Origin of the sequence: Glycomyces sp. NPDC049804, assembly GCF_040674615.1 — a bacterium.
Classification (GTDB): domain Bacteria; phylum Actinomycetota; class Actinomycetes; order Mycobacteriales; family Micromonosporaceae; genus Glycomyces; species Glycomyces niveus.
The window spans coordinates 170,609-224,487 of the sequence record NZ_JBFAMQ010000006.1 but is presented as its reverse complement, the minus strand read 5'-3'; the positions used below and the strand labels follow the sequence as shown (position 1 = coordinate 224,487).

56 protein-coding genes and 1 pseudogene (2 of these 57 running past the window's edge) are annotated in these 53,879 nt (G+C 71.8%); 22 read left to right on the top strand and 35 right to left on the bottom strand.

The window, feature by feature from the left end:
* The 11 genes and pseudogenes from rpe to AB0K52_RS12090 all read right to left on the bottom strand — a co-directional run.
* On the bottom strand, positions 1-644 hold the 5' portion of the coding sequence (gene rpe, locus AB0K52_RS12140; RefSeq protein ID WP_363530106.1) for a ribulose-phosphate 3-epimerase. It extends 52 nt beyond the left edge of the window; only the first 644 of its 696 coding nucleotides appear in the window; the start codon lies at positions 642-644; its stop codon lies off the left edge, out of view.
* A 107-nt stretch (positions 645-751) separates the two neighbouring features.
* The gene (locus tag AB0K52_RS12135) at positions 752-2,107 is read right to left on the bottom strand and encodes a glycoside hydrolase family 6 protein (protein ID WP_363530104.1); all 1,356 of its coding nucleotides are present in this window, start codon (positions 2,105-2,107) and stop codon (positions 752-754) included.
* Between the two features lie 174 nt (positions 2,108-2,281).
* Positions 2,282-3,661, bottom strand: a complete 1,380-nt coding sequence (locus AB0K52_RS12130; RefSeq protein WP_363530101.1) for a transcription antitermination factor NusB — start codon at positions 3,659-3,661, stop codon at positions 2,282-2,284.
* The gene (gene fmt / locus AB0K52_RS12125) at positions 3,658-4,581 is read right to left on the bottom strand and encodes a methionyl-tRNA formyltransferase (protein WP_363530098.1); all 924 of its coding nucleotides are present in this window, start codon (positions 4,579-4,581) and stop codon (positions 3,658-3,660) included. Before fmt ends, AB0K52_RS12130 begins: the two co-directional genes overlap by 4 nt.
* Positions 4,578-5,129 carry a peptide deformylase gene (gene def, locus AB0K52_RS12120; RefSeq protein ID WP_208496182.1) on the bottom strand — a complete coding sequence of 184 codons (552 nt, stop codon included), beginning with the start codon at positions 5,127-5,129 and terminating at the stop codon, positions 4,578-4,580. The genes fmt and def overlap by 4 nt, the downstream gene beginning before the upstream one ends.
* A gap of 246 nt (positions 5,130-5,375) precedes the next feature.
* Entirely contained in the window at positions 5,376-6,104 is a 729-nt protein-coding gene (locus AB0K52_RS12115) for a hypothetical protein (RefSeq protein ID WP_363530095.1), read from the bottom strand.
* A gap of 2 nt (positions 6,105-6,106) precedes the next feature.
* Positions 6,107-6,787 (bottom strand): hypothetical protein, encoded by a 681-nt coding sequence (locus AB0K52_RS12110; RefSeq protein ID WP_363530092.1) that lies wholly within the window; start codon positions 6,785-6,787, stop codon positions 6,107-6,109.
* 1 nt (position 6,788) lies between these two features.
* On the bottom strand, positions 6,789-7,547 hold the full coding sequence (locus AB0K52_RS12105) for a hypothetical protein (RefSeq protein WP_363530089.1): 759 nt from the start codon (positions 7,545-7,547) through the stop codon (positions 6,789-6,791).
* A 2-nt stretch (positions 7,548-7,549) separates the two neighbouring features.
* Positions 7,550-8,425 carry an ABC transporter ATP-binding protein gene (locus tag AB0K52_RS12100; protein ID WP_363530086.1) on the bottom strand — a complete coding sequence of 292 codons (876 nt, stop codon included), beginning with the start codon at positions 8,423-8,425 and terminating at the stop codon, positions 7,550-7,552.
* Positions 8,422-8,787, bottom strand: coding sequence for a GntR family transcriptional regulator (locus tag AB0K52_RS12095; RefSeq protein ID WP_363530084.1), 366 nt, complete (start codon positions 8,785-8,787; stop codon positions 8,422-8,424). Before AB0K52_RS12095 ends, AB0K52_RS12100 begins: the two co-directional genes overlap by 4 nt.
* Positions 8,788-9,188: 401 nt before the next feature.
* A pseudogene (locus AB0K52_RS12090) lies at positions 9,189-9,389 on the bottom strand (LysR family transcriptional regulator); the annotation flags it as partial.
* A 100-nt stretch (positions 9,390-9,489) separates the two neighbouring features.
* Between AB0K52_RS12090 and kdgD the strand changes: the two are divergent.
* The 6 genes from kdgD (at position 9,490) to AB0K52_RS12060 (ending at position 16,330) form a co-directional block, all read left to right on the top strand.
* A complete protein-coding gene (kdgD, locus tag AB0K52_RS12085) occupies positions 9,490-10,407 on the top strand; it encodes a 5-dehydro-4-deoxyglucarate dehydratase (RefSeq protein WP_363530081.1) in 918 nt (305 codons plus the stop codon).
* The gene (locus tag AB0K52_RS12080) at positions 10,404-11,765 is read left to right on the top strand and encodes an enolase C-terminal domain-like protein (RefSeq protein WP_363530079.1); all 1,362 of its coding nucleotides are present in this window, start codon (positions 10,404-10,406) and stop codon (positions 11,763-11,765) included. The genes kdgD and AB0K52_RS12080 overlap by 4 nt, the downstream gene beginning before the upstream one ends.
* Before the next feature lie 35 nt (positions 11,766-11,800).
* Positions 11,801-12,802, top strand: a complete 1,002-nt coding sequence (locus AB0K52_RS12075; RefSeq protein ID WP_363530076.1) for a tripartite tricarboxylate transporter substrate binding protein — start codon at positions 11,801-11,803, stop codon at positions 12,800-12,802.
* Between the two features lie 11 nt (positions 12,803-12,813).
* Positions 12,814-13,386, top strand: coding sequence for a tripartite tricarboxylate transporter TctB family protein (locus AB0K52_RS12070; RefSeq protein WP_363530073.1), 573 nt, complete (start codon positions 12,814-12,816; stop codon positions 13,384-13,386).
* A gap of 24 nt (positions 13,387-13,410) precedes the next feature.
* Entirely contained in the window at positions 13,411-14,928 is a 1,518-nt protein-coding gene (locus AB0K52_RS12065) for a tripartite tricarboxylate transporter permease (protein WP_363530070.1), read from the top strand.
* A 118-nt stretch (positions 14,929-15,046) separates the two neighbouring features.
* Positions 15,047-16,330, top strand: coding sequence for an MFS transporter (locus tag AB0K52_RS12060; protein ID WP_363530067.1), 1,284 nt, complete (start codon positions 15,047-15,049; stop codon positions 16,328-16,330).
* 101 nt (positions 16,331-16,431) lie between these two features.
* Here the strand turns inward: AB0K52_RS12060 and AB0K52_RS12055 are convergent, their stop codons facing one another.
* From AB0K52_RS12055 to AB0K52_RS12045, 3 genes are read right to left on the bottom strand one after another with little or no spacing between them, the layout of a single operon-like run.
* Positions 16,432-17,475: a 3-oxoacyl-[acyl-carrier-protein] synthase III C-terminal domain-containing protein gene (locus AB0K52_RS12055; RefSeq protein WP_363530064.1), complete on the bottom strand. Its 1,044-nt coding sequence runs from the start codon at positions 17,473-17,475 to the stop codon at positions 16,432-16,434.
* Complete coding sequence (locus AB0K52_RS12050; protein WP_363530061.1) at positions 17,469-18,668, bottom strand: acyl-CoA dehydrogenase family protein; 1,200 nt, start codon at positions 18,666-18,668, stop codon at positions 17,469-17,471. The genes AB0K52_RS12055 and AB0K52_RS12050 overlap by 7 nt, the downstream gene beginning before the upstream one ends.
* Before the next feature lie 46 nt (positions 18,669-18,714).
* Entirely contained in the window at positions 18,715-19,554 is an 840-nt protein-coding gene (locus AB0K52_RS12045; RefSeq protein ID WP_363530058.1) for a UbiA family prenyltransferase, read from the bottom strand.
* 25 nt (positions 19,555-19,579) lie between these two features.
* On the opposite strand from AB0K52_RS12045, the gene AB0K52_RS12040 reads away from it, so the two are divergent.
* The 4 genes from AB0K52_RS12040 (at position 19,580) to AB0K52_RS12025 (ending at position 24,057) form a co-directional block, all read left to right on the top strand.
* Positions 19,580-20,299 carry a methyltransferase domain-containing protein gene (locus AB0K52_RS12040; protein ID WP_363530055.1) on the top strand — a complete coding sequence of 240 codons (720 nt, stop codon included), beginning with the start codon at positions 19,580-19,582 and terminating at the stop codon, positions 20,297-20,299.
* 220 nt (positions 20,300-20,519) lie between these two features.
* On the top strand, positions 20,520-22,193 hold the full coding sequence (locus AB0K52_RS12035; RefSeq protein WP_363530052.1) for an extracellular solute-binding protein: 1,674 nt from the start codon (positions 20,520-20,522) through the stop codon (positions 22,191-22,193).
* Positions 22,190-23,173 carry an ABC transporter permease subunit gene (locus tag AB0K52_RS12030; protein ID WP_363530049.1) on the top strand — a complete coding sequence of 328 codons (984 nt, stop codon included), beginning with the start codon at positions 22,190-22,192 and terminating at the stop codon, positions 23,171-23,173. Before AB0K52_RS12035 ends, AB0K52_RS12030 begins: the two co-directional genes overlap by 4 nt.
* A complete protein-coding gene (locus tag AB0K52_RS12025) occupies positions 23,170-24,057 on the top strand; it encodes a carbohydrate ABC transporter permease (RefSeq protein WP_363530046.1) in 888 nt (295 codons plus the stop codon). The genes AB0K52_RS12030 and AB0K52_RS12025 overlap by 4 nt, the downstream gene beginning before the upstream one ends.
* A 44-nt stretch (positions 24,058-24,101) precedes the next feature.
* On the opposite strand, the gene AB0K52_RS12020 is transcribed toward AB0K52_RS12025, so the two are convergent.
* Positions 24,102-25,064, bottom strand: coding sequence for an RNA polymerase subunit sigma-70 (locus AB0K52_RS12020; RefSeq protein WP_363530043.1), 963 nt, complete (start codon positions 25,062-25,064; stop codon positions 24,102-24,104).
* A gap of 158 nt (positions 25,065-25,222) precedes the next feature.
* Between AB0K52_RS12020 and AB0K52_RS12015 the strand changes: the two genes are divergently transcribed.
* Positions 25,223-25,759 (top strand): dihydrofolate reductase family protein, encoded by a 537-nt coding sequence (locus tag AB0K52_RS12015; protein ID WP_363530040.1) that lies wholly within the window; start codon positions 25,223-25,225, stop codon positions 25,757-25,759.
* 59 nt (positions 25,760-25,818) lie between these two features.
* On the opposite strand, the gene ribA is transcribed toward AB0K52_RS12015, so the two are convergent.
* On the bottom strand, positions 25,819-26,451 hold the full coding sequence (gene ribA, locus AB0K52_RS12010) for a GTP cyclohydrolase II (RefSeq protein WP_363530037.1): 633 nt from the start codon (positions 26,449-26,451) through the stop codon (positions 25,819-25,821).
* Between the two features lie 88 nt (positions 26,452-26,539).
* On the opposite strand from ribA, the gene AB0K52_RS12005 reads away from it, so the two are divergent.
* Together AB0K52_RS12005 and AB0K52_RS12000 are read left to right on the top strand one after the other, a co-directional pair.
* Entirely contained in the window at positions 26,540-27,019 is a 480-nt protein-coding gene (locus AB0K52_RS12005; protein ID WP_363530034.1) for a MarR family transcriptional regulator, read from the top strand.
* Between the two features lie 143 nt (positions 27,020-27,162).
* The gene (locus tag AB0K52_RS12000; RefSeq protein WP_363530032.1) at positions 27,163-28,674 is read left to right on the top strand and encodes an alpha/beta hydrolase; all 1,512 of its coding nucleotides are present in this window, start codon (positions 27,163-27,165) and stop codon (positions 28,672-28,674) included.
* A gap of 53 nt (positions 28,675-28,727) precedes the next feature.
* On the opposite strand, the gene AB0K52_RS11995 is transcribed toward AB0K52_RS12000, so the two are convergent.
* On the bottom strand, positions 28,728-29,783 hold the full coding sequence (locus AB0K52_RS11995) for a glucose 1-dehydrogenase (RefSeq protein WP_363530029.1): 1,056 nt from the start codon (positions 29,781-29,783) through the stop codon (positions 28,728-28,730).
* Positions 29,784-29,789: 6 nt separating this feature from the next.
* On the bottom strand, positions 29,790-31,613 hold the full coding sequence (locus AB0K52_RS11990) for a glycoside hydrolase family 15 protein (RefSeq protein WP_363530026.1): 1,824 nt from the start codon (positions 31,611-31,613) through the stop codon (positions 29,790-29,792).
* A 181-nt stretch (positions 31,614-31,794) separates the two neighbouring features.
* Between AB0K52_RS11990 and AB0K52_RS11985 the strand changes: the two genes are divergently transcribed.
* Positions 31,795-32,220, top strand: coding sequence for a helix-turn-helix domain-containing protein (locus AB0K52_RS11985; protein WP_208494641.1), 426 nt, complete (start codon positions 31,795-31,797; stop codon positions 32,218-32,220).
* A 41-nt stretch (positions 32,221-32,261) separates the two neighbouring features.
* Entirely contained in the window at positions 32,262-32,591 is a 330-nt protein-coding gene (locus AB0K52_RS11980; protein ID WP_363530023.1) for a thioredoxin domain-containing protein, read from the top strand.
* Positions 32,592-32,747: 156 nt separating this feature from the next.
* Here the strand turns inward: AB0K52_RS11980 and AB0K52_RS11975 are convergent, their stop codons facing one another.
* From AB0K52_RS11975 to AB0K52_RS11965, 3 genes are read right to left on the bottom strand one after another with little or no spacing between them, the layout of a single operon-like run.
* Entirely contained in the window at positions 32,748-33,674 is a 927-nt protein-coding gene (locus AB0K52_RS11975) for an alpha/beta hydrolase (RefSeq protein ID WP_363530021.1), read from the bottom strand.
* Positions 33,675-33,689: 15 nt separating this feature from the next.
* The gene (locus AB0K52_RS11970) at positions 33,690-34,856 is read right to left on the bottom strand and encodes a damage-control phosphatase ARMT1 family protein (RefSeq protein ID WP_363530018.1); all 1,167 of its coding nucleotides are present in this window, start codon (positions 34,854-34,856) and stop codon (positions 33,690-33,692) included.
* Positions 34,849-35,442, bottom strand: a complete 594-nt coding sequence (locus AB0K52_RS11965) for a TetR family transcriptional regulator (protein WP_363530015.1) — start codon at positions 35,440-35,442, stop codon at positions 34,849-34,851. The genes AB0K52_RS11970 and AB0K52_RS11965 overlap by 8 nt, the downstream gene beginning before the upstream one ends.
* Before the next feature lie 98 nt (positions 35,443-35,540).
* Here AB0K52_RS11965 and AB0K52_RS11960 point away from each other — a divergent pair, with 98 nt between their 5' ends.
* A complete protein-coding gene (locus AB0K52_RS11960; protein ID WP_363530012.1) occupies positions 35,541-36,695 on the top strand; it encodes an FAD-dependent oxidoreductase in 1,155 nt (384 codons plus the stop codon).
* On the opposite strand, the gene AB0K52_RS11955 is transcribed toward AB0K52_RS11960, so the two are convergent.
* Together AB0K52_RS11955 and AB0K52_RS11950 are read right to left on the bottom strand one after the other, a co-directional pair.
* Positions 36,692-37,054 (bottom strand): Imm51 family immunity protein, encoded by a 363-nt coding sequence (locus AB0K52_RS11955; protein WP_363530009.1) that lies wholly within the window; start codon positions 37,052-37,054, stop codon positions 36,692-36,694. The two genes, AB0K52_RS11960 and AB0K52_RS11955, sit on opposite strands and share 4 nt — an antisense overlap.
* A gap of 32 nt (positions 37,055-37,086) precedes the next feature.
* Positions 37,087-37,746, bottom strand: a complete 660-nt coding sequence (locus AB0K52_RS11950; RefSeq protein ID WP_363530006.1) for a helix-turn-helix domain-containing protein — start codon at positions 37,744-37,746, stop codon at positions 37,087-37,089.
* 83 nt (positions 37,747-37,829) lie between these two features.
* Here AB0K52_RS11950 and AB0K52_RS11945 point away from each other — a divergent pair, with 83 nt between their 5' ends.
* Together AB0K52_RS11945 and AB0K52_RS11940 are read left to right on the top strand one after the other, a co-directional pair.
* Complete coding sequence (locus AB0K52_RS11945) at positions 37,830-38,843, top strand: alpha/beta hydrolase (RefSeq protein WP_363530003.1); 1,014 nt, start codon at positions 37,830-37,832, stop codon at positions 38,841-38,843.
* Between the two features lie 70 nt (positions 38,844-38,913).
* Entirely contained in the window at positions 38,914-39,342 is a 429-nt protein-coding gene (locus tag AB0K52_RS11940) for a DUF6223 family protein (RefSeq protein WP_363530000.1), read from the top strand.
* Between the two features lie 91 nt (positions 39,343-39,433).
* Here AB0K52_RS11940 and AB0K52_RS11935 read toward each other — a convergent pair whose 3' ends face one another.
* The 3 genes from AB0K52_RS11935 to clpS all read right to left on the bottom strand — a co-directional run bounded on the left by AB0K52_RS11935 (position 39,434) and on the right by clpS (position 41,262).
* The gene (locus tag AB0K52_RS11935; RefSeq protein WP_363529997.1) at positions 39,434-40,222 is read right to left on the bottom strand and encodes an SDR family NAD(P)-dependent oxidoreductase; all 789 of its coding nucleotides are present in this window, start codon (positions 40,220-40,222) and stop codon (positions 39,434-39,436) included.
* A 147-nt stretch (positions 40,223-40,369) separates the two neighbouring features.
* Positions 40,370-40,960, bottom strand: a complete 591-nt coding sequence (locus tag AB0K52_RS11930; protein WP_363529994.1) for a DUF2017 domain-containing protein — start codon at positions 40,958-40,960, stop codon at positions 40,370-40,372.
* Positions 40,960-41,262, bottom strand: coding sequence for an ATP-dependent Clp protease adapter ClpS (gene clpS / locus AB0K52_RS11925; RefSeq protein ID WP_363530568.1), 303 nt, complete (start codon positions 41,260-41,262; stop codon positions 40,960-40,962). Before clpS ends, AB0K52_RS11930 begins: the two co-directional genes overlap by 1 nt.
* Positions 41,263-41,369: 107 nt before the next feature.
* Between clpS and AB0K52_RS11920 the strand changes: the two genes are divergently transcribed.
* On the top strand, positions 41,370-41,777 hold the full coding sequence (locus AB0K52_RS11920) for a four-helix bundle copper-binding protein (protein WP_363529991.1): 408 nt from the start codon (positions 41,370-41,372) through the stop codon (positions 41,775-41,777).
* A gap of 55 nt (positions 41,778-41,832) precedes the next feature.
* Here AB0K52_RS11920 and AB0K52_RS11915 read toward each other — a convergent pair whose 3' ends face one another.
* Positions 41,833-42,054, bottom strand: coding sequence for a YHS domain-containing protein (locus AB0K52_RS11915; RefSeq protein WP_363529988.1), 222 nt, complete (start codon positions 42,052-42,054; stop codon positions 41,833-41,835).
* A 261-nt stretch (positions 42,055-42,315) separates the two neighbouring features.
* Between AB0K52_RS11915 and AB0K52_RS11910 the strand changes: the two genes are divergently transcribed.
* On the top strand, positions 42,316-43,734 hold the full coding sequence (locus AB0K52_RS11910) for an MFS transporter (protein WP_363529985.1): 1,419 nt from the start codon (positions 42,316-42,318) through the stop codon (positions 43,732-43,734).
* Positions 43,735-43,784: 50 nt separating this feature from the next.
* Here the strand turns inward: AB0K52_RS11910 and AB0K52_RS11905 are convergent, their stop codons facing one another.
* The gene (locus AB0K52_RS11905) at positions 43,785-44,528 is read right to left on the bottom strand and encodes an SDR family oxidoreductase (protein WP_363529982.1); all 744 of its coding nucleotides are present in this window, start codon (positions 44,526-44,528) and stop codon (positions 43,785-43,787) included.
* Between the two features lie 136 nt (positions 44,529-44,664).
* Between AB0K52_RS11905 and AB0K52_RS11900 the strand changes: the two genes are divergently transcribed.
* Together AB0K52_RS11900 and aac(3) are read left to right on the top strand one after the other, a co-directional pair.
* Positions 44,665-45,495 (top strand): helix-turn-helix domain-containing protein, encoded by an 831-nt coding sequence (locus AB0K52_RS11900; RefSeq protein ID WP_363529979.1) that lies wholly within the window; start codon positions 44,665-44,667, stop codon positions 45,493-45,495.
* The gene (gene aac(3) / locus AB0K52_RS11895) at positions 45,492-46,292 is read left to right on the top strand and encodes an aminoglycoside 3-N-acetyltransferase (RefSeq protein WP_363529976.1); all 801 of its coding nucleotides are present in this window, start codon (positions 45,492-45,494) and stop codon (positions 46,290-46,292) included. Before AB0K52_RS11900 ends, aac(3) begins: the two co-directional genes overlap by 4 nt.
* Positions 46,293-46,325: 33 nt before the next feature.
* On the opposite strand, the gene AB0K52_RS11890 is transcribed toward aac(3), so the two are convergent.
* From AB0K52_RS11890 to AB0K52_RS11860, 7 genes are all read right to left on the bottom strand, one after another.
* On the bottom strand, positions 46,326-47,105 hold the full coding sequence (locus AB0K52_RS11890; RefSeq protein ID WP_363529973.1) for a class I SAM-dependent methyltransferase: 780 nt from the start codon (positions 47,103-47,105) through the stop codon (positions 46,326-46,328).
* A gap of 153 nt (positions 47,106-47,258) precedes the next feature.
* Positions 47,259-48,116: a class I SAM-dependent methyltransferase gene (locus AB0K52_RS11885; RefSeq protein ID WP_363529970.1), complete on the bottom strand. Its 858-nt coding sequence runs from the start codon at positions 48,114-48,116 to the stop codon at positions 47,259-47,261.
* Positions 48,113-49,273, bottom strand: coding sequence for a GTP-binding protein (locus tag AB0K52_RS11880; RefSeq protein ID WP_363529967.1), 1,161 nt, complete (start codon positions 49,271-49,273; stop codon positions 48,113-48,115). Before AB0K52_RS11880 ends, AB0K52_RS11885 begins: the two co-directional genes overlap by 4 nt.
* 66 nt (positions 49,274-49,339) lie before the next feature.
* Positions 49,340-50,251 carry an anchored repeat-type ABC transporter permease subunit gene (locus AB0K52_RS11875; RefSeq protein WP_363529964.1) on the bottom strand — a complete coding sequence of 304 codons (912 nt, stop codon included), beginning with the start codon at positions 50,249-50,251 and terminating at the stop codon, positions 49,340-49,342.
* Entirely contained in the window at positions 50,248-50,994 is a 747-nt protein-coding gene (locus AB0K52_RS11870; protein WP_363529961.1) for an anchored repeat-type ABC transporter ATP-binding subunit, read from the bottom strand. Before AB0K52_RS11870 ends, AB0K52_RS11875 begins: the two co-directional genes overlap by 4 nt.
* Positions 50,984-52,384 (bottom strand): TIGR03773 family transporter-associated surface protein, encoded by a 1,401-nt coding sequence (locus tag AB0K52_RS11865; protein WP_363529958.1) that lies wholly within the window; start codon positions 52,382-52,384, stop codon positions 50,984-50,986. Before AB0K52_RS11865 ends, AB0K52_RS11870 begins: the two co-directional genes overlap by 11 nt.
* Positions 52,381-53,879, bottom strand: the 3' portion of a protein-coding gene (locus tag AB0K52_RS11860; protein WP_363529955.1) for an anchored repeat ABC transporter, substrate-binding protein. It continues 7 nt past the right edge of the window; 1,499 of the gene's 1,506 nt are visible here — the last part of the coding sequence; its start codon lies beyond the right edge, outside the window; it ends in the stop codon at positions 52,381-52,383. Before AB0K52_RS11860 ends, AB0K52_RS11865 begins: the two co-directional genes overlap by 4 nt.

Below are 53,879 nucleotides of genomic sequence, written 5' to 3'. Positions count from 1 at the left end.
TCGGCGGGGTCGGCCGCGCCGTAGATCGCGGTGCCGGCGACGAACGCGTCGGCTCCGGCTTCCGCGGCGGCGGCGATGGTGTCGTCGGCGATGCCGCCGTCGACCTCGATGCGCAGCTCAAGGTGGCCGGAGTCGGCGTGTGCGCGGGCGGTGCGGACCTTGGCGAGCAGCTCGGGCATGAACGCCTGGCCGCCGAAGCCGGCCTTGATCGTCATGATGAGGAGCGTGTCGAAGGCCGGGAGGATGTCGAGGTAGTCCTCCACGGGCGTGTCGCGGTCGATCGCGAGCCCGGCCTTGGAGCCGGCGGCGTGCAGGTCCTTGGCGAGGCGGACGGGGTCCTCGGCGGCCTCGGCGTGGAAGGTGACGTTGTAGGCGCCGAGCTCGGCGTACCCGGGGGCCCAGCGGTCGGGGTTCTCGATCATGAGGTGGCAGTCGAGCGGGATGTCCGTGGCGGCCTTGAGCGACTTGACGATCGGCGGGCCGAGGGTGAGGTTGGGGACGAAGTGGTTGTCCATGACGTCCACATGGAGCCAGTCGACGGCCCCCTCTACCGCGTCGGCCGCTTCGGCGAGGCGGGCGAAGTCCGCCGCCAGCAGGGACGGGGCGATGACGGTGTCGGCCTGCGCCGTTCGGAACTGTGCCACACGGACAGTGTAGGTCGCGGAACCGCGACGCAGGCCGGACACCGGGGCCGATGTGAGGACCGGGGAGTGGTCCTCACATCGGCCGAGGCGCCTGTCGTGGTGTCAGGTCAGCATGGGACGTCCATGTCGGCGGCCGAGCCGGAGGCGACGAAGCCGAAGAGCTCCTTCGTCTGGCCTGCCGAGACGGAGGCGTTCCAGCCGACGTCCTTGGCGGTGACGTTGGCGCCGGACGAGGTCAGCTGCGTGTTCCAGCTGCTCGTGACCGCCTGGCCGGAGGGCCAGGTCCACTTCACCGTCCAGCCGTTGACGGCTTGGGCGGTGGTCATGGAGACCTTGCCCTGCCAGCCGCCGTTCCAGGTGCTGACGACGTCGATGTGGACGGTGCAGGTGCCCGGTCCGCCCGTGGTGGGGTTGCTCGTCGGGGTCGAGGTCGGGCTGGTGACCGGGTCGGTCGGCTCGACCTGGCCGGGCCAGCCGCTGCCGGCGTTGTTGGCGAGCTGGTAGGCCAGGTCGGGGATGAACTGGCCGGCCGATCCGGCGCAGCCGTCGGCTTCACCGGGGAGCTTGATCCACAGGTAGGCGTCGATGCCGGTGACGCCGGTGGAGGTGGTCGGGAACTTGCCGATGGCGCGGCCCGGCGGGTCGCACCAGTCGTTCGGGTTGGGCGGGTTCAGCGGGCCGTTGCCGTTGCGGCTGGTGTCGATGACGGCGCCCTTGTTCGTGCCGACGATGCCGCGGATCTGCTGCGCGTACGCGGTGGCCTCGTCGGTGGTGCGGTAGTTGGAGACGTTGAGGGCGAAGCCGTCCGCGTACTGGATGCCGGCGGCCTGGAGGCGCCTGCCTGCTTCGGCGGCGGTGAGCCAGGCGGAGTTGCCGGCGTCGAGGTAGACCTTGGCGGCCGGGTCGGCGGCGTTGAGCTTCTGGGCCGCGTAGGAGAGCGAGGCGTTGATCTCGGCGCGTTCGGCGGCGCTGTGGCAGTCGAGCGCGATGATGTCGGGCTCGATGATGATGTACGCGGGCCCGTCGATCTCGTTCGCGATCTGGTCGACCCAGCGCCGGTATGACGGGTGGTCGGGCGCGCCGCCGCCGGAGTGGCCACCGCAGTCGCGGTTGGGGATGCCGTAGACGACCATGGTCGGGGCCGCGCCGGCCGCGGCCGCGCTGTCGACCACGGCGGCGACCTGCGCGGCGATGCCGCCGGTGGGGTTGTACTGGGTGAACCAGGTGCCCGCGGGGGTCTCGGCGATCCGGTCGCGGATCATCGACGCGCGCCAGTCGTTCGGGTTCTGGGCGACCCACCGGGCTGCGCCGGTGTTCGGGTTCGTCCATAGTGCCTGGGCTTGCGCGGTGACGTCCTCCTGCGCGCCCGCGGTGGGGCTGAGGAGGAAGCCGGTGCTGAGTGCGGCGGCGACCGCGGTCGCCGCTCCCGCGACGATCGCCGCGAGGCGCTGTCGTCGTTTCATCTGGTGCTCCTTGGGTCAGTCGTGCCGGTAACCCGGGGAAAGAAATATTTACCCCTATCTATAAATGGTAGCGCTTCCAAATCGGTGAGTTTCGATGCCCCACCCGAAAGAACCGGGCCTCCCGCCGCGACCGGTTCGCACCGGTACGCGACAGGAGGCCCTCGAGCTGGAGTGTTACCGGTTGCCGGTCTTGCGAAGCAGCGCAAGGAACATCGCGTCGGTACCGTGGCGGTGCGGCCACAGCTGCGCGAAGTCGCCCCGCTCCGAACCGGGGACCCGCTTGAGGAGCCAGTCGGGGCGCACGAGCTCCGCTCCCCCGGCCGCGAGCACCGACTCGACCACTTCGGAGGTCTCCGCGGTCACCGGCGAGCAGGTCACGTACGCGACGATCCCGCCCGGCCGCGCCAGGCGCAGCCCCGAGGCGAGCAGTTCGCGCTGCAGCGGCACCAGGTCGTCGATGTCGCTGCGCTGCTTGCGCCAACGGGCCTCCGGGCGGCGGCGCAGCGCGCCGAGCCCCGAGCACGGAGCGTCCACGAGCACCCGGTCGGCGGAGCCCGCCTTCCCGAAGCTGCGGCCGTCGCCGATGTGGACGGTGACGGGCAGGCCGCGCGCGGCCTTGGCGACGAGCTCGGCTCGGTGCGGCTGGATCTCCACCGCGTCCACAGTCGCTTCACGTTGGGCCGCAATAGCGCCGAGGAGACCGGTCTTGCCGCCGGGACCGGCGCACAGGTCGATCCAGGTCTTGTCGGGGCCTTCGAGCGCGGTCTCGGCGAGCTGCGCAGCGACCAGCTGGCTGCCCTCGTCCTGCACATGCGCCAGACCCGTGGCGACCGCCCTGACGCGGCCGGGATCGCCGCTGGGCAGGTACACCGCGTACGGCGACCACTGGCCGTGCTCGCCGCCGCGCGTCTCGCGCGAGAGGTCGCCCTTGGTGATCCGGCCCGGCTTGGCGCACAGGTGCACCGGGGGCGCGACGTTGTCGGCCGCCAGCGCGGGCGGCAGCTCCTCGGGGCCGACGACGGCCTCGAACTCGGCGGCGATCCACTCGGGGTGGGCGTGCCGCAGGGACAGGTCGTGGAGGCGGTCGCCGGTGGCGAGCTCGGCCGTCCACTCCTCGAGGTCCTTCGCGGCGACCTTGCGCAGCACGGCGTTCGCGAGCCCGGAGACGCGCGGCGAGACGGCGGCCTTGACGAGGCTGACCGTGGTGGCGACGGCCGCGTGCGGCGGGACGCGCATGTACAGCAGCTGGTAGGCGCCCAGGCAGAGGGCGTCGACGAGGTCCTGCTGGAGCTGGCGCACGTCGCGGCCGGAGGCGGCGGCGAGGATCGCTTCGAGGGTGCCGAGGCTGCGGAGCGTGCCGTAGGTGAGCTCGGTGGCGAGCGCGGCGTCGCGGCCGGTGTTGTCGGTCTCGGCGAGCATGCGCGGCAGGACGAGGTTGGCGTAGGCGTTGTCGGCGGTGACGGCGCTGATCGCGTCGAACGCGACGCGGCGCGGGTTCACCTTCGGGCGGTCGCGCTCCGGCTCACGGCGGCGGTTCCTTCTGTTGTCGCTCATGCGAACACCGGACTCTCGGTCTGGAGGCCGCGGCCCCATGCGGCGGCATCCATGGGCTTCTTCCCGGCGGGCTGGACCTGGCCGAGGAGGACCGGGTCGGTGGCGGTGCCGACATGGACGTGGTGCTTGGCGAGGGCGATCTGGCCGGGGGCGAGGCGCGGGCCGTCGGGGTCGGGGCGGACGGGGCCGAGGCGCAGGCGCTGGCCGTCGAATTCGGTCCAGGCGCCGGGGGCGGGGGTGACGGCGCGGATGCGGCGGTCGACGGCGAAGGCGGGGTCGCTCCAGCGGACGCGGGCGTCTTCGACGGTGATCTTGGGGGCGTAGGAGACGCCGTCCTCGGGCTGGGGTTCGCCGTAGATCGTGCCGGCTTCGAGCGCGTTGACGACGTCGACGGTGAGTCGGGCTCCGGCGACGGCGAGGCGGGCGAGGAGGTCGCCGGCGGTGTCGCCGGGTTCGACCGGTTCGGTGAGGCGGCCGTAGACGGGGCCGGTGTCGAGGCCTTCTTCGAGTTGGAAGACGCAGGCGCCGGTCATGGCGTCGCCGTTGAGCACGGCGTGCTGCACGGGGGCGGCGCCGCGCCAGGCGGGCAGGAGCGAGAAGTGGAGGTTGATCCAGCCGAGGCGCGGGATGGCGAGCGCGGCGGGCGGCACGAGCGCGCCGTAGGCGACGACGGGGACGATGTCGGCGTCGAGTTCACGCAGGCGGTCGAGGAATTCGGGCTCGCGCGGCTTGGCGGGGGTGAGCACTTCGATGCCGTGCTCGTCGGCCCAGGCGGCGACCGGCGAACGGGAGACCTTGCGGCCGCGGCCGGTGCGCGCGTCGGGGCGGGTCAGGACCGCCGCCAGTTCGTGGTCGGAGTCGTGGAGGGCCTGGAGGGTCGGCAGTGCGACCTCCGGGGTCCCGGCGAAGACGATCCTCATCGCTTGAAGAACACACCCTTGGCGTCGTGGGGGGTGACTTTGACTTTGACGTCTTCGTTGTACCAGTCCTGGGACTGGATCTCGGCCATCGCGGCCTTGCGGCGCTCGGTGTCGAGGCGGTCGATGAAGATGATGCCGTCGAGGTGGTCGGTCTCGTGCTGGAGGCAGCGGGCCATGAGGCCGGTGCCGACGATCTGGAGGGGGTCGCCGTATTCGTTGAAGCCCTTGGCGACGACGTTCTGGCGGCGGACGGTGTCGAAGTAGAGCCCGGGGAGGGAGAGGCAGCCTTCGGGGCCGTCCTGCTCCTCTTCGTCGGGGAACTCGAGCACGGGGTTGACGATGTGGCCGATGACGTCGTCGACGTCGAAGGAGAACACGCGCTTGCTGACGCCGAGCTGCGGCGCGGCGAGCCCGGCGCCGCCTTCGTCGCGCATGGTGTCGAGCAGGTCCTTCACGAGGCCCCGCAGTTCCTTGTCGAAGGTGTCGACTTCCTCGGCCGCGGTGCGCAGGACCGGGTCGCCGAAGATGCGGATGGGCTGGATCGACAATGTGCTGACCTTCCGATGCGTGTACTGGCCGTCCACCAGTGTCCCACCCTCCGAGGGCTCTCCGTGAGGGGTCGGCGGCGGGTGTGGTGCGGGCCGGGGGCGCCGGCGCTCGCCGGGGCCGGCGGCGGGGCGGATCGCGGCGGCGCGGTCGGCGGCGAGCATGAGCGTGGCGACGAGGGCGGCGGTGGCGCACATGAGCAGGACGACCACGGGGAAGGGCACCGCGGCGTTGAGGAGTCCCATGGTTCAGTTCGTCTTCGGCCGCATCGGGGCGCGGGCGAGGAGCGCCCAGGCGATGAGGGTGAACACGGCCGCGAGGACGGCGTCGAGGTAGGGGATGACGGCTGAGAGGTCGACGTTCGGGTATTCGAAGACGGTGTCGTCGGTGCTGCTGTTCTCCATGCCGGTGAGGTTCAGCAGGGCGAAGTAGGCGACCGTCCGGTAGGCGACGCCGGCGATGACGACCGCGGCGAGCGGGGCGCTGATCCAGGTGCGGTCGAAGCGGAGCTTGGCGGCGGCCGCGGCGGAGCCGCAGGCGAAGTAGAGGGCGGGCCGGACGACCGACTCGAGCGGGGTCTGACCGTAGAAGCCCATGTGGTGCTCGACCCCGCGGAAGGTGTCGACGAGGTCGAGGACGGCGAGGCCGAGCTGGGTGAGCACGGCCGTGGCGAGGACGGTCGCCAGGCCGAACAGGGCGTAGGCGGCCAGGAACTCCTTGCGGGTCAGTCCGGCGGCGATCGCCAGCGGGTAGGACTTGGCGAGGTGTGCCCAGGCGATGACGACGCTGATGAGGGGGACCGAGATGATCACCCAGTTGGCGAACTCCTGGTAGTCGCCGGTGGCCTCGCGCCAGATCGCGGAGGCGGCGAGGAGGACGCCGAAGGCGATGGCGGTGTAGAGGCCGAAGGTGCGGGCCGTGTCGGTGGCGAGTCGGGCGGCGAGTCGGTACTTGCGTTGGGTGAGAACGGCGTTCATGGTCAGGCCTTTGCTCGGATCGGAAGCGTGCGCAGGGTCGAGGCGTATGCCGCGAGCAGGGCGGCGATGAGCGCGAGGGCGGTCGCGGTCCAGGCGGCGGGAGGGAGCGCGCGCTCGAACCAGACGACGCCGAACTCCAGGGAGAGGACGACGGTGTACAGCAGTGCGGCGCCGACGAGAGCGGCGGCGGTGAACCAGGCCGCGCCGCTGAAGCGCGCCGCCAAGACCCCGATGAGGGCGCCGCTGAAGAAGTAGATGGGCGTGACGGCGAGGTAGCGGGCGCCGGAGGCGAGGGCGTCGCCCCAGGTGCCGGGGGCCTGGTCGATGAGGGCGAGGATGGCGTGCTCGGCGGCGAACCCGGCGGTGACGAAGGCGGCGAGGGCGACGGAGGCCAGGATGCCGAAGACGGCGAAGCCGACCGTGATCTCGCGGCGGGTCCAGCCCTGGGAGATCCACACCGGCAGCCGCGCGTAGAGCAGGCCGCTGGCGGCGACCGCTGCGAACCACTGGAGCACTGAGGCGGCGACCGGCCACATGCCGGTCTCGATTGCCGTGGCGAAGACGGCCGAGGCGATGAGGGTGAGCGCGGCGCCGGCGAGCAGCCACAGGCGGGCCCAGAGGACGGTGCCTTTGAAAAGGCGCCAGCCGAGGCGGTAGCGGCGTTTGGCGAGTGCGGTGGTCATGTCAGGCCTTCTTGCTGCGCAGCGGGATGTCGAGGAGGATCTGGCGGGTGGCGACGGCGAGGCCGACGGCGACGATCACGACCGCGGTGAGGACGACTCCGCGGCCCCAGTCCTCCATGAACCGGCCGAGGACGCCCGCCCAGGCCGGGCCGAACGGCTCGGTGTCGTAGACGGCGTTGTCGAGGCTGAAGACGACCGGGAGGATCGGGACGAGGAGCAGCCAGCCGCTGTTCTCCCAGCGGTAGGCGGCGGCGCCGATGGCGGCCCCGGCCGCGAAGTACGCCAGGTACATGAGCGGGTAGACCGCGGCGAAGGCGGCGGTCTCGCCCCAGGTGCCGATGGCGCTGATCGAGCCTTCGGCGTCGATGCCCTGGCCCCAGCCCATCGCGTCGTAGTAGGCGCGTTCGGCGAGGATCCCGGCGAAGACGAGCGCGCCGAGCGCGGCCGACCACAGGATTCCGAAGACGCCCATGGCGACGCTGAGCTCGCGGCGGGTCATGCCCGCGGCGATCATGTTGGGCACCAGGGTGAACAGGAAGCCGCCTGCGACGAACGAGGTGAACCACTTGGCGATGTTCGCCGTGTAGTACCAGGTCGAGAGGTCGATGTCGCGGTACAGGGAGAGCGCGAGCGGCCCGAGGAAGGCGATGACGACGGCCGCGAGGATCCAGTACTTGAAGTACTTGACGGCCTCGACGGCGAAGCCGGCGCCGAGCGCGAAGCGGCGGTTGGGAAGCGTCAGGTGCTGGAGGGCGGGCATGGTCAGGCTCCCTTGCGGGTGGGCTCGGTGAGGTGGATGAAGAGGTCCTGGAGGCCGACGGGGCCGATCTCGAGCCCGGCCGCGGCGGCGCGCTCGCGCATCCCCGGGTCGAGGGCGGCGACGGTGGCGGCCTTGGTGCCGCCGAGCTGCTGCTCGGCGAGGACTTCGAGGCCCGCGGCGACGGCGTCGACCGCAGCGGCCGGGCCGGTGAGGGTGGCGCCCATGCCCTGGAAGACCTCGAGTTCCTCGTGGCGGAGGATGCGCCCCCGGTCGACGATGATGACCTCTTCGAGGTAGTTGGCGACCTCGTCGATGAGGTGGGTGGAGAGGATGACGGTGTGGGGCCGGTCCATGTACTCGGCGAGGAGCTCTTTGTAGAACGCGTCCCGGGTGGGGGCGTCCATGCCGAGGTGGACCTCGTCGAACATGGTGAGCTCAGCGCGGGCGGCGAGGCCGCACACGGCGGCGAGGGCGGAGCGCTTGCCGCGGGAGAGCTCGCGGACCTTCTTCTTGAGCGGCAGCTCGAACCGCTCGGCGAGCTTGAGGGCGTACTCGGTGTCGAAGCCGGGTCGGATCTGGCCGGTGTCGATGGCGGCCTTGACGGTGTCGGAGTCGTCGAAGTCGCCGCCTTCGCGGATGAGGGCGACGCGGGAGACGATCCCGGCGTTCTCCCACACCGGTTCGCCGTCGATGAGGATCTCGCCGCTGGTGGGCTTGCGGAAGGCGGCCAGGAGGCTGAGCAGGCTGGTCTTGCCGGCGCCGTTGCGGCCGAGGAGGCCGTAGATCTTGCCGGCCTCGAGTTCGAGGTTGACGTCCGCGAGCGCGTCGGTGTCCTTGTATTTCAATGTGACGTCGCGGAGGGATGCGGTGAAGCTCATTTGCGGGCGCCTTCCTGTGCTTCGAGGTAGTCGATGATGTCGGTGATCGCGATGCCGGCCTGGCGGGCCTCTTGGACGAGCGGGGCGAGGACTCGTTCGAAGAACCGCTCGCGGAAGTCGGCGGCGAGCCGTTCGCGGGCGTCTTCGGCGACGAACATGCCGACGCCGCGCTGCTTGTAGAGGACGCCTTCGTCAACGAGCTCCCGGAACGCCTTCTGCGCGGTGGCGGGGTTGATCTTGTAGAAGGCGGCGTACTGGTTGGTCGACATGACCTTGCCTCCCGGTTCGAGCGAGCCGTTCATGATCTCGGCCTTGATCTGATCGGCGATCTGCCGATAGATCGGTGTGCCGTCATCGAACATCTCGCCTCCTTCGTCTAGTGGGAAAGGTTGGTTGGTTCAGAGGTTCATTACTTGACTAATGAACCATAGCACGGGCGGGCCGACGCGTGTCAACCAAAGAGGGCGCGCACGAACCGGACCCGACCTGTCCGGTCGGGGCGCAGCGGTGAAAAGTGTTGCGGCGCTGGGGTTTTGCGCGCGGTTGAGAGTTAGGGCATACGCGGGTCGGCGGGCAGCGCCGCGAGCCGCGCGCGCAAGGTCCGGGCCTCTCGGTCGCGCCCGGACGCGACGGCGCGGGCGTAGTCTGCGAAGCCGCGGGTCCAGGTGCGGCCGTAGCGGGACCGCGGCGTTCACCGCGTGAGGGGGCGTCCGGCCCCGCGCGGATGGGGCCGGACGCCGCCGTTCAGACGAGGCCGCCTTCGTGCGGGGGTCGGTTCGGCGCCGCGCTGGGTGCGCAGGAACAGGTCGAAGCCGACGGCGCGCTCGAGGCGCTGGATCTGGCGGCTCAGGGGCGGCTGTGTCATGCGCAGTCGCGTTGCGGCCCTGCCGAAATGGCCTTCTTCGGCGACGGCCACGAAGCCGCGCAGCTGGTCGAGGGTGTATCCCACATCGCCTGTGGCCATGCCCTGAAGGTATCAGCTGATGTCGAATGAGTGTTAGACAGGTATGAGCCGTGGGGGTTACGGTACGCACCGGAATTCACTGAACAGGAGACTGCCGCATATGTCGCGATACACCCCCGCAGCAATCCAGCGCGCGCTGGGCGAGGGGCTGCTGTCCTTCCCCGTCACCCACTTCAAGGACGACCTGTCGTTCGACGAGGCCGGGTACCGGGACCACTTGGGGCACTTGGCGTCCTTCCCGGCGGCGGGCCTGTTCGCGGCGGGCGGCACGGGCGAGTTCTTCTCGCTGGCACCGGACGAGGTCGGCCGCGTCGTGCGCGTCGCCGTCGAGGAGTCGGCCGGCGCCGTCCCGATCATCGCCCCGGCCGGGCAGGGCACGGCCCAGGCGGTCGCGTTCGCGAAGGACGCCGAGGCCGCCGGGGCCGACGCGGTGCTCCTGTTCCCGCCGTACCTCACCGAGGCCGGCCAGGACGGCCTCGTGGCGCATGTGAAAGCCGTGTGCGAGGCGACCTCACTGGGCGTCATCGTCTACCACCGGGCCAACGCCGAGTACAGCGTCGGCGCCGTCGAACGCCTCGCGGACGAGTGCCCGAACTTCGTGGGCTTCAAGGACGGCGTGGGCGACATCGAGTTCATGACCCGCCTGTACGCCACCCTCGGCGAGCGGCTGCTCTACATCGGCGGCCTCCCCACCGCCGAGACCTTCGCCCTCCCCTACCTGCAGTTGGGCGTCACGACCTACTCCTCGGCGATCTTCAACTTCGTCCCCGAGTTCGCGCTCGCGTTCTACGACGCCGTGCGCGCCGGGGACCGCGCCGAGGTGTACCGCCGCCTGCGCGAGTTCGTGCTGCCGTACCTCGACATCCGCAACGCCGGCAAAGGCTACGCGGTGTCGATCGTCAAGGCGGGCATGACGGCCGTGGGCCGCGCCGCCGGGCCCGTGCGCCCGCCGCTGACCGACCTCCGCGACGACGAGCTCGCCGCGCTCAAGGCCCTGATCGAGAAGTCCGCGTCATGACCGGACTCGAACCGGCCGCTGCCGCAGCGGAACAGGCGACCACCCCCACCGTGACCGCGATGCGGGTCGTGCCCGTGGCCGGGCGGGACTCCATGCTGCTCAACCTCTCCGGCGCGCACGCGCCGTACTTCACGCGGAACCTCGTGATCCTCACCGACGAAGCCGGGAACACCGGCGTGGGCGAGGTGCCCGGCGGCGAGGCCATCGCCCAGACCCTCCGGGACGCCGCCGATCTCGTACTGGGGTCGTCGATCGGCGCGTACCGGGCGGTCCTCGAGGCGGTGCGACACCGCTTCGCGGACCGGGACGCGGCCGGGCGTGGACGCCAGACCTTCGATCAAAGGGTCACCGTCCACGTCCGGACCGCCCTCGAAGCGGCCCTGCTCGACCTCCTCGGCAAGCACCTCGGCGTGCCCGTGGCCGAACTCCTCGGCGACGGCCGCCAGCGCACCAGCGTGCCGGTCCTGGGCTACCTGTTCTACATCGGCGACCGGGGCCGCACCGACCTCGACTACCGCGACGGATCCACTGAGGACGACGCGTGGCTGCGGCTGCGCGACGAGGAGGCGCTGACGCCCGAAGCGGTGGTGGCCCTGGCGGAGGCGGCCGAGGCGCGGTACGGGTTCCGGGACTTCAAACTCAAGGGCGGCGTGCTGCCCGCCGCGGAGGAGGCCAAGGCCGTCACCGCGCTGGCCGAGCGGTTCCCCGACGCCCGGATCACCTTGGACCCCAACGGGGCCTGGTCGCTGCGGGAGGCCGTCGAAGTGTGCCGGGGCCTGGACGGGGTGCTGGCGTACGCCGAGGACCCGTGCGGGGCCGAGAACGGCTACTCCGGGCGCGAGGTCTTGGCGGAGTTCAAGCGCGCCACCGGGATGCGCACCGCCACGAACATGATCGCCTGCGACTGGCGGGAGTTCGCGCACGCGGTGCGCTCCGACGCCGTCGACATCCCTTTGGCCGACCCGCACTTCTGGACCATGGCCGGGTCGGTGCGCGTCGCGCAGGCCTGCGAGGCCTTCGGCCTCACCTGGGGCTCCCACTCCAACAACCACTTCGACGTGTCCCTGGCGATGTTCACCCACGTCGCCGCCGCCGCGCCCGGCGAGATCACGGCCATCGACACGCACTGGATCTGGCAGGACGGCCAGCGCCTCACGGTCGCCCCGCCCCGCATCGAGAACGGGCGGATCGAAGTGCCCGCCGCGCCCGGTCTCGGCGTGGAAATCGATATGGCGCAAGTAGACGCAGCGCATGAGCTGTATTCGCGATATGGCCTGGGCGCGCGCGATGACGCGACCGCTATGCAATACCTTGTCCCCGGATGGAACTTCAACCCGAAACGCCCTTCACTGGGCTGAATTCGTGGCTATTCGATCACTTAGAGGAGCAGACAATGCAACACCCCCTCCCCCGACGCGGACTGCTCGCCGGTCTCGCCGCGGTGCCCTCGCTCGCCGCCCTCGCGGCGTGCCAGGTGCAGGGCGGCGCCGATGAGGCCAGCGCGTCCTTCCCGACCCGCGCGGTCGACTTCTGGGTCCCCTTCGACGCCGGCGGGTCCGGCGACCTCATCTCCCGCGCCGTCGCCAAGGCCGCCGAAGAGCCCCTGGGCCAGTCGCTCCCGGTGACCAACAAGCCCGGCGCCAACGGCGCCGTCGGACTCAAGGAACTGTTGGCGGGCAAGGCGGACGGCTACACGATATCCCTGGCCGTCAAGTCGCTCTTCGCCATCGGCCCGCTCGTGGTCGACGACCCCGACGCGGTCACCATCGACCAGCTGCGCATCATCACCACGCTGACGAACGAGGGCTACGTGCTCGTCGTGCACGGCGACTCGCCCTATCAGACCCTTGACGACCTGCTCGCGGCCGACAAGGTCAACTACGGCACCACGGGCGTGGGCACCGGCTCGCAGCTCTCGGCCGGCCTGCTGTTCGGCCTCGCCGGCGTCGAGGCCACCGACGTCCCGTTCGACGGCGGCGGCCCCACCGTCACCGCCCTGCTCGGCCAGGACATCGACGCGGCGTCGCTCTCGCTCGCGGAGACCATGCCGCACATCGAGGCCGGCGACATGCGGCCGCTGTGCGTGTTCTCCGAGGAGCGCAGCGTCTACCTCAACGACGTGCCGACCGCACTCGAGGTGGGTCACAACATCCTCGTCGACCAGCGCCGGTTCATCGTCGTCCCCGCCGACACCCCCGACGACGTCGTCGGCGTGCTGACCCTCGCGTTCGAGGAGGCCCGCGAAGGCGGCGAGTACGGCCAGTTCCTCCAGGACAACTACATGGAGCGCTGGGAGGTCGACGGCATGGAGGCGGAGATCCACCTCGCCGAGGCCACCGAGCAGTTCAAGGCGCAGCTCGACGAGTCCGGGGTCGCGCTCGGCACCGCGGAATGAGCGAGGCGGTCATGGCGAAGGTCAAGAAAGCCGAGGGCGAGACGGCCGAAGCCGCAGCGGTGGAGGCCGAAGCGGCCGACGACACCGCCGCCGGACCGGAGACGGTCCAGGACACCGAGGTCGATGAAGGCCCGCGTGCGGGCGGACGCGTCCAGTCGGTCGTCGCGGGCGTGATCCCCGTGGCGCTCGGCGCCGTCGCGGCCTGGCTGAGCTTCGGGCTCGACATCGGCAGCCTCACCGAGCCGGGGCCGGGGCTCTGGCCGCTGATCGTGGCCGGGCTCCTCGTCGCCTCCGGCATCGGGATCATCGCCGTGACCGCCAAGACCCGCCGGGACACCGAGGCGTTCACGCGCGGCACGGTCGCGGTGCTCGCCGCCGCGGGCGGCCTGGCGGTGTACGCCTCCCTGTACGAGGTCGTGGGATTCGAGGTTCCGACGGTGCTCCTGCTGTTCGCGTGGCTGCGGTTCCTGAGCCGCGAGTCGTGGCTCATGAGCACGGTGCTCGCGGTCGCCGTCACCGCGGCCGCCTATGTCCTGTTCATCATCGGGCTCAACGTGCCGCTGCCGCACATCATCGCCTTCTAGTCCGTCCCCACTGGAGTACCGAACGTGGACTTCTCTCCCGTGCTCACCGGGTTCACGGTGGCGTTCGAGTGGCAGAACATCCTGTTCTGCCTGCTCGGCGTCACCGTGGGGATGCTGATCGGCGTGCTGCCGGGCCTCGGCCCGGCCGCGACGATCGCGATCCTGCTGCCCATCACCTACAACCTGGAACCGACGGCGGCCGTGATCATGCTCGCCGGGATCTTCTACGGCGCGCAGTACGGCGGCACCATCACCTCCGTGCTGCTGCGCCTCCCCGGCGAGGCCTCCACAGTGGTCACGGCCTTGGACGGCCACGCGCTCGCCCGGCGCGGCGAGGCCGGCCCCGCCCTGGGGATCGCCGCGATCGCCTCCTTCATCGGCGGGACCGCGTCGATCATCCTGCTGACGTTCATCGCCCCGGCCCTCGCCGGCGTCGCGCTGGCGTTCGGCCCGGCCGAGTACACGGTCCTGGCGCTGATCGGGATCTTCCTGGTCGGCACGCTCGGGAACGGGTCGATCATCAAGAGCGCCGCCGCGGCGGCCGCGGGCCTGCTGCTCGCGATCGTGGGGCTCGACCCGATCCTGGGCACGCCGCGGTTCACGTTCGGCACCGACCAGCTCGCCGACGGCATCGACTTCACCATCGTCGCCATGGGGCTCTTCGGTGTCGGCGAGATCCTCTACAACCTCGAGCACCGGAACCGGCCGGACAAGCCGGTGCCTTCCTTCGGGCGGGCGATCCCCGGCCGCCTGCACTGGCTCCAGTCGCGGCTGGCGATCCTGCGCGGCTCGGTGACGGGCTTCGTGCTCGGCATCCTGCCCGGCGGCGGCGCGACCATGGCCTCGCTCGTGGCGTACGCGGTCGAGAAGCGCACCGCGAAGGACCCGTCCCGGTTCGGCAAGGGCGCCGTCGAAGGCGTCGCCGGGCCGGAGTCGGCGAACAACGCGGCGGCGACCTCGTCGTTCATTCCGCTGCTGACACTGGGCATCCCGGCGAACGCGACCATGGCGGTGCTGTTCGGCGCGCTCATGCTGCAGGGCATCACGCCGGGGCCGGGGCTCATGACCGACCATCCGGACGTGTTCTGGGGCGTCGTGAATTCGATGTACCTGGGCAACATCCTGCTGCTGGTGCTGAGCATCCCGCTCATCGGGCTGTTCGTGCGGATGCTGAAGGTGCGCCCGGGCATCCTCGCGCCGATCACCGTGGTGATCACGATGATCGGCACCTACTCGATCCGCAACAACGCCTTCGACATGCTGCTCGTGATCGGCCTGGGCCTGCTCGGGTACGGCATGCGCAAGCTCGGGTTCGAGCCGGGGCCGTTCGTGCTCGCGTTCGTGCTCGGCTCGCTCCTTGAGGCCTCGTTCCGCCGCTCGATGCGGATCTTCGGCGGCGACGTGACCGAGTTCGTGCAGCAGCCCGTCTCCGCGACGCTCGTGGCGATCCTGGTGGTGACCGTGATCGTCGTGCCGCTGCTGCGGCGGGTCCGCACCCGCCAGACAACGGGCGCTGAGGAAGCGGGCGTCAGGGCCGATTGACGGACCTGCCTCTTGAGGGAGCACCGGGGGTCGAAGGCGAGCGCGCCTTCGGCCCCCGGCGTCCGTCCCGGGTAAATCGATTGACGCCGATCGGCGAGTGCCCGCATCGTTAGCGCCTATGCCCCTCTTGGACCGCTCGCGCGTGAACCCGTACCGGCTGTACCTCGCGATGCGGGTGGGCCTGTCCTTCCTTGTCGCCACGGGGTTCACTACCTCGGTCGTGTACCGGGTGGAGGCGGGCGGGATGAACCCGTTCGAGCTGCTGATGATCGGCACGGTCCTCGAGGTCGCCTACCTCGTGCTCCAGCTCCCGACCGGGTTCCTCGCGGACCTGGTGAGCCGCCGCGCGTGCGTGGTGGCCGGTTACGGGGTCTACGCGGGCGGCCTGGTCTGGCAGGGGCTCTCGGCCGAGTTCTGGGTGCACCTGGCGGCGCAGGTGCTGCTCGCGCTCGGCGCGGCGCTCATGAGCGGCGCGCAGGAGTCCTGGGTCGCCGACGAGACGCAGGAATCCGAGATGACCCCGGTCTACTTGCGGGCCACGCAGTTCGGCTTCATCGGCGGTATCACCGGCAGCCTTCTCAGCGGCGCGCTCGGCAGCGTCGCGCTCGGCCTCCCGATGCTCGTCAGCGGCGCGCTCATGGCGCTCGGCACCGCCGCGCTCGCGTTCGTCATGCCCGAGCGGCATTTCGAGCGCCCGGCGGGCGACGGCAAGGCCCGCACGGTACTCCGGCAGGCCCGCGCCGAAGCGGCCGCACAGGTCCGGGCCTCGCGGCGCGCGGCCCGGGTCGTGCCCGGCTTGGCGCTGCTGCTGGGGATGACCTTCGCGTTCGGACTGTGGAGCGAGAGCTACGACCGGCTCTCGGGCGCGTTCCTCTTGGAGGACATCGGGTTCCCGACGCTGTTCGACCTCGAACCGGCGATGTGGTTCAGCCTCATCGCGGTCGTGATCTCGCTGGGCGGCATCGGCGTCACCGAATGGGCCGCCCGGCGCACCGCGCGGCTCGGATCCGGCGCGATCATCGGGATGCTCGTGCTGTTCACCGCCGTGGCGCTCGCGGGCGTCGTCGGGTTCAGCCTCGCCCGGGACTTCTGGGTCGCGATCGTGTTCATGCTCCTCGTCTCGGTCGCCCGGCCGCTGTACGAGCCGCTCGTCAACGGCTGGCTGGTCGTCCGGGTCGAACCGAAGGTGCGCGCCACCGCGCTCTCGGCGAGGGACATGTTCGACAGCGGCGGCCAGATCATCGGCGGCCCCGTGATCGGCGCGATCGGCACCGCGTTCACCCTGCGGGCCGCGCTCCTGGCGGGGGGAGCCGTGCTCGTGCCCGCCGTGCTGTGCCTGATCGGCATGGGCCGCAGAGCGAAGGAACCCGAGCCCGAACCGGAGGCAGCGCCAGTGGCCTGAGACTCAGCCGCGTAGCGGTGCAAGCGCGGCGGCCGACGCGCGCGGGCGGGTCCGCCGGGCCGATGCCGAGCGCGTGCGGGACTCGACGCGGCGGGCGCGTGTCAGTCGTCCGGTTCGAGGAGGGCCGCGTAGAGGGTGAGGCCGGGGCCGAAGGCGAGGGCCACGACCGGGCCCGCCGGCGGCCCGGCGGCCAGGATCTCCTGCAGGACGAGGACCACGGTCGCCGAGGAGCAGTTGCCGTGCTCGGCGAGGACCCTGCGGGACGCCGCCAGGGCGTCGGGGCCGAGTTCGAGGCCTTCCTCGACGGCGTCGAGGATGCGCGGGCCGCCGGGGTGGACGGCCCAGGCGGCCACGTCGCCCGGGTCCCGGCCGTGGCGGGTGAGGAGGTCGTTGACGAGCGGGCCGACCTGTTCGGCGAGCGCGTCGGGGACCTCGGCGGAGAGGCCCATGCGGAAGCCGAGGTCGGTGATGTCCCAGGTCATCTGGTTGCGGCGGGCCGTGTCGGTGCGCGAGTCGACGTCCACGACCCGCAGGCCCGCAGCAGCCTCGGGCCGTAGGACGAGCGCGGCGGCGGCGTCGGCGAAGAGCGCGTGGGAGACCATCTGCTCGGGGTCGATCGAGGCGGGCTGCAGGTGCAGCGAGGTGAGTTCGAGGCAGAGCAGGACGGCGGGCCGGTCGTGGGCGGCGACGTAGTCGGCGATGGTGCCGAGGGCCGGGAGCGCGGCGTGGCAGCCGGTGTGCCCGATGAGGAGCCTGCGGGCGTCGGCGGGGAGCGGGAGCGTGCGCGCGAGCTCGATGTCGAGGCCGGGCGTGCGGTAGCCGGTGCAGGTGGCGACGGCGAGGAGTCCGATCTCGTCGGGGTCGGTCCGCGCGGCGACGAGCGCTTCGCGGACGGCGGTGAGCCCGAGCGGCGGCGCGACCTCGCCATAGCGGCGCATGCGTTCGGCGGTGGACCAGTCGGCGACGGCCTTGAACTCGGCCGGGTCGGTCGCGGAGTGGCGGGTGCGCACGTGGGAGGCGGTGAAGATGCGCTCGGCGACACGGCTGCGGGAGAAGTGCCAGCGGAAGACGTCCTCCCACAGCTGCTCCTGGTCGTACAGCGGCGGCAGGGCCGCGCCGACCCCGGCGATGCGGGCGGTCACCATCGGGGCACCTGGGCGTCGTGGTCGGGGTCCTCGCCGAGGGCGGCGACGCCGAGCCAGTCGGCGCACACGTCCGATGTGGCCGGTTGGAGGGCGCCGCAGCGGGCGTCGCGGTAGAGCCGTTCGAGGGGGTGGCCGCGGCGGGAGGCGGAGGCCCCGGCGACTTCGAGCAGTGAAGAGGCGACCTGGACGGCGGTGTCGCCGGCGGTGAGCTTGGCCCGCCATACCCAGCGGTTGGTCTCGGGATCGCCGGGGGCGGCGTCGATCCGCGCGGCGGCCTCGGCGACGACGAGTTCGGCGGCGGCCACGGCGTTGTCGGCGCGGCCGAGGCGGGCGCGGGCGGCGGGGAGGCGGCCGAGGCCGCGGGCGCGCAGGTGCTCGGCGGCGGCGTCGACGGCGGCGCGGGCGACGCCCGCGTAGACGGCGGAGTAGGAGGCGACGAGCCACTGCGGCATGGCCTCGGCGATCATCAGGGTCAGGCCCTCGACGCCGCCGAGGAGGGCGTCGGCGCTCACTTCGACGTCGAAGTGGACGTCCTGGCTGCCGGTGGCGCGCATGCCGAGCGAGTCCCAGGTCTCCTCGACCCGGATGCCTTCGCCTGCGGGGACGAGGAAGTAGGAGACCTGCGGCTCCTCGGCGCCGGCCTCGCGGGCGGTGACGAGGTAGGCGTCGACGTGCCCGGCGCCGGAGACGAACGCCTTGCTGCCGGTGATCCGGTAGCCGGCGTCGGTGCGGTGGTATGCGGTCGAGGTCTGCGAGAGGCGCGAGCCGCTGCCGCGCTCGCTCATCGCGACGCCGTAGAGCGCGCCGCCCGCGGCGGCCGCGAGGGCCTTGTCGCGGGCTTCGAAGGAACTCTTGGGGGCGCCGAGGAGGCGCACGAGGTCGTCGGGGGTCTGCGCGAGCGCGCCGGTGACCGAGGCGTGCATGTTGAAGATGAGGGCCGTGGAGCCCGCGCCGCTCGCCAGGGCGGAGGCGACGCGGCTGTATTCGGCGAAGGACGCGCCGAAGCCGCCGAGCCGCTCGGGGACCATCAGCCCGAACAGACCCGCCTCGCGCAGGTCGGCGAAGTCGGCCTTCGGGAAGCGGCCCTCCCGGTCGTGGTCGGCGGCGCGTTCGGCGAAGTTCGGCGCGATATCGCGGGCCAGCGCGAGCGCGCGAGCGCCCGGTCCTGCTTGGGGCTGCTCGGCTCGTGTCATGACCTCAGTGTCCTCGTATCGCCGTTATGGGGCAACCCCCAGTAAATCATGTGAACGAGATTCCAATATGGAGCAACAAGGCGACGTCGAGGACGGCCACGAGCATCACCGCGCGGAACGCCGCGCGCGAGCGGGGGCGGCGGTCGCGGCCGGTGCCGTCCAGGAGGAACCCGACGACGAGGATGCCCACGGCCAGGGGCACGGTCGCGAGCGCGACCGGCGACGGCGGGCCCTCCGGACCGAACACGAGCAGCACGGAGGTGGCGAGGACCAGTGCGGCCGTGGCGAACCGGCTCACGGCCGGGCCGAGGCGGTGCGGCAGGCCGCGCACGCCGGTGGCGGCGTCGTCGGCGAGGTCGGGCAGGACGTTGACGAAGTGGGCGGCAGAGCCGAGCGCGGCGGCCGCGGCGAAGAGCCACGCGGGCGGGAACGGCTCGCCGTCCGAGAGGAACGCGGGCAGGAGTCCGAACGAGAACGCGAAGGGCGCCACCGAGAACGCGGTGGCCTTGACGCCGAGGTCGTAGGCCCAGGCCGAGGCGAGGGCGGCGAGGTGCGCGGCGGCGGCGAGCGGGGCCGAGAACAGGGTGAGCACGACCGCGGCGACCGCGGCGGCGAAGAACGCGGCGCGCACGGTCGCCGGTCTGATCGCGTTGGCGGCCAAGGGCTTGTCGGTGCGGCCGACGCTGGCGTCGCGGGGCGCGTCGATGAGGTCGTTGAGCCAGCCGACCGAGAGCTGCCCGGTGAAGACGGCGGCGGTGGCGATGACCGCCGACCAGGGCGTGCGGTCCGAGGTGAGCGCGAGCCCGGCGGCGACGGCCGAGACCGCGACGGCGGGCAGCGGGTGAGAGGACATCACCAGCGCGCGGCTCGCCGTCAAGTGCTTCACCGCGCCAGTGTGCCACCCTGGCGGGATGAGCGGAAGCCCCGAAACACCGAACGACCCGGCCCTCTACGACCGGCTCGCGGGCGAGTGGTGGCGGCCGCGCGGCGTCTTCGCGATGCTGCACTGGCTCGCGGCGGCGCGGGCCGGGCTCATCCCGGCCGCGCCGCGCGACGGCGCGGTCCTGGTGGACCTGGGCTGCGGGGCCGGGCTGCTCGCGCCGCATCTGGAAGGCAAGGGCTACACGCATATCGGCGTGGACCTCTCGCCGGAGTCGCTGCGGCAGGCGGCCGACCACGGCGTGCTCGTCGTCCGCGCGGACGTGCGCGCGGTGCCGCTGCCGGACGCCTGCGCCGAGGTCGTGGCGGCGGGCGAGATCCTGGAGCACGTGCCCGATCTGCCGGGCGCGGTGGCCGAAGCCTGCCGCCTCCTGCGCCCGGGCGGCCTCCTCGTGATCGACACCCTCGCCGCGACCGCCTTGAGCCGCTTCCTCGCCATCACGGTCGCCGAACGCCTGCCGCGCTTCGCGACGCGCGGCGTCCACGACCCGGCCCTCCTCGTCGACCGCGACCGCCTCGTCGCGGAGTGCGCGAAACACGGTGTGGCACTGGAACTGCGCGGCATCCGGCCGTCCCTGCGGGACTTCACCGCCTGGCTGGCGGGCCGCCGCCCGACCGTGCGCATGCGCCCGATCCGGACCACCGCGGTCCTCTTCCAGGCCCGCGGCCGCAAATCCGCGCCGAGGCCGTAGGGGGCGGCCTGGCGCGCTCCATCGGGCACTGTGGACCGACACCGGTGCCGGGACCTGGTCCGGAGGCGACTGGTGGGGTGGGTGTTGCGGGGGTCTCATCCATGTAGCTATATTTGTTTGGTCATACCATTAAACAACGGCCCCTCCGGCCCGCGCCCTCGGCATCGCGCGGACCAGCAGTACTCCCGGCAGCCTGTATCCCCCAACGAAAGGCATCGCCATGGGCGACACCTCAAGCAACGTCCCCTCCATCCGCCTCCAGCGCCGCGGCCTGTTCCAGGCCGGGGCGGCGGGCGCGGTCGCCGCGTCACTCGCCGGGTGCGCGGCGCTCGACGAAGGGCCCGAGGGCACGGCGGCGGGCTCGGACGAACTCGCCGACCTGCTCCCCACGTACACCCCGTACGAGGGCGGCGTCGAGCCCGACCTTCCGGGCCAGCCCGACGGGACCGTCACGCCCGGCTACCTCGCGCGGCCGGCCGAGCCCGTCCAGGTCGTCACCGAGCCGGTGATGACGACCGGCGAGGACATCACCGCCATCACGCCGCTGTGGAACCCCACGCCGCCCGGCCTGCCCGACAACTCGTACTTCACCTCGGTCAACGAGATCCTGGGCGGCACCGTCGTCTTCACCATCGCCGACGGCAACAACTACCTCGACAAGATCACCACCACCCTCGCCAGCGGCGACGTCCCCGACATGTTCCAGATCCCCGGCTGGGAAATCGTCAACCTCTCCGACTTCGGCGAGGCCGCCAACGAGCTGTTCGCCGACCTCTCCCCCTACCTCGCCGGCGACAAGGCCGCCAAGGACTACCCGCTCCTCGCGTCCTACCCCACCGCCGCGTGGGCCATGGGCGTCTTCGGCGGCAAGCTCCTCGGCATCCCGTGGGAACGATCGCCCTACACGAACGCGCTGTTCGCCCGCCAGGACATCCTGGACGAACTCGGCGTGGAGCATCCCACGAACCTCGACGAGCTCCTCGCGGTCGCCGAAGAGGTCAACGACCCCTCGAAGAACCGCTGGGCGTTCGCCAGCATCGACCAGACCGTCCAGGAGGCCATGGGCGTGCCCACCCTCTGGAAGGTCGAGGACGGCAAGCTCGTCCACAAGTTCGAGACCGAGGCGTTCGCCGCCGCGATCGAGTTCACCCGCACCGTGTTCGAGAAGGGCCTCGTCCACCCCGACTACGTGGCCGACCGCCAGACGAACGCGAAGGAGATCATCGGCTCCGGCCAGGCGGTGTTCTTCGAGGACGGCATCGGCGCCTGGGCCGAGATGTTCGGGACCTACCGCAACGTGGAGGGCTTCAACCTCCAGATCGTGGACCCGCTCGCGCGCGAGGCCGGCAGCGAGCCCACCATCTGGCGCGACGACCCGGCCGGGATGTTCTGCTTCATCAAGAAGGACCTCTCCGAAGAGCGCATCAAGGAGTGCCTGCGGGTCGCCAACTGGTGCTCCGCGCCCTACGGCACCGTGGAGTACGACCTCGTCGCGGACGGCGTCGAAGGCGTCCACTTCACCGTCGACGCCGAAGGCGTGCCCCAGCGCACCGAGCTGGGCCACACCGAGGTCGCCCCCACGTACATGTTCCTCTCCGGCAGGTCCAACGCGAACAACCGGTTCCAGTACCCCGGCATGGTCGAGCGCCTGCACGAATGGGAGACCAACGCCGCCCCCGCCCTCGACCCCAGCCCCTTCCAGGGCCTGCGCATCGAGATGCCCTCCGACCTCTCCGCCGAGAACGAGCCGATGAAGGAGGCCCACCACGAGATCTACCGCGGCCAGCGCGACGTCGCGGCGTGGACCCAGATCGTCGAGGACTGGCGCGCCAAGGTGGGCGACTCCGCCCGCGAGTACTACACCAAGATCGCAGAGGACAACGACCGACTGTGACCGCGTTGACCACCCAGGCGTCCCCGACCGGACAGGTCGGGGACGCCCCGAAGCGGAAGGCGAAGCCCCGGGCGCACTGGCGGGAGCGGCTGCGCCGCGACTGGCCGCTGCTCCTCATGGCCGCGCCGATGATGATCCTGGTGTGGGGGTTCTGGTGGGTCCCCGCCCTGGGCAACGTGATCGCCTTCCAGGACTACAAGCCGTTCACCGGCGGCATCTTCGGATCGCGCCTGGTCGGCTTCACGCACTTCCAGGTGCTGTTCACCGACCCCGAGTTCGTGCGGGCCGTGGTGAACACGCTGTCGATCACCGCGTTCCAGCTGGTGTTCTACTTCCCGGTGCCGATCGCGCTCGCGCTGCTCATGCACTCCCTCGTGTCCGAGCGCCTGCGGTCGATGCTGCAGAGCGTGGTGTACCTGCCGTACTTCTTCTCCTGGGTGCTCGTCATCGCGATCTTCCAGCAGATGCTCGGCGGGGCCGGCCTGCTCTCGCAGGTGCTGCGCGCCAACGGTTTCGAGGGCGTGGACTGGATGACCGATCCGGACACGTTCATCCTGCTGGTGACCTCGCAGGCGATCTGGAAGGAGGCCGGGTTCGGGGCCATCATCTTCCTCGCGGCGCTGGCCGCGATCGACCCGAACCAGTACGAGGCGGCGGCCGTGGACGGGGCCGGGCGCTGGCGCCGGCTCTGGCACATCACGCTGCCCGGCATCCGGCCGGTGATCGTGCTCCTGCTGATCCTGCGGCTGGGCGACGCGCTCAACGTCGGCTTCGAGCAGTTCTTCCTGCAGCGCAGCGCGGTCGGCACGCAGGCCTCGGAAGTGTTCGACACGTTCGTGTACTACAGCGGCATCCGCACCGGCGACTTCGACTACGGGGCCGCGGCGGGGCTGTTCAAGGGCGTGGTCGGGCTCGTGCTGATCCTGGCCGCCAACAGATTCGCCCACATGCTGGGCGAGCGGGGGGTGTATTCGAAGTGAAGGCGACCAGGCCCGCGTGGGAGGAGAGGCCCACCGCAGCCGGGCAGGCCGTCAAGGCCGCGAGCATCGTGGTGATCGCGCTCTTGATCCTGTTCCCGCTCTATACGATCGCATTGACGAGCCTGTCGAGCGGCGAGACCGTGAACCGCGTGGGCGGGCTCGTGGTGTGGCCGGGCGACGGCATCACGTTCAGCGCGTACGAGCAGATGTTCCGCAATCCGGTCGTGCTGCGGTCCCTGATCGTGTCGCTGGGGATCACCGCGGTCGGCACGGTCATCAGCGTGGTCGTCTCGATCCTCGGCGCGTACTCGCTGTCGCGGCCGGGCTCGTTCGGGCACAAGACGATCCTGTTCTCGGTGCTGCTCATGTTCGTGATCTTCCCGGGCCTCATCCCCGTGTACCTGTGGGTGAGCGCGATCGGGCTGCGCGACAACTACCTGGCGGTCATCCTGCCGATGGCGGTGTCGGCGTTCAACGTCGTGGTGCTGCGGGCGTTCTTCATGAGCATCCCGCAGGAGCTGTTCGACTCGGCGCGCATCGACGGCGCCGGGGAGTTCCGGGTGCTGTGGCAGATCGTGACCCCGCTGTCGAAAGCCGTGATCGCCGTGGTCACGCTGTTCTACGCGGTCGCGTACTGGAACAACTGGTTCAACGCGTTCCTGTACCTCGACGACACCTCGAAGTGGCCGCTCGCACTGGTGCTGCGCACGTACGTGGTGGAGTCGGCGCCGCTGCCGCAGGCCTCGGGCCTGCAGGACGCGCCGCCGACACTGGCGGTGAAGATGGCGATCGTGATGGTCGCGATCATCCCCGCCCTCGTCATCTACCCGTTCGTGCAGAAGCACTTCAAGAAGGGCGTCATCATCGGCGCCGTCAAGGGCTGAGCATTCGGGCCGACCGGGGCCGCGCGGTTCCGGTCGGCCCGGTCTCAAATCTCGAGTGACGGCGGCAGCCCGCACCTCGCGATCAGCGCCGCGTCCGTGAACACGGTGACGCGCGCGATCCCGGTCGCGGTGACCGTGAGCAGGCCGAGTCCGAAGCCCTGATAGGAGCCGTCGCCGGCGCGACGGTAGCACGCGAGCGCGGGCTGCCCGCTCGCCTCGGTCGGCAGCGTCCGCCAGACGCCGAGCGCCTCGGTGACGCGCCCGAGGTAGGGGACGCAGGCGCCCCGGCCGTCGAGCCGAGTGCCGGTGCCCGCGACCTCCAGGACCGCGTCCCGGCGCAGCAGCCGCTCGAACGCGGCGGTGTCGGCGTGCTCGAACGCGTCCATGTACTGCCGCAGCAGCAGTCGCGCCTGAGGATGGTCCGGTTCGAGGACGTCGGACGCGTCGGGCCGCACCTCCTCCATGCGGCGGCGGGCGCGCTGGAGCAGGCTCTTGACCGCGCCCACCTTCATGTCCAGTGCCGCCGCGACCTCCGCGGCCGGCCACGCGAGCACGTCGCGGAGGATCAGCACCGCCCGCTGCCGGGGCGAGAGGAACTGCAGGCTCGCGACCAGCGCGAGCCGAAGTCGCTCCCGGTCGACCGCGACCGCCGCCGGATCCCCCTCGGACGCCAGCATCGCGTGCGGCAGCGGATCGACCCATCGCTCCGCATGCGGTGCAACGGCATCGGCCGGTTCGAGCCCGGACGGGAGCACGCGGCGGCCGCCGTGCCGGAGCGCGCTGAGACACGCGTTCGTCGCGATCCGGTAGAGCCAGGTCCGCAGCGACGACCGGTGCTCGAACCGGTCGAACGAGCGCCACGCCCGCAGGTACGTCTCCTGCACCAGGTCCTCGGCGTCCTGCGCCGAACCGGTCATGCGGTAGCAGTGCGCGAGCAGTTCGGCGCGGAACGGCTCGGCCCGGTCGCCGAACTCGGCCGCGGTCACCGGTGCCGCCATGCTGTCCATCGGTCTCCTCGTCGTCTCCCCCGCCGCGCGGCGGGGCCTCCATAGGTAGACGAAGCGGCGCCCCGAAAAGCATCGCGCCCGCGCGATTCCTTTCCCGCTCCCCCGCGGTCAGTACCAGTGCCGCACCTAATGCGGCCGGAACCAGGGAAAGGCAGCACATGCGCACCGTCATCGAATCGACGCTCATCTCCGCCGACGGCGTCCTCAACGACCCCGGCTCGTGGGCGATGCCCTACTTCAACGAGGAGTTCACCGCCGAGGCGGCGGCGCTGCTGCAAGACGCCGACGCGATGCTCATGGGCCGCGGCACCTATGAGGACCTGGCCCCCCGCTGGCCCGGGCAGTCCGGGCCGTTCGCGGACGCCATCAACGGCATCCGCAAGTACGTGTTCTCCTCCACACTGGAGGACGCGGACTGGAGCAACGCCGTCGTCGTCCGCGGGGACGCGGTCAAGGAGACGGCCCGACTCAAGGAGGAGGGCGGGGGCGACCTCGTGCTCTTCGGCCACGGCCGCCTGAGCCGCAGCCTCTTCGAGCACGGCCTGGTCGACGTGCTGCGCCTGGCGGTCCACCCGGTCGTCGTGGGCGAGCCGCTCGGCTCGTTCACCGAGCACCGTAGGACGCCGCTGCGGCTGGTCGAGAGCCACGCCCGCCAGAACGGCGTGGTCGTGCAGACCTACCGGACCGGGGAGTGACCTCGGGCTGAGGCGGGCGAACGGCCCGCATCGTCGCGATGCGGGCCGTTCGGCGCTCGTCAGGCGGCGAGGCCGGCCAGGGCGATCGTGTGGCCCGTGTGCTCGACCTTGGCGCTGAGGTAGCGGACGTTGCTGCCGGTCGCGAACACGCCCGTGGGGACGGTCGCGGTGACGTCGGCACCGAGGCCGCGCAGCTGGCGGGCCTTGTCCGGGTTGTTCGTCAGCAGCTCGAACGGGCCGGTGCCGAGCGCTTCGAGCATCTGCGCGGCGGCGGTGTAGTCGCGGCCGTCCTCGGGCAGGCCCAGGGCGGTGTTGGCCTCGTAGGTGTCGAGGCCGTCGTCCTGCAGGGCGTAGGCGTCGAGCTTGTTGTAGAGGCCGATGCCGCGGCCTTCCTGCCGCATGTAGAGCAGGACGCCGCCGCGCTCGCTGATGCGTTCGACGGCCTCGCGCAGCTGGGGGCCGCAGTCGCAGCGGGCCGAGCCGAAGACGTCGCCGGTCAGGCACTCGGAGTGGAGCCGCACGAGCGGGGGCGCGCCGGGCGCGGGGTGGCCGAGGACGAGGGCCAAGTGCTCCTGCCCGTCGGCGAGGCCTTTGAAGGTGACGGCCTCGGCCGTGGTCTCGTAGCCGTCGTTGAAGCGAAGGGGGATGGTGACGCGGGTGCGGACCGCGGCAGTCGCGTGAACGGTGTCCATGTCGTCTCCGATCATCTGGTTCAAATTTGAACCGCTCGCACTAAGGTACAGTTGAGTTCAAATTTGAACAAGGAGATAGGCTGGAGGCATGGGTCACACGAATTGGCTGAACGACGAAGAGATGGACGCGTGGATCGCGTTCGTCTCATCGGCCGCGCTGGTCGACCGCGAGCTCGACCAGCAGCTCAAGGAGGACATGGGCCTCTCGCACCTCCAGTACCAGATCCTCATGACCCTGAACGGGGCCGAATCGGGCGCGATGCGCATGACCGAGCTCGCCGAACGGCTCATCAACTCCAAGAGCGGCCTGACCTACCAGATCGGCCAGATGGAGAAGGCCGGGCTCGTCACCCGCCGCCAATGCGAGTGGAGCAAGAGCGGCGTCCTCGCCGAGATCACGCCCGAAGGCCGCGCCACGCTCGAGCGCGCCGCGCCCGGCCATGTGCAGGCCGTGCGGGACGTCCTCATCGACGTCCTCACACCCGAGGAGCGCGACGCGATCGCCACCGGTCTCGGCCGGGTCCGCGACCGCATCGCCGAGCGCAAGCAGGGCGGCACCTGCTGGTAGCCGGCCGCCGGAATCGGACCGCAAAAGGTACAGCCTGCGGGATCCCCACGGCGGCAACACCTTCCATAGACTCTCAAACGGAACAGGAACGACCGGACCGCGCCCGCGCGGTCCGGTGTACTTCGGGCAGAAGGACTTCCGGTATGAGAGCAACCACCCGACACTTGACCGCGGCCGGCTCGGCCGCGGTCCTCGCAATCACGCTCCTCGCCGCCGCCCCCGCGGCGGCAGGCCCCGCACACCACGGCATCGACTGGCAGCCCTGTCCCGACACGGACCCGGCCGAAGCGGTCGAGTGCGCCACCATCGAGGTTCCCCTCGACTACGACCGCCCATGGGGCGAGAAGATCGAGATCGGCCTGGCGCGCAGGCAGGCCGCGAACCCGGACGAGAGGATCGGCACGATCCTCATGGACCCCGGCGGGCCCGGCGGTTCGGGCGTCGAGAGCGTCAAGGAGTACAACCCGCTCACCGGCCAGGCCGCCGAGCGGTTCGACATCGTCGGCTTCGACCCGCGCGGCGTCAACACCAGCACCCAGGTCCTCTGCGGCGCAGAGGCCGTGAGCGCGGTGGACGCCATCGGCGTCCCCACCGACGAGGTCTCCTTCGAAGCGCTCGAGGACGCCAACGCGGCGCTCACCGCCGACTGCCACGAGCGCACCGGGAAGCTCTTCGACCACGTCTCGAACCTCGAGACCGTCGAGGACATGGAGCGCATCCGCCGCGCCCTCGGTGAAGGCAGGCTCAACTACCTCGGCTACTCGTACGGGACCATCATGGGCCAGCAGTACGCCGAGCAGTACCCGCGCAAGATCCGCACGATGGTCCTCGACGGCAACATGGACCACAGCCTGGAGACGGTGTGGGACTTCATGAGCAGCGAGACCGAGGCCGTCGAGGAGAACTTCGACGCGTTCACCGCCTGGTGCGAGGGCGCGCCCGAATGCGCGCTGCACGGCGAGGACATCGGGTCCCTCTACGAGGACCTCAAGGCGAAGGCCCGCGCCGGGACCCTCATCGACCCCGATTCCGGTGAGCCGCTGGACTTCTACTCGCTGTCCATGTGGTACACGTTCGCCGCGAACACCCCGCAGGCGTGGCCGGGCCTGGCCGAGGCGTACACAGCGATGCGCGACGGCACGCCGCTGCTCGGAGCGCTGCAGGACCAGGAAGCAGTGCCGCACCTGTTCTACCCGGCCTGGTGCCAGGACTACGGCTGGGAGATCGAGGACTACGAGACGTTCGCCTCGCTCCAGCGGCGGCTGAGCGAGGACTACCCGAACGTGGAGTGGACGCCGTACAACAACTACGCGCTCACCTGCATCGGCTCCGGCATCGAGCACACCAACGAACGCGGGGAGCTGGACGTCGACCATGCCCCGCCGATCGTGTTCATCGGCAGCGAGCACGACCCCGCGACGGTGTACGACTGGACGCTGGCCTCCTCCGAGCAGGCCGACGGGCACCTCGTCACCTACGAGGGCTACGGGCACACCGTCTACGGCGGCGTCTCGGACTGCATCGACGAAGCCGTGAACGCCTACTTCGTGGACAAGACCGTCCCCGAGGAGGGCTTGAGCTGCCCGAACCTGGACTTCCCGGGCGCAGGCGCGCTCAGCGACCCGCGGGCGCCCGGCACCGCCGGGCCGTATTAGGCACCGGAGTGGCAGGGGCGGCCGGGTCCTCGGACCCGGCCGCCCCTTTCCCCTTACCCCCCAGTGAGGTCGATGACGACTTTCACGTCGTTCGGTTCGCCCTTGAACGCCGCCTCGTAGTCGCGCAAGGGGACGCGGCGCGTGATGAGGCGGCGGAGCCAGTCGCGGTCGGCCGCGGCCAGGAGCCGGGCCGCCTCCGCGTAGTGGTCCAGGTTGGCGTTCACCGTCCCGAAGACCACGTCGTTCTCCAGGACGATCCGGCGGTTGACGCCGCCCGCGTCCACCGCGACCTCCCTTCCGGCGGGCGAGACGCCCGTGAGGCAGGTGACGCCGAAGGCGCCGGTCGCGCTGATCGCGTCGAAGACGAGCGCGGAGGCACCCGTGGCCTCGATGACGATGTCCGGCTCGGCCGCGGCGACGGCCGTGGCCATGTTCTCGTGGTGGTAGACCGCGCCGAGCGCGGCGGCGAGCTTGGGCTTCGGCCCGCCCTCGTTGTGGTCGTAGACGTGCACGTCGAGCCCGCGGGCCGCGCCCACCTGCGCGGCCAGCAGCCCGATCGGGCCCGCGCCGGTGATGAGGACGGACTTCGGCTCGAACCAGGCGCGGCCGCCGATCCGGTCGATCTGGTCCCAGGCCTTGGCGATGACGCTCATCGGTTCCAGGAGCACCCCCACGTCGGAGAGGTCCGGGTCGAGCTTCACCGCGTACTCGGCCTCGACGGTCCAGCGCTCGCTGGCGTACCCGTCGAGCTGCTTGATGCCGCGCTCGAGGTATTCGCCGTTGCGGCACGAGTCGAACTGGCCGCGCGCGCACGCCCCGCACGGCACCGGATCGGGGCGGCGCACCACGCCGACCACGAGATCCCCCGGCGCGAACCCGCTGCCCTCGGGGGCCTCCACGACCCGGCCGAGCGACTCGTGGCCGATGACCATCCGGTCCGCGCCCTCGGGCGCCCAGCCGTACTCGCCGCCCGCGAGCTCCTTGTCGGTGCCGCACACGCCGAGCGCGAGGGCCTCGACGAGGAGCTCGCCCTCGCCGGGGCTCGGGTCGTCGATCTCGGCGAGCTCCAGCGTGCCCGCTTTGCCGGGCTCGAAAGTCAAGGCGCGCATGGCGGTTCACTCCCTCTCATCGGTCTCCCTCGCGGGCCGCACGGCGTGCGGCTCCTCGGCCGGGTGGGCGCCGCTGAGATGCCGCGCCGCGTTCACCAGGCCCACATGGCTGTACGCCTGCGGGGTGTTGCCGAGGTGCCGCCCGGTGGCCGGGTCCAGCTCCTCGCTCAGGAGTCCGAGGTCGTTGCGCACGCCGAGCAGCCGCTCGAACAGCTCGCGCGCCTCGCGCCCGCGGCCGATGCCCTGCAGGGCGTCCACGAGCCAGAACGTGCACGCCACGAACACGCCCTCGTCGCCGGGCAGGCCGTCCACGCCGCCGTCGGCCGTCACGTCGTACCGCAGCAGGAACCCGTCGCGCGTCAGCTCCTCCTGCACGGCTTCGACCGTGCCGACCACGCGCGGGTCGTCCCACGGCAGGAAGCCCACCTGCGGGAGCAGCAGCAGCGCCGCGTCGAGCCCCTTCGAGCCGTAGAACTGGGTGAAGGTGCCGCGGTCGGCGTCGAAGCCGCGCTCGCACACCTCGGCGTGGACGCGGTCGCGCAGCTCCCGCCAGCGCTCCACCGGGCCGCTGAGCCCGAACCGCTCGACGGCCTGCACGGCGCGGTCGAAGGCGGCCCAGGCCATGACCTTCGAGTGGACGAAGTGGCGGCGCGCGCCGCGGATCTCCCAGAGCCCGTCGTCGGGGTCGGCCCAATGCCGTTCGAGGAAGCGCAGCAGGGCCAGCTGGAGGTCCCACGCGCTCTCGTCGGGTTCGACTTCGGCCGCGCGGGCGAGGTGCAGGGCGTCGAGGGTCTCGCCCCAGACGTCGAGCTGGAACTGCCCGCTGGCGGCGTTGCCGACGCGCACCGGGGCGGAGCCCTCGTAGCCGGGCAGCCAGTGGAGGTCGTGCTCGGGCAGCCAGTGCCGGCCGTCGAGCCCGTACATGATCTGGAGTTCGGCGGGGTCGCCCGCGGCGGCGCGCAGCAGCCACTGCCGCCAGGCGGCGGCCTCGTCCATGAAGCCGGTGCCGAGGAGGGACTGGAGGACGAACGCGGCGTCGCGGAGCCAGCAGAAGCGGTAGTCCCAGTTGCGGACGCCGCCGAGGTCTTCGGGCAGGGAGGTGGTCGCGGCGGCGGCGATGCCGCCGGTGGGCTCGTAGGCGAGGGCCTTGAGGGTGATGAGGGAGCGGCGCACGGCCTCGTCCCATTCGCCTTCGTAGCGAAGGCCGCCGATCCAGTCGTTCCAGAAGGCCTCGGTGTGGGCGAGGGCCCGCTGCGGGTCGGGCGGCCGGGGGCGGTCGAGGTGGGAGAGCTCGTGGATGAGGGTGAAGGCGACGCGTTCGCCTGCGGCGACAGTGAAGTCGGCGCTGGCGGTGCCGTCCTGGACGGCGAGGGGGACGTCGGCGTCGAGCCAGGCGGCGTCGGGTCCGGCGATGGCGGCGAGGTCGGTGCCGCGGCGGCGGAGCCAGGGTTCGACGCGGCCGTAGCCGAAGCGCAGCCGCATCACCGTGCGCATGGGGACGCTGCCGGTGAGGCCTTCGACGACGCGGACGAGGTCGGCGGCGCCGTCGCGCGGGGGCATGGCGTCGCTGACGCGGACGCTCCCGTCGGGAGTGTCCCATTCGGTCTCGAGGATGAGCGTGTCCCCGCGGTAGCGGCGGCGGGTGCAGCGTTCGCCGGTGGCGGGTCCGAGCCGCCAGCTGCCGTTCTCCTCGTCGCCGAGAAGGGCGGCGAAGCAGGCGGGAGAGTCGAAGCGGGGCAGGCACAGCCAGTCGATCGAGCCGTGCGCGTCCACCAGCGCCGCGGTGTGCAGGTCGCCGATCATTCCGTAGTCCTCGATGCGCGAGGCCAAAGCTCCGCTCCCCTCGGTCGGCTGCCGTTCCGCGCGGTCTACCCGTCCTCGCCGCGTGTATGCCCGCGGTAGACGGAGATCACGGCCGCCGTGAACACACTGTCACGGATCGGGGGCGTCGCGGATCGGAACGGTGCGGTCGAGGTCGCCGAGGCTGAGTTCACGGTCTAGACTCTGCACCGTGGAGCATTGCATCGCAGACGTCCTGGAGGTCGTCGGGGACCGGTGGGCGCTGCTCATCGTGCGCGAGACGGCGCTGGGACTGCGCCGGTTCGATCAGCTGCAGGCGTCCACAGGGGCGCCCCGGCAGGTCCTGACCGACCGGCTGCACCGGCTCACCGCGGCCGGGCTCCTCGAGACGCGCCCCTATCGCGTCCCCGGGCAGCGCACGCGAAACGAGTACGTGCTCACCGACGCCGGCATCGACCTGCTCCCCGTCCTGTCGGCCCTGTCCGACTGGGGCGAACGGCATCTCGCCGAGGGCACCCTGCCCGAGATCGTGTACCGGCACAGCAGCTGCGGCGGCCGCGTCACCGCGACCCTGCAGTGCGAGTGCGGCGAGCAGATCGACCCGCACGGGCGGCTCATCGCCGAGGTCCGGCGCTGACCGTCCACCCGCGCACCACCACGCTGAAAGAAGGAAACCGCATGTCGCTCAATGAGACCACCGACGCCGCGTTCGCCGACGACGTCCTCGCGAGCCCGCTGCCGGTGCTCGTGGAGTTCACCGCCGACTGGTGCCCGCCGTGCAAGACCATCGCGCCGGTGCTCGAGCAGATCGCCGCGGGCGAGAGCGAGCGGCTCAAGGTGGTCGCGCTCGACGTCGACGCCAACCCGGAGACGACCCGGAAGTACCAGGTCATGGGCATGCCGACACTCGCGCTGTTCGTCGGGGGCGAGGTCGTCACCCAGGTCATGGGCGCGCGGCCGCGCGCGGCGATCCTCCGCGAGCTCGAGCCGCACCTCCAGGAGGCGTGAGGCCTCAGGGCCCGTCCAGTGCATCAGACCGGTCGCTGTCCGGCCCGTTCGCCCGCTCGCCGCGTTGTCGGCCCTCCCGACACCACCCCGGTGTCGGCCTTCCGCCTTGCGAGCGAACCGACGGATACCGCCGCTCCCTGATGCACAGGACGGGCCCTAGGCGCGCAGTCCTTCGGCGAAGAAGTCGAGGGACCGCGCGACCTCGGCGACCTCGGGCGAGTGGTTGAGGTGCCCGTGCGTCATGCCGAGGGAGAGATAGGACTCGACCGGCACGCCCACTTCGCGCAGCTGGCGTTCGAGCAGGTCCGCGGAGGCGCGCAGGTCGTCGTACTCCGAGACGACGATGCGAGTGCGCGGCAGGCCGTCGAGGCGGGCCGCGCCCGGGAGCGCGTCGGCGGGCACGTCGCTGATGCGGCCCACGTAGTTGCGGACCATGGCCTCGACGCCCTCGGCCTCGAAGCGGAACGGCAGCGGCGCCATCTCAGCGCTCATGGCCGGGCTCAGCGCCGGGTTCGGGTAGTGCGTGAACGGGTAGGCGAGCAGCAGCACGTCGGCCGCGCGGCCGCCGGTGTCCCTGGTGCGCAATGCGGTCGAAAGGGCCAGGGCCGCGCCGGCGCTGGCGCCGCCGAGCCCGAGCGGGCCGCTGTCGGCGTGCTCACCGCACCACCATTCCCAGGCGGCGTGCACGTCGTCGATGGGCACGGGGTACTTGACCTCGCCTTCGGCGAGCCGGTAGTCCACTGAGGCCACCGCGACCCCGGCGCGGCGGGCGAGCTCGATGCTCACCACGTGGCCTTCGTGCATGTCGAGGTCGCCGTAGCGGAATCCGCCGCCGTGGCACCACAGGACCGCGCCGTCGATCGCGCCCTCGGGGCGGTAGAGGCGCAGCGGGATCGGGCCGTGCGGGCCGTCGATCGCGATGTCCTCCACCGTGATGCCGGTGGTGTCCCAGGCGAGGGCGTCGCCGATGTACTCGCTCATGAAGGCCTGGGCGAGCGCGTCCTTCTCCTCATCGGTGGCGCCGGGCGCGGTGGCCTCTTCGAGGCCGCGGAACATCTTGGTGAAGTACTCGTCGACCGGCACGGTCGCCTCCTCGAATCAGTGCAGGACCTGAATCATCGCGTGCGTGCCGCTGATGCGCCAGTCCGGGGAAGCGGTGTCCAGCTTCGTGAGACGGTCTCGCGGGATGCCGACCGCGAGGTCGGATTTGGCGGTGCGGAGGGCGGCGACGTCGCCCGGGAAGTAGCCGGCGACCTCGCCGAAGGGCGCGGTCGGGTCCCATTCGCGGTCGCCCACGAGGCGGCGGTAGTTCAAGTCGCCCTTGACGATCACGAGTTTCGCGGCCGCGTAGTCGGCCGCGAGCGCGGGCGGCAGGTGCCGGTAGGTGGACGGCAGCGCGTAGAAGCCGTGGGTGCGCACGCGCAGCGTCTCGTCGCGGACCGCGTCACGGAGGCGCTGGGCGAGGGCCTGTACGGTCTTGTTCGCGTTGGCGGCCAAGGCGTCGATCGTCGCGAGGAGGTCCTGGCCGGTGGCGTCGGAGACGAAGTACGGGTGCGGCTTGAGGTGGAGCTCCACCGCGGTGGTCTCGAGGATCGCGTCGACGAGGGCGAGGTCGGCGGCGAGTTCGCGGCCGGCGTTGTCGGCCACCACGATCACGGGCCGCTCCCCCGGGCCGTCGACGAGGTCCCAGATCGCGGGGCTGTCGTCCACGACCACGTCGCTCTGGCCCGCGATGTCGTTGTCGGTGCGGAAGCCGAGGTCGGCCTGGTTGCCCCACAGGCTCGCGTAGAGCAGCGCCCGGCGGCGCTCGTCGGGGTCCTTTTCGGCCAGTTCGGTGTAGGCGTCGAGGTCGGCCTTGATCTCCTCCCCCGCGAGCTGGGCGTGCTTCTGCGGCGCGAAGAGGTCGACGCCGCACCAGGGGCTCTCGGCGTCGAAGTACTCGACGGCTTCGAGGAGGCGGCGGTAGAAGTACGACTCGGCCCACAGGTACGGCAGCGCGCTCCAGGGCGTGCCGGCGCGGGCGGCGATCTCGGCCTCCCAGAACGGCAGGTTCGGGCCGGGCGGGACCGAGGCGGGGACCGCGCCGTGCAGGGTCTCCTCCAGGAGGGCTTGGAGCCGTTCGCGGATGCGCGGCGGGTAGGGGAAGTCGGCGAGGAGATTCGCGATGAGGGCCGGGTGGCGCTCGTGGAAGACCGAGCGGCTGAATGAGCCGGGCCGGTCGATGCCGATGCGCGGGGGCAGGTCCAGGCGCTGGTCGTCAGCCATTGCCGCTCCGTTCGTTCGCGGTCGAGCCGACCAGCGCGGTGATCGCGGGCCGGAGGCGGTCGTCGAGGTCCGCGGCGGTGAGGACCAGGTGGTGCAGGGCCCCGACGACGGCGAGCGCGACCGCGGCGGGCTCGGTCGTCTCGGGGAGGCGGCCGAGGCGGCGCTCGGCCGCCAGGTACGCGGCGGCGGCCTGCTCGATGGCGTCGAGGGCGGTGTCGTCGCCGAGCACGTCGTGGACGCGGGCGGCGAGGTCGGGCCGGAGCACGAGGAGGCGGGCGAGCGCGGCGAGGGTGTCGCGGGGGAGGGCGAGGACGGCGTCGCCGAGGTTGGCGGCGATGCCGCCGGCGCCGGCGCGTTCGGGGAGCGATGCGGCGGCGGCGATCACGGTGAAGGAGCGGTCGACGGCGTAGGCGGCGAGGAAGTCGTCGAGGTCGCTGAAGTGGGCGTAGAGGAGTCCGGCGGCGACCCCGGCCTCGGTGGTGACGGCGCGGCCGCTGAGTCTGGCCGGGCCGTCGCGGAGGATCACGCGCTCGGCGGCGGCGAACAGCTGCTGGCGCAGCTCGGGAATGGCGACTCCTCTTGGCACGGGAGCCAGTGTAACGGGCCGGGAAGGGGTGCCCGCCGCGAGATTGAGCATGTGTTCATACTTGGATGAACACACGTTCAAACTTTTGGAGGCGAACCATGGGCAAGCGCAGGGCGATCGTGGTCGGAGCGGGCATCGCCGGACTGGCGGCGGCGCTGGTGCTGCACCGGGCGGGCTGGCACGCCACGGTCGTAGAACGCGCGCCCGCGCGGCGCAGCAGCGGGTACATGCTCAACCTGATCGGCGGCGGCTACGACGCCGTCGAGAGGCTGGGCCTGCTGCCCGAGCTGTCGAAGCGGGACCTCGGGGCGTTCACGTCGGTCCTGGTCCGGGCCGACGGCACGGCGAAGTTCACGGTGCCGCAGGCGATCGTGGAGGCCGCGCAGGGCGCGCGGGCGATGTCGGTGTTCCGAGGCGACCTGGAGACGGTGCTCTACGAAGCCGTGGAGGACACGGCCGACTTCCGCTTCGGCACCACGGTCACCGCCGTCGAGCAGTCCGGCGACGGCGTCGACGCGGTGCTCGGCGACGGCTCGACCATGAACGCGGACTTGCTCATCGGCGCCGACGGGCTGCACTCGGACGTGCGCCGCCTCGTCTTCGGCGAGAAGTCGCGGTTCCGGGTCGACCTGGACCACATGGTCGGCGCGTTCCCGCTGCGCCGGGTCCCCGACGGCCTCGCCGAAGGCAGCGGCACCACGTTCATCGGCCCCGGCCGCACAGCGGCCGTCATCAACCTCGGCCCCGGCCGGTCATCGGCGTTCTTCGCCTACCGCGGCCCCGACACGGACCTCGACCGCGGCGCGGCCACGGCACTCGAGGCGGCCTTCGGCGACCTCGGCGGCGGCGTCCCCGGCGCGCTCGCGCAACTCCGCGAGGCCCCGGACGGCGCCTACTTCGACTCGGTGAGCCAGATCCGCATGGACGCGTGGAGCACCGGCCGGGTCGTCCTCCTCGGCGACGCCGCCTGGTGCGTGACGCTCTTCGCCGGATACGGCGCCGGCCTCGCGCTCGCGGGCGCGCACGCGCTCGGCGAGGCCCTGGACGCCGACGACCTCCCGGCCGCGCTGGCCGCCTGGGAGGCGTGCCTGCGCCCGGAGGTCGCGAAGCGCCAAGCGCTGGCGCGGCGCGGCATCGCCCAGTTCGCGCCGCCGACGAAGTTCCACGTCTGGTTGAGCGACATGGCCATGCGCTCGATCACCCTCCCCGGCGTCCGCCGGCTGGTGCAGCGCTCGATCAGCAGATCGCGCTAGTCGAAGAGGTCGTGCTCGGCGGCGACCTCCAGCGCCTCGACCAGCAGCACCGGGCGCTGCAGCAGCGACTCCAACGTCGACGCGACCTCGCCGAGCGCGGCCCGGTCGGTCCCGTACGCGCAGAACATGCCCGCCTCGCAGTCGAACCTGAAGCGCTCCAGCAGTTCAGGGCGCTCGAGCAGCGAGGCGTGCACGGCCGACTGCCAGTCGTACCCCGACCCCTCGAGGCCGTGGGCCGCGAAGACCTCGGCCAGATGCTGGTCGGCCGGGCCGTTGGGGCTGTAGATCACCGACTCACTGGTCTCGCCCTCCACGAACGTGACGTTGGGAAAGCGCGCGAATTCCGGTCGTTCAGCCATGCCCGAGAGCGTAGCGGCAGCAACCGACACCGCTAGCCGAGCAGTCCGGTGAGGAGGGACCGCAGGGCCGCTTTCCTTCGGTCGCCGGGCGTTCCAGCGGTCGCGGCGAGCTCGTCGAAGAGGGTGGTGATGCGGGGGCGTTCGCCGCTCGCGGCCACGTGGGCCAGGTAGGCGACGGCGCGTTCGGGATGGTCCGCGGCGGCGAGTTCACTGCGGGCGAACGTCGCCACGATGGCGTTGAGGAGGGCGTAGATCTCGAGCTTCGCCGCGCCGTCGCCAGGGTGGTCGGCGAGGACGTCGAGGACGTGGTCGAGGACCGCGACCGCGCCGGGGCCGAGGACCGGGCGTGTGACCGCCAGTTCGGGGAGCCAGGGGTGGCGCATCATCGCGGCGTGCAGGACCTCGCCGACGGCGACGAGGTCGGCGACCTGGTCGCCGCTGGGCGGCTCGAAGCGGCATTCGGCGGCGGCCGCGTCGATCATCAGGTCGAGCAGGTCGTCGCGGCTGGCGACGTAGCGGTAGAGCGACGCCGCGCCGGTGCCGAGCTCGACCGCCACGTTGCGCATGGAGACCGCGTCGAGGCCGCCACGGTCGGCGACGGCCGTGGCGGCGGCCGTGATCTCGGCGCGGTCGTGCACCGCCGGGCGGCCGGTGGCCGCGCGCTCGGGGCGCAGCCAGATGGCGTCGGTCATGTCACCCCTCCAGGTGTTTGCGAACAGTGTACTCGAAGCGCTAGAGTTTGAGAACATCGTTCGCGAACTCAGAGGAGGAGCCAATGAGCATGTCCCCCACCGGCTACGCCCGCAACGGGAACGTCAGCCTCGCCTACGAGGACCACGGCGGCGCGGGCGGCGAGCCGCTCCTGCTCGTCATGGGCTCCGCCGTGAGCCGCCGCTGGTGGCCGCCCGGGCTCATCGCGGCCCTCATCGCGCGCGGCTTCCACGTCGCCGCCTTCGACAACCGCGACGCCGGGCAGTCCACCCGCTTCCCCGCCGCGACCGCGCATCCGGTCACCGCCCTGTTCCGCAAGCGCATCCCCGCCTATACGGGGGAAGACCTCGCCGACGACGCCGCGGCCGTCATGGACGCCCTCGGCTGGAAATCGGCGCACCTCTTCGGCCACTCCAACGGCGGCCTGCGGGTGCAGCGCATCGCCATCCGCCACCCCGCGCGGGTGCGCAGCCTCGTCTGCTCGGCGGCGGTCTCCAGCGACGCCGGCCGCCTGAAACTGCTGCGGTACATCAAGTTCGGATTCGTCGCCAAGATGGCGCGGCTCAAGTTCCCGGAAGGGCGCGAAGGCGACATCGCGCTGTCGATGGCGGTCTCGCGGGCGCTCGCGTCCCCCGGCTACCCGTTCGACGAGGCGGAGGCGCTAGCACGCGTCGAGCAGGACGAGGTCAGCTCCGTGAGGGACCCGAAGGCCATGGGCCGCCAACTCGGCGCCCACTGGAGCGGCGGCCGCCTCGCCCGACTGCGCCTCCCGGTGACCGTCATGCAAGGCGACGCCGACCAGTTCCTGCGCACCTCGGCGGCCCGCGACCTCGCGAAAGCCGTCCCTGGCGCGCGGCTCGTCATCTTCCCGGGCGTGGGCCACGACATCCCGCCCGCCATGTGGGGCCGGTACGCGGACGAGATCCGAGCGACCGCTTCGCGCGCCCACGAGCCGCCGGCCGGCGCGGTGGCCCGGATCGCCATGGCCGCCAAGATGCTCGGCGTCACCGACACCGACCGCGGCCGCGCGGATGCAGACCCCGTACACCCCCGGGAGTACGGCGAATCCGCCACTTGAGCCGGACGCTTCCCACCGCCCGCGGACATACGCTCGCTTCAATACGTACTGCTGTCGAAGGGAAGACGCCATGTCTGCGAAGATCACGCGGGCCGCGGTCGCCGGGAGCTCGGCCGTCCTGTTCGGAGCGTTCGCGCTCGCCGCGCCCGCCGCCGCGAGCATCACCGGCGCGGCCGGAGGCTACGGCCTCCAAGACCGCGGGCCGTCCATCGCGGCGGACCTCGTGGCCCTGCTCGGCGTGGCCGCCGGGCTCGTCGCACTGGCCCGCCGGCGCGGCCGCTTCGGCGGCGGCGAAGGACGGCTCGGCGCCATGGCGGCCATGGCCGCCGGCGGGATCGGGATCGGGATCGCCGCTTGGGCGCTGGCCATCGCCGACGGCGGGCCCGGCACCGGGAACGGCGTCGTCGGATCAGCGTTCGCGATCGTCCTGGGCCTCTCCGCGATCGGACTGGGCTGGCGGGCGCGGGGCCAGTCCGGCGCTGGCCGGCAGCTCCACTGAGGGGCGGTCGCCGCGGGGAGCCGGCCGAAGGAGCGGTCCGCGGCCGGGCGGGATCGAGGAGGGGCGACCGCAACGCGGGGGCGTGTCGGGTTCAGGGGCGCGGGGCCGCCCCGCGCACCGCCCTCGGGCGCTTGCCGCCGCGGGCGTGGATGCGGAGGATCAGGCGCATCGGGAGCAGGCGGCTGAGGGCCGCGATCGTCTTGTTCTGCCAGCCCGGGATGCTGATCGCCTTGCGCTTGCGCCAGTCCCGCAGGGCGGCGGCGACGAGCGTGTCGGCATCGAGCCAGAGAAATCCGGGGACGGCCGCCATGTTCATGGCGGCGGTGTCGTGGAACTCGGTGCGGGTGAAGCCGGGGCACAGGACCATGACGTCGACGCCGTGGGGCCGCGCCTTGACGGCCGCTGACTGGGTGAAGTTGATGACCCAGGCCTTGCTGGCCGAGTAGGTCGAACTCGGGAAGAAGCCGAGGACCGAACCGGTGTTGACGACGCCCCCTCGGCCGCGTTCGATCATGGCGGGCAGCGCGGCGACGGTGAGGCGCAGGACGGCCTCGACGTGCAGCCGCGACATGGCGATCTCGGCTTCGATCGGGGTGTCCAGGAATTCGGTGGGGTGGCCGAAGCCGGCGTTGTTCACGAGGAGGTCGAGGCCGTCCCGGCAGTGTTCCGCGACGTGGTCGATGCCAGAGTCGGTGGTCAGGTCGGCGGTGACGGTGGTCGTCTCGGTGTCGAGTGACGCTGCGAGGGCTTGCAGCCCTTCGCTGTCGCGGTCGACGAGGACGAGCCGCCAGCCCTCGCGGGCGAGCGCTCGGGCGAAGGCCGCGCCGATCCCGGCGGCGGCGCCGGTGATGAGCGCGGTCGGTGGGGGTGCGCCGTGCATCGGGCGAGTGTAGGGGGTGGGGAGCGATCCTCCCCACGCCGCTCCCTTGCCGCGGAGCGTTTGGGGCGCTTGCCGCTCACTTTGGAACAGGGTGTCGGCCTCGGCAGAGAGCAGGTCGGCGAGTTCGCAGCCGACGCATAGGAGGCGTCACAGGGAGCGCATCATGGCCTCGACCAGCGTGTCCTGCAGCGTGGTCAGCCAGCCGTAGGTGAGCACGAGCGGGTGGCGCGGGTCGTCGTCGGGCAGTTCCAGCAGCGCGTCGAAGTCCTCGTCGGCCTCGATGCCGAGCCGGGACGCGATCACGAGCCGCAGGTCGTTCAGGGCGCCGAGCCACTGGCGGCACTCGTCCGGCTTGAGCCGCAGGGTCTCCCGTTTGCGGCCCGCCGGGGCGAGCGCCTCGAGCGAGCGGATCACGGCCTGCGCGTCGTCGCGTTTGCGCGCGCGCAGGTCGTTCTCCGTGTACCGGCGGAACTCCGCGGAAGCCGCGGCGGCGTCCCCGTCGGGGCCGAGGTCGGTGTAGGCGTCGGGAAAGAGCCGGGCCAGCGCCGGATCCTCGGGGAGTTCGGTCGGGCCCTCGCTGAAGGCCGAGGCGATGAGGTCCTCGGCGGTGCCGCTGGCGCCGTCGCGGGCGTCGATGAGTTCGAGCATCTGCTCGGCGTAGGCGCGGAGGAGCCCGGCCTCGAACGCGTCGAAGGAGGCGGCCGCGCCGCCGCCCTCGGGCTTGAAGTAGCGGCCCATCAGCGGTCCTGCCTGAGGGTGGCCCACAGGCCGTAGCCGTGCATGGCCTGCACGTCGCGTTCCATCTCCTCGCGAGTGCCGCTGGAGACGACCGCGCGGCCTTTGTTGTGGACGTCGAGCATGAGCCGGTTGGCCTTCGCCTCGTCGAATCCGAAGTAGGACTGGAAGACGTAGGCGACGTAGCTCATGAGGTTGACCGGGTCGTTGTGGACGAGGGTGATCCACGGGACGTCGGGGTCGGCGACCTCGGCCGGGGTCGCGGCGCGCTCGGTCTCGATCGCAGCGGCGCAGCGGACGGGCATCGGGAATCGGGCTGGCACATGCCCATGCTGCCATGCCGCCGGACGCGGCCGCCCGCTTAGGTCGCGATGCGCGGGGTACCCGGAGCGGCCAGGACAGGAGGGACGCCATGACCATGATCGCCGCTGAGATGCTGGAGGCCTATCCGGCCGACCTGGGCGGGGTCGACCGCCGCAAGCTCGCCGAGTGCATCCAGGCGTGCTTCTCGTGCGCGCAGGCGTGCACGGCCTGCGCCGACGCGTGCTTGAGCGAGGACCATGTCGCGATGCTCGTGAAGTGCATCCGCTCGGATCTCGACTGCGCGGACATCTGCTCCGCGACCGGGCAGGTGCTCTCCCGGCACACGGGGTACGACGCGAATCTGACGAGGTCGATGCTGGAGGCGTGCGCGACCGCGTGCAAGTCCTGCGGCGACGTCTGCGCCGAGCATACGGGGATGGCGCACTGCGAGCACTGCGCCGAGCAGTGCCGGGCGTGCGAACGCGCCTGCCGGGAGCTGCTGGCTTCGCTGGACTGACCGGGGGACGCCGAAACGGCCCGCCGCGGTGCGGTCGGGCCGTTCTCGCGCGGGGTCAGATGGCGAGGGCGTACTTGGCGGGGTCGGCGTCGAAGGCGGGGCCGCAGCCGGCGCAGCAGAACCAGTAGCGCTGGCCCTCGTAGTCGCGGAAGAGGCCCTTGGCTTCGGCGACGGCCTTGACGACGGGGGTGCCGGCCATCACCGGGCAGGTGGCGGTCTCGTCGGCGGTCGCGGCGGCGGTGTCGGTGCTGCAGGTGTCGGCGTCGTTGTGGCACATGGCGGGTCGCTCGCTTTCATGGATCGGATACCCAGGAGGGGTATCTCGCTGCCCTGAATTTATACCCCCACCGGGTATGAGTGTCAAGCAACGAATGAGTGGTCGAGGTCACGCGCCCGAGGCCGTTGGCATACCCCCCGGGGGTATGTTAGAAATGGCGGGCGGCTCTCGGGCCGCCCGCCGCTCCGACCCCGGAGCGGTTCGCCCCCAAGGGGTGCAGTGCGATCGCACTATACCCCCCTCCGGTATTTAGGAGCAGTCATGGCACACACCTCGACTCCACCGGCCTCACGGCGCTGGACCGCCCTCGCGCTCATCGCCCTGGCCCAGTTCATGGTCATCATGGACACCTCGATCATCGGCGTCGCACTCCCGAAGATGCAGGCCGATCTCGGCTTCACGCAGGAGAACCTCTCCTGGGTCTTCAACGCCTACGTCGTCGTCTTCGGCGGCCTCCTGCTCCTCGGCGGTCGCCTCTCCGACCTCCTCGGCGCCCGCCGGGTGTTCAGCCTCGGCTGGATCGTCCTCGGCGCGGGCTCGATCCTGGCCGGCGCGGCCGGGAACGTCGGGACCGAGCTGGCCGGGCGCGCAGCCCAGGGCGTCGGCGCGGCGCTCATCGCGCCCTCGGCGCTGACCCTGCTCATGATGCTGTTCGGCGCCAACCCGAAAGAACTCATGAAGGCCTTCGCGGTCTACGGCGCGGCGGCCCCGGCGGGCGGCACCGCCGGCGTCTTCCTCGGCGGCGTCATCACCGAGTACGCCTCGTGGCCCTGGGTGTTCTACATCAACGTGCCGATCGCGGTCCTCGCCGTGGCCGCCGCCCCGGCGCTCCTGCCCGGCGGCGCGGGCGCCCGCGGCTCCGTCGACGTGCTCGGCGCCGCCCTCGCCACGCTCGGCCTCGGCGGCGCGGTCTTCGCGATCGTCCGGGCGCCCGAGACCGGCTGGGCCTCGGCCCAGACCTGGGGCGTCCTCGCCGGCGCGGTCGTCCTGCTCGCCCTCTTCCTGGTGGTGCAGGCCAAGCGCCGCGAACCGCTCATGCCCCTGGCGATCTTCCGCGCCCCGAACCTCGGCGCGGCCAACCTCGCCCAGGCCCTACTCGGCGCGGCATGGATCCCCATGTGGTTCTTCCTCAACCTGTACCTGCAGCAGGTGCTCGGTTACTCGGCCTTCCCCTCGGGGGCGGCGCTGCTGCCGATGACCGCGCTCATCATGCTCGGCATGGTCGTCATCGCCCCGCGCCTGACGGCGAAGTTCGGACCCAAGGCCATGATCACCACCGGCCTGGTCCTGCTCGCGGCCGGCCTCGGATGGCTCGCACTCGTCCGTCCTGAGGGGACGTTCGCGGTCGATGTGCTCCCCGCCTCGCTCGTCGCGGCGCTCGGCATGTCCCTCGCGTTCATCCCGTCGCTGCAGATGGCGATCTCCAGCGCCGCCCCCGAACAAGGCGGCCTGGCCTCGGGAATCGTGAACACGAGCTACCAGATCGGGTCCGCGCTCGGCCTCGCCGTGGTCACCGCCATCGCGGTCCCCTTCGGCGCCAACGAGCTCGGCGACCCGGAAGCGCTCACTGACGGCTTCTCGGCGGCGTTCACCGCCGCCGCGGCCATCGCGCTGGGGGGCGTCGTGCTCGCCCTCGCCACGGTCCGCTCGGCGAAGCGCGACCTGGTGGAAGCCGCCTGAGCGCGGCAGCGGGCAGGGGGAGGCGGCGACGCCTCCCCCTGCCCCGTCGTTCAGACCATGCCGCCGTTGGCGCGCACGACCTGACCGTTGACCCAGTGGCCCTCCGGCGAGGCGAGGAACGCGGCGACCTCGGCGATGTCGCGCGGTTCCCCCAGCCGCTCGAGCGGGTTGGCCTGGGCGAGCTGGGCGACCAGCTCCTCGCTCTTGCCGTCCAGGAACATCTCGGTCGCGGTCGGACCGGGCGCGACCGCGTTCACGTTGACGTCGCGGCCGCGCATCTCCCGCGCCAGCACCTTCGACAGCGCCTCGACCGCGCCCTTGCTCGCGGCGTACAGCCCGTACGTCGGGAAGTAGGTGCCGATCACCGAGGTGGAGAACAGGGTGATCGAGCCGCCAGGGCGAACCCGGCGGGCGGCCTCGCGGGCGACGACGAACGCGCCGCGGATGTTGGTGCGGTGCAGAGCGTCCATCTCGTCGAGGTCGAGCTCGGCGATCGGCGCGAGGTAGATGCGCCCGGCCGAGTGCAGGACCGCGTCGACCCCGCCGAAGCGGGCTTCGGCCTCGGCGAACAACCCGGCGACGGCGGTCTCGTCGGCCACATCGGCCCGGTACGCGAACGCCTCGGCCCCTGCGGCCGTCGCCTCCTTCACCGCGGCGGCGGCCTCCTCGGCGTTCCCGGCATAGCCCACCGCGATCGCGTACCCCTGCTCGGCCAGCCGCCGCACGATCGCCCGGCCGATGCCGCGCGAACCGCCGGTGACGACGGCGGTGCGCGTCCCCTTGTCAATGCCCATTGCATGCTCCCTCATTCGGTGTCCCACCCATCCTCACCCTGAATGCGCAGCTCAGCGACGGTGCCGCTTACCCCGGGGTCGCCGACCCCTCCCTCCGGTCCCGCCCTCGGAGGGCCGTGGCGTGGATGATTGAGGGGTGGACGCCACTGAACTCGCCGCCTTCCTCCATTCCCGCCGCGACCGGCTGCGGCCCGCCGACGTCGGCCTCACCGCCGGGCCGCGCCGCCGCGTGCCCGGTCTGCGCCGCGAGGAGGTCGCGTTCCTCGCGAACGCCTCGATCGACTACTACATCGAGCTCGAGCGCGGCCGCGGCGTCCAGCCCTCGGCGCAGATGCTCCTCGCGCTCGCCCGGGCGCTGCGCCTCACCGGCGACGAACGCGACCACCTGTTCCATCTCGCAGGGCATCCCGCCCCGCCGGCCCGCGAACCCTCGCGCGCCACCGACCCGTCCCTGCTGGCCCTCCTCGAGCGCCTCGACGGCACGCCCGCGCGGATCATGACCGACCTGCACCAGCCCCTCGCGCAGAACCGCCTCGCCGCCGAGCTCCTCGGCGAACTCGACCCCGTCGGCGAACCCGGCTACGCGAGCAGCACCGTCTACCGCTGGTTCACCGACCCTTCCGCACGCACCGTCTACCCCGCCGAAGACCATGGGCGCCACGCCCAGTCGTTCGTGGCGGACCTCCGCGCGGTCGCCGCCAAGCGCGCCCTCGCGGGCGACGACGCCGAGGCGGAGAAGATGGTCGCCGACCTGCTCGACCGCAGCGAGGAGTTCACGCGCCTGTGGCAGGCGCGTGACGTCGAGGTGCGCCGCTTCGACCGCAAGCGCTTCGCGCACCCCGCGATCGGCGTCATCGAACTCGAATGCCACCACCTCTTCACCCAGGACGGGAGCCAGCGCCTCCTCTGGCTCGCACCCGTCGCGGGCACCGACGCCGCGCGGCGACTGGCTACGCTCGCGGCATGACTGCAGTGCTGACACGAGCGGGCCTGGCCGCCGACCTGCGCCGGATCGGCGTGGCCGAGGGCGACGCGGTGATGGTCCACGCGGCCTTCGGCAAGGTCGGACCGGTCCTCGGCGGCCCCGACGCGCTGATCGACGCCCTGCTCGACGCGACCGGTCCTGAAGGGACGGTCTTGAGCTACCAGGACTGGGAGCTCGGCGTCGACGTGTGGGACGAGGACGGCCGGGTCCTCCCCGAGCTGCGCGACCATGTGCCGCCGTATGACCCGGCGACGGCCCGGCCCGCCCGCGACCACGGCGTCCTCGCGGCGGCGCTCGGCACCCGCCCGGGCGTGCGCCGCAGCGGGAACCCGGGCGCGGCGGTCGCGGCGCTCGGCGCCCGCGCCGAGGCGTTCACCGCGGACCACCCGCTCGACTACGGCTACGGCGAGAACTCCCCGTTCGCGCGCCTCGTCGCGGCCGGCGGCCGGGTCCTCATGGTCGGCGCGCCGCTCGACACCATGACGCTCCTCCACCACGCCGAGCACCTCGCCGACCTGCCCGGCAAGCGCCGCATCACGATCGAGTACCCGCTGGCCTCCCCGCGGGGCACGGTCTGGCGGACCGCGGAGGAGTTCGACACGGGCGATCCGGTCGTCCCCGGCCCGCCCGAGGACTACTTCCGGCTCATCGTGGAGGACCACCTGGCGACCGGCGCGGGCACGCGCGGGCGGGTCGGCGACGCGGACAGCGTCCTCGTGGACGCAGCGGCGATGGTGGACTTCGCCGTGGCCTGGCTCGAGTCCCGGTACGGCCGCTGACCTCGAGCCGGGCGGCCGAGACCGGTGCGCCGGTCAGCGCTTCGACGCAGTGGTCTCCAGGTAGTCGGCCGGGAGGACGAAGCGGTCCGGTCCCGTGCGGCCGTGGCGGGCGAGGAGGTTCCGCAGATCGGCTTCGAGGTCGGCCCAGCGGCCGGTGGGCTCGACGGCGGCGCGGATGCCGAGCCAGGCGGGGTTGTGCTCGGTGATGTCGCGGACGGCGTGGTCGAGGTCGTCCCAGGCGACGTCCACGGTGCGGACGGCGAACTGGAAGCGCACCGGCTGGTCGGCGAAGACCGCTTTCACGGTCGCCGGACGGGCCCACTGCTCGACCGGTGCGCCACCGCCGCTTCCGGGCAGGTAGGGGCGGACGAGCGGCGCCATCGAGCCGAAAGCCGATTCGGGCGTCCAGGCCAGGACCGCGATGCGCCCGCCGCTTCGGCAAAGGCGCACCAGCTCGGCCGCCATCGCCCGCGGGTCGGGCGCGAACATGCAGCCGAACGCGGAGGCGACGAGGTCGAAGGCGTCGCCTGCGAGCGGGACGGCGGTCATGTCGGCTTCGATCCACTCGACCGCGACTCCCGCGTCGAGGGCGCGCCGCCGAGCGAGGTCGAGGAGGGCCGGGGCGACGTCCAGGCCCGTCACACGGGCGCCGCTCAAGGCGGCTGCGATCGCAAACGGGCCTGGCCCGCAGGCGAGGTCGAGCACCGACATGCCTGCGCGGGCGGTCGCCTCGGCAAGGCGGTGGCTCGCGGCGGCCCAGCGGTCGCCGTTGGAGGCGTAGTCGCCCGAGCCCCAGAGTGTTCCGGGATCCACTGCTGCTCCTTTGCGGTTGGGCGGGTTCAGGATGTCACGGGAACCGGGGCGGGGGCGGGAGCCGCGAGGCGCGTCTGGGCGCAGCGCGAGCGGCCTTCTCGGCGGCACTCGAAAGGGCCGTGCTCGCCGGCCTCGAGCGCCTGCTCCGGACCGCTAAGACCGGTCCCCATTGGGCTTGCGGCCCAGGTAGACCGTGCGGACCTCGAAGTAGGCGAGGTCGTCCCGGTGCCCGAGCCAGGACGAAGAGCCCGGATCGAGGAGGTCCTTCCAGGCCGCGCGGTCGTCCGCGTCGAGGAAGGCCTCGAACCAGCCGACGCGGTCCCGCAGGCTCGCAAGGGCCTCGTCAAGCGCCTCCCCCGCGAGTGGTGCGGGCCGGTCGACGCACTCGTTCAGTGTCCGCACCTCTCTGAGGCCCGCTTTGGCGAGGGCCGCCGTCCAGCCGTAGGGCATCGGCACCGCGCCGCGTTCGCACTGCTCGGCGATCATGCGCTCGCTGCCGGCCGTTTCGAGGCGGGCCTGCAGGCCGGGCCTGCCGACGCCGACGTCCCAGGGCAGGACGCGGGCGCCGATGCCGCCTTCGGCCAGTGCGAGCCGCCCGCCCGGCGCTACGGCCGCGGCGAGCGTGTCGAGCGCGGCCTGCTGGTCGGCGGCGTGGTGGACGACGTGCCCCGCCCACATGAAGTCGACCGGTCCGCCGAGTGCCGCCACGAAGGACTCGGGCCCGGATGCGATGTCGCCCAACGCGAACTCGAGGTCCGCGCCGCAGCGGGCGGCGTAGGAGCGGGCGGCCTCGAGCACGGCCGGGTCGGCGTCGAACGCGGTCACCTCCGGCACTCGGGCGGCGAGCGCGACGGCCATGCCGCCACCCCCGCAGCCGATGTCGGCCGCGCGCCGGTCGCCGGGCGCGACAAGGTCGGCGGCCAGGCGGCGAAAGCGTTCGGCGTCCTTGCGGGCGCCGTCGAGGAGCCAGGCGGTGTGCTCGGCGTAGTCGAGGGCGATCGGCTCGCTCAATGCGCGCTCCCGGCGTGCGCGTGGTCGCTGTGGTCGTCGAAGCCGTGGGCGTCCCAGGGTTCGAACGGGTCGGTGTCGATCGGTTCGCCTTCGCGGGCGAGGCATTCGCGCAGGGCCGTCTCGATCGCCGCGTGGTCGAGGGCGACGCCGATGAACACGAGCTCCTGGCCTTGGCCGGCGTCACGGGCGGCGAAGGGGTCGAAGCGGGCGACCGCGCCGGCCTGGGACCACAGGGCCGTGATCTCGGGGCGGGTCGCGAGCCAGAAGAAGCCCTTGGAGCGCAGGACGGTGCCGAAGCGGCCGGAGTCGAGATCCTGCACGAATCGCCACAGGCGCTCGGGGTGGAAGGGCGCGCCGTCGCGGAAGAGGACGCTGGAGATGCCGTACTCCTCGGTCTCGGGGACGTGCTCGCCGTTGATCTCCTTGACCCAGCCGGGGGCCTCCTGGGCGCGGTCGAGGTCGAAGCGGCGGGTGCCGAGGACGCTCGCGGTGTCGATGCGGCCGTGGCTGGAGCGGACGAGGCGGGCCTCGGGGTTGAGGCGGCGCAGGACGGCTTCGACGCGGTCGGCCTCGGCGGGGGTGACGAGGTCGGTCTTGTTGAGCACCAGCACGTCCGCGAACTCGATCTGGTCGACGAGGAGGTCGGAGACGGTGCGGTCGTCGTCCTCGTAGGCGTCGAGGCCGCGCGCGACGAGGTCGTCGCCGCGCTGGAGCTCGATGAGGAGGTTCGCGGCGTCGACGACGGTGGCCATGGTGTCGAGTTCGGTGAGGTCGGAGAGGAGGCTGTGGCCGAAGCGGCCCGCGTCGAGCTCGCCGAACGCGAACGTCGCGGCGACCGGCATGGGCTCGGAGATGCCGCTGGACTCGATGAGCAGGTAGTCGAAGCGGCCGTCGCGGGCGAGGCGGGCGGCCTCTTCGAGGAGGTCGTCGCGGAGGGTGCAGCAGATGCAGCCGTTGCTGAGCTCGACCAGGCGCTCCTCGGTGCGCGAGAGGCTGCCGCCGTCGCGCACGAGATCGGCGTCGATGTTGATCTCGCTCATGTCGTTGACGATGACCGCGACCCGCAGCCCCTCGCGATTGCCCAGCACATGGTTGAGCAGCGTCGTCTTCCCCGCGCCGAGGAACCCCGACAAGACGGTGACCGGCAGTTTCCCCATCGACAATCCTTCTTTGTTGGAAATGGTTGTCATTTTAGACCATGTTCGAACATGGCTGTCGCACCCCTATGGGACGCTGTCCTTTTGCACAGGTAGTGGTGAAGGTGGGACTGGGCGGGTACCCGGGGCCACCCGTACGCCCGCCTGCCGGCGCCTCCAGAGGAGGCCGTGCTTCGGGGCCGCGAGCCAGGCCAGGAGGAACATCGCGGTGAGGACCAGGACGATCATGCCGCCCGCCGCGAGGTTGTAGTGGTACGAGACGTACAGGCCCGCCACCGATCCGAAGGCCGCCAGCGCGCAGGCCGCGGCGGTCATCGTGGCGAGGCGCTCGGTGCCCATGCGCGCCGTCGCCGCCGGGGTGACCAGGAGGGCCAGGACGAGGATGTTCCCGACCGCCTGGAGCGCCACCACGATCGCGGCCGTGACCATCGCGTACAGGACCATGTCGAGGAGGAGCACCGGCAGGCCCGAGGCCTTCGCGGTCTCGCGGTCGAGGCTCACCGCGATGAACTGGCGGCGCAGCAGGAACGTGAGCGCGACCAGGACCGCGCCCACCGCGGCCACGGCGCGCACGTCGTCGTCCCCGAGCGCCAGGATCTGTCCGAAGAGGAATGAGGTGAGATCGCCGGTGTAGGCGTCCTGGGTCGAGACGATCACGATCCCCAGCCCGAACGACCCCGCCCAGAACACCCCGATCACCGTGTCCTCGTTGAGCCGCCGCGTCTGGCTGATCAGCGCGATCGCCACCGCCGTCGCGATCCCGGCGACCGCGCCGGTCAGCGCCAGGTTCGCGTGGATCACGAATCCGACCGCGACGCCGGGGAACACCGCGTGCGCCACCGCGTCGCCGATGAACGCCATGCCGCGCAGCACCACGAAGGTCCCGACCACGACGCAGACGACGGCCGCGATCAGCGCCACGATGAAGGCGCGCTGCATGAACTCGAGCTGCCAGGGCTCGATCAGCCACTCCGTCACCCGGCCTCCCTCGCGGTCCCGGTGAGCAGGAGTTCGGACTCGGCGACCCCGAACGCCCGCAGCCACAACGAAGGGTCGTCCAGTTCGGACGGCGGCCCGTCGGCGACCACGGTGCGGTTGAGCAGGCACAGGCGCGTGCACACCGCCCGGGCCTGGGCGAGGTCGTGAGTGGTCATGAGGATCGCGGTGCCCTCCTCGGCGAGCTGGTCGAGCAGCCCGACCAGCAGCTCCTGGGTCGGGACGTCGACGCCCGTGAACGGCTCGTCGAGCAGCAGCAGCCCGGGCTCGCGGGCCAGCGCGCGGGCGACGAGGACCCGCTGGCGCTGGCCGCCCGAGAGCGCGCCGATCGGCCGCGCGGCGAGGTCGGTGAGGCCTACTCGCTCGACGGCGGCCGCGGCGGCCTCGCGGTCGGCGCGGCGGGGTCCGGTCCATTGAGTCGCGTTGCGGGCGTTGAGGACCGCCGCGGCGACGGTGATCGGGAAGTCCCATGCGAACTCGTGCTTCTGGGGCACGTAGCCGAGGCGGCCCCGGGCCGCGCGGGGCGGCCTTCCGCCGATGCGGACGGTGCCTGCGTCGGGGGCGAGGAGGCCGAGGACGGCGCGCAGCAGCGTGGTCTTGCCCGCGCCGTTGGGGCCGATGAGGCCGACCGTGTCGCCGGGGCCGACGGCGAGGTCCACGTCGTGCAGGACCTGGTTGCCGCCCAGGGTGACCGCGAGTGCCGATGCTTGGAGGTCAGCGCGCATCGGCTGCTCCCTTGCGGCGCTTGCGGGTCGCGATCATGATGACCGCGCCGAGGACGACCGCGACGGCCGCGGCGCCGAGGCCCCAGAGGAGCCAGCCGGTGCCGGTCGTGGGCAGGAACCCGTTGTCGTCCTTGTCCTCGTCGTCCGAGTCGGCGTCGCCGGAGCCGCCGCCGGAGCAGGCCTCGTTCGGGTCGGCGGCGGCGCCGACGGCGAGTTGGATGTCCTTGGTATCGGTCACGGTCTCGCCGTCACCGGTGGTCGCGGTGAACTCGACGGTGAGGCGGTAGACGCCGGGCTCGGAGAACGTCCAGTTGCCGTGCGCGTGGGTGTTGCGCGGGATGGAGACGGTCTGGGGCAGGGCTTCGGCGGAGTTGAAGAGGATTTCGGCGCCGCCGAACGTGCCGGTGAGGAAGATCGTGAAGTTCCCCGGACCGTCCACCTTGGTCAGCTTCCAGTCGACCGCGCCGGGGACGCCGTCGATCACGCTCTTGTCCTGGGTGTTCCAGCCGGGCCACACGATCCCGGAGGACTGCACCTGCGGGAGCATGTAGATCTCCTGGCCGGTCTCGCCGAGGAAGCCGAAGTCGCCCTCGGGGATCGGGAACAGCGCGGTGTCGGGGATCTGGAGCACGACGTCGTCGAGTTCGCGCCAGACGGATTCGGAGGCGCGGTCGTCGCGCAGTTGCGCGGTCCACGTGCCGTCGACGAAGCGGGGGCCGATGTCGACGTGGCCGTCGTTGACGATCTCGCAGGCGGTGTCGGTCTGCGCGCCGCCGGAGTTGCCTCCGGTCGCGATCGACTGCGCCTCTTCCGTGGTGGCCTCCTCGGCGACCACGCTGTAGGTGGTCCGGGCGGCCGTCGCGGCCTGGCCGCGGCCGGTCGCGGCGACCGAGCTCTTCGATGCGGCGTCTTCGCTCGCCACGAGTTCGAGGGTGTATTCGCCGGGTTCGTCGACGGCGAGGACCACCGGCGTGGTCGTGCCCGCGGTCAGCGTGAACGGCGCGCTGTCGGCGGTCGAGGCGAGCGGCGCAGCGGTGCCGGCGCCTTCGAAGGTGTACAGCCAGGCATCGCCGGGGCCTTTGGTCTTCGCCAGGGACACTTGGACATCGGCGTCGGTTTCGGAGGCGTCGAGGGTCGGGAAGGTCTGGCCGTCGACGGTTCCGGCGATCCAGACGAGGTCGCCGGGCGCGCCGAGGAAGGCGAAGTCCTCGCGTTCGGGCACGAGCGACGGCACGGTCTCCAGTTCGGCCGGCGCGTCGATCTCCAGGCGCGCGCCGGAGGTCGCGAACTCGGCGAGCCCTTCGGCCTCCTGCGCGTTCGCGGGGGCGGCGTACAGCCCTGCGGCCAGCGCGGCGGCGCCGGCGAGGGCCGCCATGCGGTGGTGTCTCATTGGTCTCCTCCCAGGCAGCGGCTCAGCTCGGAGGCGTTCTGCCGCATCATGTCGATGTAGGTGGGTGCGTCTTGGGGCAGGGCGTCGCCGTGCAGGGTGCAGACCTGGACGCCTTGGTCTTCGGCGACTTGGCGGAGCACGGAGGCGCGGGCGTGCAGGTTGGGTTCGACGAAGACGGCCCGCACTTCGAGGTCGGCGATGGTCTCGGTGAGGGCTTCGACCTGTTTGGCGCTGGGTTCGGCGGCGGGGTTGGGGACGACGAAGCCGGCGATCTGCATGCCGTAGGCCTCGGCGAGGTAGCCGAAGGCGTCGTGGGTGGTGATGAGCTGGCGGTCGGCTTCGGGGATGGTGGCGATGGCGGCGGCGACTTCGGCGTCGAGGTCGTCGAGTTCGGCGAGGTAGGCGTCGCGGTTGGCCTCGTAGGTGTCGCGGCCGTCGGGGTCGAGTTCGATGAGGGCGTCGGCGATGACTTGGACGTAGGCCTTGGCGTTGGCGACGTCCTGCCACAGGTGGGGGTCGATTTCGCCGTGGACGTGCTTGCCGAGCACGGCTTGCGGGAGCTGGTAGACCTCCTCCCCCGCCGGGCCGAGGAACGCGAACTGCTCGCCTTCGGGGATGGTCTCGATGGCTTTGGTGGGCACGTCGATCACGACGGTGTCGGGGGCGAGTTCGCCGCGGTCGTCGTCGCGGACGATGAAGCCGCCGGTTGCGAGATCCACAGTGAGGTCGGCGTGGCCGCTGTCGAGGACCGTGGCTCCGGGTTGGACTTCGCGGGGGTTGACGCCGACGGCGTAGGTGAAGGTGGCGGTGCCGGCGTCGGTGGTGGCGCCGTTCTCGGTGAGGGTGGCGGCGGCGGTGAGGGTGTAGACGCCGGGTTCGGTGAAGGTCCAGTTGACGTGCGTGTGGGCGTTGGGCGGGAGGGTGATGACGTCGTTCTCGGCGAGGCCGTCGGCGGTGTTCCAGTAGATCTCGGGTTGTCCGAAGGCGTCGGTGAGGAACATGGCGGCCTGGCCGGGGCCGGTGAACTCGGTGAGGCGGACGCCGATCTCGGCGGAGCGGGTCTCGGTCTCGCCGCGGACGCCGAAGCCGAGCCAGACGGTGTCGAGGCTGATGTTCTCGACGAGGGGCATGAGCTCGGCGCCGTAGGGTTCGGCGTTCTCGGCGAGGGAGAGGTTGGGGACGCCGTCGGGGACGTTCGAGTCGAAGAGCTTGATGAGGGGGTGGTCTTCGAGGAGGAGGTGGTTGGTGAAGGCGAGTTCGGCGCGGGCGACTTTGGCGGCGTCGTTGGGGCTGGGTTCGTAGGAGTGGGGGTCGCCGCCAGGGGGGACGACGGTTTCGACGTTGACGCGGTCGCCGCCGACGATGTCGGTCCAGTTCTTGATGAGTTCGGTGGTGACGACGACGTCGATGCCGTCGCCGGTCCCGCCGGCACCGGTGCAGCCGGTGAGGAGGAGCGCGGCGGCGGCGGTCGCGCCGGTGAGGATGGTGGGGGTGC

Bases quoted from the DNA above. Each gene is read 5' to 3' on its own strand.
- AB0K52_RS11955 (WP_363530009.1), bottom strand. From the start codon at position 37,054: ATGGCTGAACGACCGGAATTCGCGCGCTTTCCCAACGTCACGTTCGTG.
- AB0K52_RS11940 (WP_363530000.1), top strand. From the start codon at position 38,914: ATGTCTGCGAAGATCACGCGGGCCGCGGTCGCCGGGAGCTCGGCCGTC.
- AB0K52_RS12075 (WP_363530076.1), top strand. From the start codon at position 11,801: ATGCAACACCCCCTCCCCCGACGCGGACTGCTCGCCGGTCTCGCCGCG.
- fmt (WP_363530098.1), bottom strand. From the start codon at position 4,581: ATGAGGATCGTCTTCGCCGGGACCCCGGAGGTCGCACTGCCGACCCTC.
- AB0K52_RS12135 (WP_363530104.1), bottom strand. From the start codon at position 2,107: ATGAAACGACGACAGCGCCTCGCGGCGATCGTCGCGGGAGCGGCGACC.
- AB0K52_RS11865 (WP_363529958.1), bottom strand. From the start codon at position 52,384: ATGAGACACCACCGCATGGCGGCCCTCGCCGGCGCCGCCGCGCTGGCC.
- clpS (WP_363530568.1), bottom strand. From the start codon at position 41,262: ATGCCCGTCCGCTGCGCCGCTGCGATCGAGACCGAGCGCGCCGCGACC.
- AB0K52_RS12020 (WP_363530043.1), bottom strand. From the start codon at position 25,064: ATGGACAGCATGGCGGCACCGGTGACCGCGGCCGAGTTCGGCGACCGG.
- AB0K52_RS11950 (WP_363530006.1), bottom strand. From the start codon at position 37,746: ATGACCGACGCCATCTGGCTGCGCCCCGAGCGCGCGGCCACCGGCCGC.
- AB0K52_RS11970 (WP_363530018.1), bottom strand. From the start codon at position 34,856: ATGGCTGACGACCAGCGCCTGGACCTGCCCCCGCGCATCGGCATCGAC.
- AB0K52_RS11870 (WP_363529961.1), bottom strand. From the start codon at position 50,994: ATGCGCGCTGACCTCCAAGCATCGGCACTCGCGGTCACCCTGGGCGGC.
- AB0K52_RS11995 (WP_363530029.1), bottom strand. From the start codon at position 29,783: ATGCGCGCCTTGACTTTCGAGCCCGGCAAAGCGGGCACGCTGGAGCTC.
- AB0K52_RS12130 (WP_363530101.1), bottom strand. From the start codon at position 3,661: ATGAGCGACAACAGAAGGAACCGCCGCCGTGAGCCGGAGCGCGACCGC.
- AB0K52_RS12115 (WP_363530095.1), bottom strand. From the start codon at position 6,104: ATGAACGCCGTTCTCACCCAACGCAAGTACCGACTCGCCGCCCGACTC.
- AB0K52_RS11935 (WP_363529997.1), bottom strand. From the start codon at position 40,222: ATGCACGGCGCACCCCCACCGACCGCGCTCATCACCGGCGCCGCCGCC.
- AB0K52_RS12100 (WP_363530086.1), bottom strand. From the start codon at position 8,425: ATGAGCTTCACCGCATCCCTCCGCGACGTCACATTGAAATACAAGGAC.
- AB0K52_RS12005 (WP_363530034.1), top strand. From the start codon at position 26,540: ATGGGTCACACGAATTGGCTGAACGACGAAGAGATGGACGCGTGGATC.
- AB0K52_RS12060 (WP_363530067.1), top strand. From the start codon at position 15,047: ATGCCCCTCTTGGACCGCTCGCGCGTGAACCCGTACCGGCTGTACCTC.
- AB0K52_RS12035 (WP_363530052.1), top strand. From the start codon at position 20,520: ATGGGCGACACCTCAAGCAACGTCCCCTCCATCCGCCTCCAGCGCCGC.
- AB0K52_RS12110 (WP_363530092.1), bottom strand. From the start codon at position 6,787: ATGACCACCGCACTCGCCAAACGCCGCTACCGCCTCGGCTGGCGCCTT.
- AB0K52_RS12055 (WP_363530064.1), bottom strand. From the start codon at position 17,475: ATGGTGACCGCCCGCATCGCCGGGGTCGGCGCGGCCCTGCCGCCGCTG.
- AB0K52_RS11905 (WP_363529982.1), bottom strand. From the start codon at position 44,528: ATGGGCATTGACAAGGGGACGCGCACCGCCGTCGTCACCGGCGGTTCG.
- kdgD (WP_363530081.1), top strand. From the start codon at position 9,490: ATGTCGCGATACACCCCCGCAGCAATCCAGCGCGCGCTGGGCGAGGGG.
- AB0K52_RS12050 (WP_363530061.1), bottom strand. From the start codon at position 18,668: ATGACACGAGCCGAGCAGCCCCAAGCAGGACCGGGCGCTCGCGCGCTC.
- AB0K52_RS11980 (WP_363530023.1), top strand. From the start codon at position 32,262: ATGTCGCTCAATGAGACCACCGACGCCGCGTTCGCCGACGACGTCCTC.
- AB0K52_RS12070 (WP_363530073.1), top strand. From the start codon at position 12,814: ATGGCGAAGGTCAAGAAAGCCGAGGGCGAGACGGCCGAAGCCGCAGCG.
- AB0K52_RS12105 (WP_363530089.1), bottom strand. From the start codon at position 7,547: ATGCCCGCCCTCCAGCACCTGACGCTTCCCAACCGCCGCTTCGCGCTC.
- AB0K52_RS12040 (WP_363530055.1), top strand. From the start codon at position 19,580: ATGAGCGGAAGCCCCGAAACACCGAACGACCCGGCCCTCTACGACCGG.
- AB0K52_RS12095 (WP_363530084.1), bottom strand. From the start codon at position 8,787: ATGTTCGATGACGGCACACCGATCTATCGGCAGATCGCCGATCAGATC.
- AB0K52_RS12000 (WP_363530032.1), top strand. From the start codon at position 27,163: ATGAGAGCAACCACCCGACACTTGACCGCGGCCGGCTCGGCCGCGGTC.
- AB0K52_RS12080 (WP_363530079.1), top strand. From the start codon at position 10,404: ATGACCGGACTCGAACCGGCCGCTGCCGCAGCGGAACAGGCGACCACC.
- AB0K52_RS11880 (WP_363529967.1), bottom strand. From the start codon at position 49,273: ATGGGGAAACTGCCGGTCACCGTCTTGTCGGGGTTCCTCGGCGCGGGG.
- AB0K52_RS11920 (WP_363529991.1), top strand. From the start codon at position 41,370: ATGACCATGATCGCCGCTGAGATGCTGGAGGCCTATCCGGCCGACCTG.
- AB0K52_RS11960 (WP_363530012.1), top strand. From the start codon at position 35,541: ATGGGCAAGCGCAGGGCGATCGTGGTCGGAGCGGGCATCGCCGGACTG.
- ribA (WP_363530037.1), bottom strand. From the start codon at position 26,451: ATGGACACCGTTCACGCGACTGCCGCGGTCCGCACCCGCGTCACCATC.
- AB0K52_RS11915 (WP_363529988.1), bottom strand. From the start codon at position 42,054: ATGTGCCACAACGACGCCGACACCTGCAGCACCGACACCGCCGCCGCG.
- AB0K52_RS12015 (WP_363530040.1), top strand. From the start codon at position 25,223: ATGCGCACCGTCATCGAATCGACGCTCATCTCCGCCGACGGCGTCCTC.
- AB0K52_RS11930 (WP_363529994.1), bottom strand. From the start codon at position 40,960: ATGGGCCGCTACTTCAAGCCCGAGGGCGGCGGCGCGGCCGCCTCCTTC.
- AB0K52_RS11910 (WP_363529985.1), top strand. From the start codon at position 42,316: ATGGCACACACCTCGACTCCACCGGCCTCACGGCGCTGGACCGCCCTC.
- AB0K52_RS11945 (WP_363530003.1), top strand. From the start codon at position 37,830: ATGAGCATGTCCCCCACCGGCTACGCCCGCAACGGGAACGTCAGCCTC.